Origin of the sequence: Pseudoxanthomonas helianthi (assembly GCF_017939625.1) — a bacterium.
Taxonomy (GTDB): domain Bacteria; phylum Pseudomonadota; class Gammaproteobacteria; order Xanthomonadales; family Xanthomonadaceae; genus Pseudoxanthomonas_A; species Pseudoxanthomonas_A helianthi.
Genome location: NZ_JAGKTC010000003.1, coordinates 569,637 through 627,188, shown reverse-complemented (window position 1 = coordinate 627,188; position 57,552 = coordinate 569,637). Strand labels below are relative to the sequence as shown.

Genomic DNA, 57,552 nt, shown 5'->3' with positions numbered 1-57,552 from the left:
CACTACGTGAACCACGCCGGCCACCTGTGGGAAGTCGACGAGTTCCTTGGCGAAAACGCCGGCCTGGTGGTCGCCGAGATCGAGCTGGATTCGGCCGACGAAGCCTTCGAACTGCCCGCATGGGCCGGTAAACAGGTGACCGACAGCCTGCGCTATTACAATCTGGCCCTGGCCGCGCGCCCGTACTCGCGATGGAGCGAGGAAGAGCGCAACGCCGCCGACATTCCCTGAAGGAACCCGCATGCTGTTGATTGGCGTCTCCGGCCACGAACTCACCGGACAGGAACGCGACTGGCTGCAGCACGATGCCGTCGCCGGCGTGGTGTTGTTCGGGCGCAATTTCGCCTCGAAGCAGCAGGTCGGCGAGTTGTCCGCGGCGATCCGCGAAGCCGCGCCGCGTCCGCAGCTGATCTGCGTGGACCAGGAAGGCGGGCGCGTGCAGCGCTTCCGCGAGGGCTACAGCAAGCTGCCGCCGTTGCAGGTGCTGGAAGCGGTCTATGCGCAGGATCCGCAACGTGCCCTGGCCCTGGCCGAGGAACATGCGTGGCTGATGGCCAGCGAAGTCCGCGCCAGCGGCGTCGACCTGAGCTTCGCCCCGGTGGTCGACCTGGCCCGCGGCAACCGCGCCATCGGCGACCGTGCCTTCGCCGCCGATCCGCAGGTCGTCGCCGAATTCACCCGTGCCTACGTGCGCGGCATGCACGGCGTCGGCATGGCGGCGACGCTGAAGCATTTCCCCGGCCACGGCACCGTGCTCGAGGATACCCATCACGACGTCGCGATCGACCCGCGTCCGCTGCAGGCGCTGCGCGACGCGGACCTGGTGCCGTTCGTTGCCGGCATCGATGCCGGCGCGGATGCGGTGATGATGGCCCACGTGGTCTATCCGCAGGTCGCGCCGGAGCCGGCGGGCTACTCGCCGCGCTGGATCAACGAGATCCTGCGAAGCGAGCTGGGCTTCCGTGGCGTGGTGTTCTCCGACGACATCAGCATGGCCGCGGCGCATTCGGCCGGCGGCATCGGCGCGCGCATCGATGCCCACCTCGATGCCGGCTGCGACGTGGTGCTGGTCTGCCACCCGGAAGCGGTCGAAGAATCGCTGGCCACCATCGAGGGCCGTCGCCTCAACACCGCCGCGCTGCTGGGCCTGATTGGCCGCGGTGCGCTGGGCTGGGACGGCCTGCTGGCCGATGCGCGTTACGACGCGGTGCAGGGCTCGCTGACCGCAGCGAGAGAACTATCCAAGGGAAATATCGCCTGATGAATCCTCTGAACGAATATCCGCTGCGGGATGCGCTGCGCGGCGCGGAACTGGTCGTCGACCGCGGCCGCATCGATGCCGCCATCGCCCGCATGGCCGAACGCATCGCCGCCGATTACGCCGGCGAGGTGCCGGTATACCTGACCATCATGCACGGCGCGTTGCCGTTCGCGGGGCAACTGGCGCTGGACCTGGGCGGGCACGGCATCGACCTGACCTTCGACTACCTGCATGCCACGCGCTATCGCGGAGAGACCAGCGGCGGCGAGCTGGTGTGGAAGCACCGCCCGGCCACCGCGCTGTACGGCCGCCGCGTACTGCTGGTCGACGACATCCTCGACGAAGGCCACACCCTGCTGGCGGTGAAGCAGTGGTGCCTGGAGCAGGGCGCCACCGACGTGCGCATCGCCGCGCTGGCCACCAAGGCGCACACACGGGTCGTCGAAGGCATCGCCGCCGACTACGTCGGGCTGGAAGTCCCGGACCGCTACGTGTTCGGTTTCGGCATGGACTACCACGAGCAGGGCCGCAACCTGCCCGGCATCTACGCATTGAAGGGCTGAGTCGTGAGCGAAATCCGCTTGGCGGTGATCGGCGGCACCGGCGTGTACAAGCTGGCGCAGCTCGACGGCGTGGAAACCCGCGAAGTCGCCACGCGCTTCGGCGCGCCTTCCGGCCCGGTGCGGATCGGCAGGCTGCTGGGGCAGAAGGTGGCCTTCCTCGCCCGCCATGGCGAAGGCCATTCGGTGCCGCCGCACCTGGTCAATTACCGCGCCAATCTCGCGGCGCTGAAGGAAGCCGGTGCGACCCGCGTCTTGGCGCTGAATACCGTCGGCGGCATCACCGAGCGCTTCGGTCCGCGCGTGCTGGCCTGCCCGGACCAGCTGATCGATTACACCTGGGGCCGCATCTCGACGATCTGCGAAGAACCCGGCAGCGAGGTGATCCATGTCGATTTCGGCGAGCCGTATACGCCGTTGCTGCGGCGCAAGCTGCTGGCCGCCGCGCGCGTCACCGGCGCTCGCGTCGTCGATGGCGGTTGCTATGGCGCCACCCAGGGTCCGCGGCTGGAAACCCGCGCCGAAATCGGCCGCCTGCGCCGGGATGGTTGCGACCTGGTCGGCATGACCGGCATGCCGGAAGCCGGGCTGGCGCGTGAACTGGGTCTCGATTACGCCTGCCTGGCGATCGTCGCCAACTGGGCCGCCGGCTGCGGCGATGAAGAGGAAATCACCCTGGCCGAAGTGCTGGCCAACGTCGACGCGGCTTCGGCCGGTTTGCCGGAACTGATCGCAGAACTGGCACGCGGGTGATTGTCAACGCGCGCGGGGCTTTGCATACTCCGGCGTGCGGCTCGCCGCGCCACCACCACCATTCGAAGGAAGCAACACAATCATGCCGTACGGTACCGTGAAATGGTTCAACGATGCCAAGGGATTCGGGTTCATCGCGCCGGAAGACGGCAGCGCCGATGTCTTTGCGCATTTCTCCGCAATCAACTCGAAGGGTTTCCGCAGCCTGCAGGAAGGCCAGCGGGTCAGCTACGAAGTCACCCAGGGCCCGAAGGGCGCCCAGGCTTCGAACATCACGCCGGTCGCCTGAACCGACCCGGACGATGTCAGAACCCCGCTTCGGCGGGGTTTTTTTTAGCCGGGCAGACATGAACAAACCGCTCGACATCGCCATCGTCGGTTACGGCACCGGCGGCCAGGCGGCTGCATTGCTGCTGCAGCGCGACGGCCATCGCGTGCACGTGTTCGAACGCGTACCGGACCCGGGCCCCGTCGGCGCCGGCTTCCTGTTGCAACCGACCGGCCTGCAGGCGCTGTGGCGGATGGGTTTGCTGCACAAGGCGCTGGTGCACGGCGCGCCCGTACGCCGCCTGTTCGGCGAAACGCCGTGCGGGCGCGCGGTGATGGACATGCGCTATGCCGGGCTGGATGCGCGTTTGTTCGGCCTGGGCCTGCAACGCGGCGCCTTGTTCGGCCTGCTCGATCGCGCGTGGCGCCGCGAAGGGAACCTGCATGCGGGCGTGCGCATCGTCCGGGTCGACGAAGGCGAAGGGCGGCTGTTCGACGAGCGGGGCGGATCGCACGGTCCTTTCGACCTGGTGGTCGCCGCCGACGGCTCGGCGTCGCAGCTGCGCCAGCAGATCGGCGGCGAAAAACTCGATCGCGCCTATCCGTGGGGCGCGCTGTGGTGCCTGCTGCCCGCCGGCGAATGGCCGCATCGCAGCGAACTGCGCCAGCGCTACGTGGGCGCGCGCAAGATGATCGGCCTGCTGCCGGTCGGTTCGCGGCCCCGCGACGCGACGCCACGGCTGAGTTTTTTCTGGAGCCTGCCAACCGCGGCTTTCGAACACTGGCATGCGCGCGGCATCGAGGCGTGGCGCGAGGAGGTCGCGGCGATCTGGCCGCAGGCCGGCGAGCTGCTGCACGGCGTCGTCGAACCCGCGCAACTGGCCCGCGCCAGCTACCGCGATGCGGTGCTGCCGCGCTGGCATAGCGGCCGCATGGCATTGCTCGGCGATGCCGCGCATGCGATGAGCCCGCAACTGGGGCAGGGCGTCAACATGGCCCTGCTCGACGCGGAGGCACTGCGCGACGCGTTGCGCGCGCAATCCGGAGTCGCCGCGGCCCTGGCCCAGTACCAGGCCATGCGCCGCCGGCACGTGGCGATCTATCAGTTCTGGAGCCGATGGCTGACGCCGCTGTTCCAGTCGGAGCGCGATTGGATCGCGAAGACCCGCGACGTCGCGTTCCTGCCGCTTGGGCGCCTGCCCGGCGGGCGCGGCCACATGCTCCGCGTGCTCAGCGGTACCCAGCAGGGGCTGTTCGGCCAATGGAAGCTGGCGCCGGAATTCATCGAGGCGATGGCGTCCGTCATGCGGGAGGGAGAACCTGGTAGCCACGCGGCGTCGATGGCCTCCGCTTGCGACTGAGTGGGTGACTGCCGCCGTACCCGGGGAAATCCGGGGCGGTCTTGCGGCGCACACCCGAAGCGAAACTCACGGTCGTTTTTTCGCAGCGGGCGGCAGGCGCGCCTTGGGCATCTTCGCCGCCAACCCGACGTTGCGCCCCGCCAGCGTGGCGACCCGGTATTCGACGCTGGTGCCCAGCAACTGCGCGGCCTCGGACAGGCTCAGCCCGTAATCCTGCTGCAGCCACTGGACCAGGCCGGTGGTCGCCACGCGCAAGGCATCGTCGAGGGAACCCGCTTGGCCGAGGGTCATCAATGCGGTCGGCGACTCCACCCGCGGCATGCCGATCTGCTTGCCCTTGACCAGGTCGACGGTGAATACGACGTCCATCGAGGTTTCCAGCGCGTACTGGGTGGTCTCGCCATCGCCTTGCGCGGCGTGCGCATCCCCCAGGTACAGCAGTGCGCCGGGCTGGGAGACCGGCAGGTAAACGGTGTTGCCTTCGACCACTTCGTTGAAGTCCATGTTGCCGCCGAAACGTCCGCTGTCGCCACTGGACATCGCTGGCCAGCCGAATCCGGGGGCGACGCCCAGCCCGCCCAGCATCGGCCGCAACGGCACTTCGAGCCCGCGCAACGCGTCGGCCTTTTCGGGGCGCGCTACGCCACGTGCAGGATCGAGCAGCCAGCGCCGCGGCTTGCCCAGGGCGGTCGTCTTCGCCGCCAGCGATTGCCCCTGCGCACGGCCGACGATCCCGTCCAGGCTGTCGGCATAATCGCGGTTGGTGCGCAGGCGCTCGATCTTCACCACCAGGGTGTCGCCGGGTTCGGCGCCGGCCACGAAGAACGGCCCGTTCTGTGGATTTCCGAACAGTGCGCGGGTGATGCCGTGCTCGTCGACGCCGCCCGAATCCAGGGTGCGCGTATGCACCGAATCGCCCGGCCAGATGGTCAGCACCGGTGCGCGATGCGGGCTGAATTCGTTCGCGTATCCGTCAGGAACGAATTCGCGGCGCTGCGGCCCGCCCGCGGGCCGTTGCGGAATCCGCCGGGCATGGAAAGCGTGGACGACGCGCCGCGACTCATCGTTGGGATCGGGGAAATCGGCATTGCCGGACAGATCGTCGCCCGACACCTTGCCGGAGAAACGGTACTGCTTGCCGTGCGCATCGGTGGAAACGAACTCGACCGCGTCGCCATGCCTGCGCCCTTGCAGCGGATCGCCATCGATCTTGCCGTGCAACAGCTCGCCGTCGTGCACCAGATCCATCGACTGATAGGCCGGATTGCCCCACAGATCGATGGTGACGAGCCAGTTCTGCGCCGACGTCGCGGCCAGGACGGAATGCGGGACCAGCAATAACAGCACCAGGAGCCATGCGCGCATTGTGTTCTTCCTGCCGTAGGAGATGCCTACGGTAGGGATGCGTCGCGGCCGGAAAGCGTCGCAGCGCCGCGGTTCGTTGCGGCTTATGGAGCCGGAATGATGTCCCCGGTCTCAATCGCCGCATCGCACGCCATCGCCTGCGCCGGTACACGCCCCTCGTTGCGCTGCAGGTGCGCCTCGCCCCAGATGCGGACGGCTTCCACCACCGGCAACACGCTGCGACCGTAGGAGGTCAGTGCGTAGGCGACGGGAGCGGGTACCGGGCCCAGCGGCATGCGTTCGATGAGCCCGTCCGATTCCAGTTCGCGCAATTGCTCGGTCAATACCTTGGGCGAGATCGGGGCGGCGCGTCGATGCAGCGAGGAAAAATGCGATTCCTCGCGGCCGATCCAATAGAGCAGGGTGAGCTTCCACTTGCCGCCGAAGGCGGCGAATGCCGCGGCCAGCGGGCAACCCGGAAGCGGATTGGCGCGCGCCGGGCGAAGGTACTTACCCGCAGGTGCGTTCTTGAACATGGTTTTCCAGCCGGTTATCCATGGGCCTGGTCGAATGGAGGGCAACTCGTGCGCGGCGATATCGGACTGTTTCGTGTATTCACCGGGGCGGCGCTCGCAGCCGCGCTTGCGCTGCCGCTCGCGGGCCATGGTAGCGAAGCCGCGAAGGCGGCGACTGAACGCGATGGCCGGCACGATTTCGATTGGGAAATCGGCACCTGGAAGACCGAGTTGCGTCGCCTGGTCCGGCCGCTTTCCGGTTCGAATGAATGGGCCGAGTACACGGGCACCACGGTCGTGCGCAAGGTGCTGGACGGAGCGGCCAACCTGGTCGAACTGCGAGTGCAGGGCCCGGCGGGGCGCATCGAAGGCGCCAGCCTGCGCCTGTACAACCCGCAAGCCCGGCAATGGGGCCTGCACTACGCCAGCATGCGCAGCGGCGCCTTCACCCGCCCGGTCTTCGGTGCGTTCGACCACGGGCGCGGGGAGTTCTACGGCACCGAAGTCATGGACGATGGGCGCGAAGTCATGGTCCGCTTCGTCATCACGGCGACGAGCGCGGATTCGGCGCAGTTCGAGCAGGCCTATTCGGCCGACGGCGGGAAACACTGGGAGGTGAACTGGCTCGCCACGGATACCCGGGTGCGGCCGTGAATGCCGTGGAGGAAGACGCCCAGCTTGCGTCGGATCCGACCCTGGATCTGTTCGCGACGCTCCACGCCAGGCCGGGTCGTGCGGATGAGGTAAGGCGCGCACTGGAGACGGTGCGTGCGCCCACCCGCCGGGAGCCGGGCTGCATCGCCTTCGACTGCTTCGCATCGATCCGCGATGCCGACGAGTTCTGCATCCATTCGCGCTGGCGCGACCTGGCCGCTTTCGAACGCCATGCCGCGCTGCCGCATACCGTCGCGTTCCTGGCGCAAATGCACGACCTGCTCGATCCGGCGCTGAGGATAGCGCTGGCGCAACGCATGTAGTCACGACGCGGCCGCGGGTTATGGCGTAAATTCCAATCCTGACCGATTGGATGCAGGTACAGCGCAAGCGCCATGGACCGTTTCGAAACCCATCGCGTCGACAACCAGCCGCCGCCGTTCGAACCGCGCGACCTGTGGGCCGACGACGTCGTGCTGCGCAATGCGGTGGAGCGCGAAGGCGCGTCGTCGTTCGCCGCGCGGATCGCGGTCTACGCTGCGCTGGCCGGCGACGAGTTGTACCGGATCGGCTTCGACGCCAACCGCGACAGGCCGCGGCTGAAGACCCACGACCGTTATGGTCATCGCATCGATGCGGTCGAGTTCCATCCGGCCTATCACCGCTTGATGGAAGCGGCGAAGACCCATGGCGTCGCCGGACTCTCCTGGCACGAAGCGCAAGCCGGCAGCCACGTGGCTCGGGCGGCGCTGTGTTATTTGCACAACCAGGCCGAAGCCGGTACCAGCTGCCCGCTGACGATGACCCATGCCGCCGTGCCGGTACTGCGCCGGGAACCGGCGCTGGGCGAATGGGCCGACAGGGCGGCCGCACCTTTGTACGACCCGCGCGACGTGGCCATCGGCGAGAAGGCCGGCATCACCGTCGGCATGGGCATGACCGAGAAGCAGGGCGGGTCCGACGTGCGCAGCAATGCGACCGTGGCGAGGCCGCTGGCGGCTGACGGCGAGTATTCGCTGGTCGGGCACAAATGGTTCTTTTCCGCACCGATGAGCGATGGCTGGCTGGTGCTGGCGCAGGCGCCGGGCGGGCTGAGCTGTTTCCTGCTGCCGCGACGGATGCCCGATGGCGCGAAGAACGCCTTCCGGTTGCTGCGGCTGAAGGACAAGCTCGGCGACTGGTCCAACGCATCGTCCGAAGTGGAATTCACCGGTGCCTGGGCACGGCGGATCGGCGACGAGGGGCGCGGCGTGGCGACGATCATCGAGATGGTGATGCTGACCCGGCTCGACTGCATGCTCGGATCGGCGGCGACGATACGCATGGCCGTGGCGCAGGCGATCCACCACGCGCGCCATCGTCGTGCGTTCGGAAAGCCGCTGGCCGGACATGCGCTGATGCGCAACGTGCTGGCTGATTTGGCGCTGGAGTCCGAAGCCACCACCGCGTTCGCGTTGCGCGTGGCCGGCGCGGTGGATCGCGCGCCGCACGATGCGGGCGAGGCGGCATTCGCCCGCGTCGCCACCGCCATCGGCAAATACTGGATCTGCCGGCGCGCGCCGGCCGTGGTCAACGAGGCGCAGGAGTGCCTCGGTGGGGCCGGTTACATCGAGGAATCGGTGCTGCCGCGGCTGTATCGGCAGGCGCCGCTGAATTCGATCTGGGAAGGCAGCGGCAACATCCAGTGCCTCGACGTGCTGCGCGCGCTGGCGCGGGAGCCGGAGGCGGGCGAGGCGCTGCGAGCGCGGCTCGAGGCGGCACGCGGCTGCGATCCGGCGTACGACCGGACTATCGGCACGATTGCGGAAGCCGTCGCTTCGGGACTGATCGACGAAGCGTCGGCGCGGTATTGGGTCGAACGGCTTGCGTTGGCCCTGCAGGCTTCGGTGCTGGTGCTCGCGGACAGTCCCGCGGCGTTGCCGTTCATCCGCAGCCGGCTTGGCGGCGAGCATGGTTTGGCGCTCGGCACTTTGCCCGGCAACGTGGATTTCACCGGATTGATCGAACGCGCGCTGCCATAGCGCCGCCGATCAATCGATGAACTGCAATCGCGCCAGTTCGGCGTACAGCCCGCCCTGGGCGAGCAGTTGTTCGTGCGTGCCCTGGGCGACGATGCGGCCCTTATCCATCACCACGATGCGGTCGGCCTTCAGCACGGTGGCGAGGCGGTGGGCGATGACCAGGGTGGTGCGGCCCTGCATCAGCCGCTCCAGCGCGTTCTGCACCGCGCGTTCGCTTTGCGCGTCGAGCGCGGACGTCGCTTCGTCCAACAGCAGGATCGGCGCGTCCTTGAGCAGTGCGCGGGCGATGGCGATGCGCTGCTGCTGGCCGCCGGACAGGCGTGCGCCGCGTTCGCCGAGCTGTTCGTCGTAGCCGTTGGGCAGGGCCATGATGAAATCGTGCGCTTCCGCCGCGCGCGCCGCGGCTTCGACTTCGGCATCGCTGGCGTCGAGCCGGCCATAGCGGATGTTGTCGCGCGCGCTGGCGGCGAAGATCGTCGGCGCCTGCGGCACCAGAGCGATGGCTTCGCGCAGGGCGACGGGATCGAGCGTGCGCACGTCGCTGCCATCGACCGCGACCCTGCCGGCCTCGGGGTCGTGGAAGCGCAGCAGCAGCGAGAACACCGTGCTCTTGCCGGCGCCGGACGGGCCGACCAGGGCGACGGTTTCGCCGGGCGCGACCTGCAGGTCGAAACGTTCCAGCGCGGCGGTGTCCGGGCGCGAAGGGTAGTGGAAGATGACGGCGTCCAGCTCCAGTTCGCCGCGCAACGACTGAGGCAATGCCCGCGGGTGCGCAGGCGCGGCGATGCCGACGCCTTCGTCCAGCAGTTCGGCGATCCGGCCCATGCCGCCGGCCGCCTTCTGCAATTCGTTCCAGACTTCGGCCAGCGCCGCTACCGAACCGCCACCGAACAAGGCGTACAGCACGAACTGGATCAGGGTGCCGGCGCTCATGCGGTGGGCGACGACATCGTGCGCGCCGGTCCACAGCACCAGGGTGATCGCGCCGAAGAACAGGGTGATCGTGCTGCCGGTCATCAACGCCTGCGCGCCGATGCGGCGGCGTGCGGCGCGCACCGTGTTGGACACGGCTTCGGCGAAGCGGCCGCGCTCGTAGCCTTCGCGCGCATGCGCCTGCACCGTGCGCACCGCGCCGAGGGTTTCGGTCGCCAATGCGTTGGCGTCGGCCACCCGGTCCTGGCTGGCGCGGGAAATGCCGCGGATGCGCCGCGAGCCCAGCACCACCGGCAGTACCGCCAGCGGGATGCCCAGCACCGCCCATGCGGCCAGGCGCGGACTGGTCACGAACAGCATCGCCAGCGCGCCGATCGCGGTGATGCTGCTGCGCAGGGCGATGGACATGACGCTGCCGACCACGTTGCGGATCAGTTCGACGTCGGCGGTCAGGCGCGAGACCAGGTCGCCGCTGCGGTTGCGCTCGTGGAAGTCCACGTCGAGGCCGATCAGGTGGCCGTACAGGCGGTTGCGCAGGTCGGCGACCACGCGTTCGCCCAGCAGCGAGACGAAGAAGAAGCGCGCCGCGGTGCCGACGGCGAGCACGACGGCAACGCCGAACAGCAGCAGGAAGGCGCGGTCGATGCCGATCGCGCTACCGCTGCGGAAGCCTTCGTCGATCATCGTCCGGAACGCGACCGGCAGGCTCAGCGACGCCGCCGAGGACACGCCCAGCGCCGCCAGCCAGCCGAGGAACAGGCCCAGGTGCCGGCGCACGAATGGCCACAGCGCACGCAGGCTGCCGAGCCGGGCCTTCGGCTTGGTCGGTTCTTCGGGAGAGGCGGACATCAGGCGTCGCTTTGTTCGAATCGCACCCGGTCACGGGTGGCGTCGCGCAGGTGGATTTTCAAGGCTTCGACCCGGTCGGCGGGCAGGCGCAGGCTGAGCCGGGCGCCGTTTTCGTTGAAATCCTCGGACAGTTTCTCCGCCGCGTGCGCGGCCAGCGCCGCATGCACATTGCCGAGTTCGTCGAAGGGGCTGCTCAGCGCGACCTCGCGCATCGCGATCAGCGCACGGCGTTCGGCGCGGCGCAGGCATTCGGCCGCGGCGCCGCCGTAGGCGCGGACCAGGCCGCCTGCACCAAGCTTGATTCCGCCGAACCAGCGCGTGACCACCACGATCACCTGGTCGTAGCCCTGGCCATCGATCGCGGCGAGGATCGGCCGGCCGGCGGTGCCGGAGGGCTCGCCGTCGTCACTGGAACGATATTCGGCGCCGATCCGATAGGCCCAGCAATTGTGCGTCGCGGCCGGGTCGCCCACGGCCTGCACGAACGCCAGCGCCGCCTCCGGCGTGGTCGCCGGCGCGGCGTGGGCGATGAAGCGGCTGTGCTTGACTTCGGTTTCGAGCGTCGCCGGCGCGGCCAGGGTGTCGCTCATTCCTTCAACAGGTCGCGCAGTTCGGGGGGGAGGGTCGCGCGCGGATACTTTTTCACGAACAGGCGCAGGCTCTCGCGCGCGCCATCCGTGTCGCCTTGCATGCGACGCAACTCGATGCGGTGCAGCCAGGCGCGTTTCGACAAGCGCGTGTCCGCTTCGACCTCGATGCCGAGGACATCAGTCTCGTCGACCCGGCTGCCGGAAACGACGACGCTGTCGAGCGTGGCGTTGTCGTTGGCGACGGCCTTGGTAGCCGCACCTGTCTCCGCGAGCGGCGCGGATGCTGCTTCGGCGGCATAAGCCTCGTTGCGCGCGGCGGCGGGGGCGGGCGCGGCGGGCGAGAAAGCACGCTGCGCCTGCGCGGCGGCGGGCGCCAGCAAAGGAGCGGATTCCGTAGGCTCGGGCGCGGGCGCAGGCGGAGCGGGAGGCGCGGGTGGCGTCGGAAGGGAAGTCACGATGCCGGTCGCACGGGGCTCGGCAACCTCCACGGGTGGCGCTTCGCGCATCAACACGACTGCCGGCTCGGCAGGCGACGGCAAAGGCCGAGCCTTCGCCGGGGCCACGGCTTTCGCCGGAGCCGGCTTGGCAAGCTCGGGGGCGGCGATGGGCTCGACCGCAGGCGTCGCAGCAGCTGGGACGGCGGCATCGGCCGCTTCGGCATTGCTTTCCATTATCACCGCACGCGCAGGCGCTTCGCCGACCTGCATGCGGGCCTCATGCCGGGGCAGCAGCTGCCAGCCGATCCCCGCGGCGATCAGTACCGATGCCGCGAGCCCGGCGAGCGCAGGCCAACGTCGCCGGCGTGCCGGCGCGCGGGCGGGGCCGCGTGCCACCGCGCCATGCGCGGCGGCGAGGATCTTCGCGTCCAGCGCCGGCGAGGGCTCGCCATGCGGACCGACGCGGCCGAGCAGGGCGGCAAGCTCGCGCTCTTCGGCGTCCAGCGGTTCGATGGGCCTGTTGTTCATTCGCTCAACCTCGCGCGCAGCTTGTCCATCGCGTAACGCAGCCGCGACTTGACCGTTTCCCGGCCCACGCCGGTGATTTCGCCGATTTCCTCCAGGGTCAGCTCCTGTTCCAGCCGCAGTTGCAGCACCACGCGCTGGTCGTCGGGCAGCTCGGCCAGCGCCAGTTGCAGGCGCCGCCGCTGCTCGAATTCGCTCAATTGCCGTTCCGGCGTGTCCGGGTCGGGCACGCGCGCCGCGCGCTCGTCGGCGTCGACGGGCGCGGGCGGGCGGTGCTGCTGCGCGCGCCAGTGGTCGCCCAGCCGGTTGTGGGCAATGCGGAACAGCCAGGCGCCGAATGCCGCCTCCGGCTTCCAGCCCTCGCGCGCGGCGATGACGCGCTGCCACACGTCCTGGAAGAACTCGTCGGCCAGCGCCGGTTCGCGCACCTGCCGCAACAGGAACCGGTACAGCGGCCCGCGATGGCGTGCGTACAACTGCTCGAACGCCGTCGCATCGCCGGCCGCGTAGGCCAGCATCAGCGCTTCGTCGACCGGTTCCGCGGCGTCGTTCATCCGCCACAGCCTACCGGCATGGCCGGCATAGGCAAAGCGCCCGGGCCCTGACCTGAATAGGGCACAGGACACGTTCTCAAGCAGAATGGCCAGGTTGGGCAATGGGGACATCACGGACGAACAACGTCCGAAGGCAGCTGACGGGGTTGGCAAGACCCGGCCGGGGGTCGATTCTCATGCCTTGGCCGCTGCCCTCACAGAGGAACTGGTGTTGGATTCCCTACCGACCGCTCCGTCAGAAGCCGAAGCGCCCGAATCGAGTATCCGCCGCATGTTGCAGGCGGTGTGCCTGGCCATGCCGGAAGGCGTGAACGCCGCGGTCGCCTGGCGCGACTGGGCGGCGGGCAGCGGCAGTTGCGCGATGCCGGACGGCCTTCCGGCGCTGCGGCGCCGGGCCGAGCAGGCCCTGGTCGTGGAAAGCGCGGAGCGGGGCGACGACGTGCGGGTGGAATCCTGGGATTGCGGCGGCGGGGCGCGGATGGCGCTGGCGATGCAGTTCCCGCCGCTGATCGCGCCGGAGCGGGCCGCCGCACTGCAATCGGCCGCGCGGGCCCTGCTGGACGCCGGCCTGGATGCTGTGCGCGCGCACGCGCGGATCGCCTCGCTGGAGAAATCCAAGCGCCTGCAGCAGGCGCTGTACGAGATCGCCGACCTGTCGGGCGCGGAACTCGAAATGGAGGAGATGTTGCGGCGCCTGCATGCCGTCGTCGCCTCGCTGATGTATGCGCCCAACTGCTTCATCGCATTGTTCGATCCGGTGCGCGAAACGGTGCGCTTCCTTTACTTCGCCGACGAAATGGACGGCTGGACCGCCGATCCGGCGGTCGAGTTCACCGATGCGCACATGCCCAACAGCCTGACCTTCGCGCTGCTGCGCCATGGCAAGCCGCTGCACGGGCCTTCGGCCGAGTTGCGCCGCCGGTTCGGCGTGCCGCGCGACACGTCCCACGGGCCGGATAGCCTCGACTGGCTCGGCGTGCCGATGCTGCGCGACGGCGGGGTGGCCGGCGTGGTGGTGGTGCAGAGCTACGACCGCACCAATGTCTACGACGAGGGCGACCGCGCTCTGCTGGTGTACGTGGCCCAGCACATCCTGACCGCGCTGGACCGCCGGCACGCGCAGGAAGAACTCGAACGGCGCGTGCGCGAACGCACGCGCGAGTTGCGCCACGCCAACCGCGACCTGCAGGAGGAGATCGCCGAACGCAAGCGCGCCGAGGACCTGCAGCGGGCGCTGTACCGCATCGCGGAACTGGCGAACAGCTCGGAGAGCGTCGGCCAGTTCTACGCCGAAGTGCATGCGGTCGTCGCCGGGCTGATCAACGCCCGCAATTTCTACATCGCATTGCTGGCCGACCACGGGCGCGAGCTCGACTTCGTCTATGCCGCCGACGAGAACTTCGTGTTCCCGCACAGCCGGCCGATCGGCAAGGGCCTGACCGAATACGTGCTGGCCCAGCAGCGGCCGATGCTGCTGGACCGTGCCGCCATCGACGCATTGACCGAGCAAGGCGAGATCGTCGAGATCGGCGTGCCAGCGGAATGCTGGCTGGGCGTTCCGCTCTACCACGAGCAGGAGGTGGTCGGAGTCATCGCCGTGCAGAGCTATCGGCCGGAGGTGAGCTTCACCGCGCACGACCAGAAGCTGTTGGCCTTCGTCGCCCACAACATCGGCGTGGGGCTGGTCCGGCAGCGCAGCCAGGAACAGCGCAAGCACGCCCATGCCGAACTGGAGCGCCGGGTCGACGAACGCACCCGCGAACTGGCCGAGGCGAACCGCCGGCTGGTCGCGCAGATCGGCGAACGCCTGCGCGCGGAGCAGCGCCTGACCCACCAGGCCACCCACGATGCGCTGACCGGCCTGCCCAACCGCACCCACCTGCTGGAGCGCCTGTCGGCGGCGGTGGAGCTGGCGCGCGCGGGCAACGGGCCGGCATTCGCCGTACTGTTCCTGGACCTGGACCGTTTCAAGCTGGTCAACGACAGCATCGGCCATGCCGCCGGCGACGAACTGCTGGTCGAAGTGGCGCGGCGCATCACCGGCACCGTGCGCGCGGAGGATGTCGTGGCCCGGCTGGGCGGCGACGAATTCGCGATCCTCGCCGCGTACCGCAACGACGGCGGCATCGACGAGCTGACCGAACGCCTGCTGGTTGCGCTGGGCCAGCCGTTGTGGCTCGCCGGCCGCGAGCTGTTCCCGTCGGCCAGCGTCGGCGTGGCGATCTGGCACCCGCGCTACCGCAGCGGCGAGGAACTGCTGCGCGACGCCGACGCCGCGATGTACCGGGCCAAGGCCCAGGGACGCAATCGCAGCACGCTGTTCGACGAGGCGATGCGCGAGGCGGCGATGCAGAGCCTGGACCTGGAGGCCGACCTGCGCCGCGCCATCCTCAGCGGCGACTTCACCCCTTACTACCAGCCGATCATCCGCCTCGAAGACGGCGAGGTCATCGGCCACGAAGCGCTGTTGCGCTGGCAGCACGACAAGCGCGGCCTGCTGATGCCCGCCGACTTCATCGGCCTGGGCGAGGAAACCGGGCTGATCGAACAGGTCGACTGGCTGATCTATGCGCAGGTGGTGGAGCAGATCGCGCGCGGCGGCAGCGGCTACATCTCGGTCAACGTGTCGCCGCGGCATTTCCATTCCTCGGATTTCGCCGATCGCCTGCTCGGCATGTTCGACGCGGTTGGCGCCGACCCATCGCGCCTGCGCGTGGAGATCACCGAGATCGCCCTGCTCGAGGACGCGCCACGTACCTTGCGCACGCTGCACCTGTTGCGCCAGCACGGCATCCTGGCCCAGCTCGACGACTTCGGCACCGGCTTCTCGGCGTTGTCGTACCTGCACCGTTTCCCGATCTCGACCCTGAAGATCGACCGCAGCTTCATTTCCGGCCTGGGCGACCAGGGCAGTGCGGAAAGCGAGGCGGTGGTGCGCGCGATCCTGGCCCTGGCCGGCACGTTGGGCATCGACACCATCTGCGAGGGCGTGGAGCGCGCGGACCAGCTGCGCGCCCTGCGCGAGATGGGCGCGCGCTACGGGCAGGGTTACCTGTTCGGCGAACCGCAGGTGCACATCGGCGGCGGCGTCTGACGCAGTTCGCGGGAGCGAGCTTGCTCGCTCCCGCAGTCGATTGCTGGGCCGGGTCCTTCCGGCCCACCCTTGCTCACTCGCCTGAAGCGATCGCCGCTGCGGGCAAGGGTTGCGCGACCACCTGCCGCGCCTGGTCGACCAGGTCCGCGAATTCGTGGCGCAAGCCGTTGCGGTCGTCGCCGCTCGCACCGCGCGCCGCGCGGGCCACGTCGTTCCACGTCCATTCGCCGACATGGGTACCGCCACGCAGCAGGTCGGCATAGGCGGCCACCGCGCTGGCGAAGCGCAGGGCTTCGCTCGGTCGTGCGACCAGCGACGATCGCAGGACCTGCGTTTCAATCAGTTTGCTGGCCTGCGCGCCGGGCAGTTTGTAGCGCAGGCTCAGTTGCGCGACTTCGTTCGAATCGGCGGAAGCCGTCGCTTGCTTCGCGCCGTAACGCAGCGGCGGCAGGCGGTCCGCGCCGGAGCCGGCCGGGGTGATCTCGTACAACGCGGTCACTTCGTGGCCGGCGCCGATGTCGCCGGCGTCGACCTTGTCGTTGGCGAAGTCCTCGCGGTTGAGCAGGCGGTTTTCGTAGCCGATCAAACGGTATTCCGAGACCGCGGCCGGATTGAACTCGACCTGGATCTTCACGTCGCGGGCGATGGTCAGCAGGGTCGCCTGCATCTCCTCGGCCAGCACCTTGCGCGCTTCCTGCGGCGTGTCGATGCAGGCGTGGTTGCCGTCGCCGACGTCGGCCAGGCGTTCGGCCATGGCGTCGTTGTAGTTGCCTTCGCCGAAGCCCAGGGTGGTCAGGGCGATGCCCGACTTGCGCCGGTCGCCGACCAGGGTTTCCAGCGCCTTGCGGTCGACGATGCCGACGTTGAAGTCGCCGTCGGTGGCCAGGATCACCCGGTTGACGCCGTTCTTCACGAAGGCTTGTTTCGCCATCGCATAGGCCAGCTCGATGCCTTCGCCGCCGTTGGTGCTGCCGCCGGCTTGCAGGCGGTCGAGCGCGTCGATGATTTCGTCGTGGCGGTCGCCCGGCGTGGGCGGCAGCACCAGTCCGGCCGAACCGGCGTAGACCACGATCGAGACGCGGTCCTGCGCGCGCATCTGCGGCACCAGCTGGCGCAACGCGGTCTTCACCAGCGGCAGCTTGTCAGGTTCGTCCATCGAACCGGAGGTATCGATCAGGAACACCAGGTTGGCCGGCGGCAGGCTGGCCTTGGGCACGTCGTAGCCCTTGATGCCGACCATCAACAACTGCCGCTGCGGGTTCCATGGGGCCGGCGCCAGCTCGGTGGTCACCCGGAATGGCGTAGTGCGGTCGCTGGGCGCAGCGTGGCCGTAGCGGAAGTAGTTGATGAATTCCTCGGCGCGCACCGCATCGGCCGGCGGACGCTGGCCTTCGCGCAGCATGCGCCGCACGTTGCTGTAGCTGCCGGTATCGACGTCGATGGAAAAGGTCGAAACCGGTTGTTCGCTGGTGCGATGCACCGGATTGTCGCTGCGTTCGGCGTAGGTTTCTGTGTTGGTGGGTTGCACTGGCGCGTAGGCGGGCGGCGGCGGGGCGAGCCGGGCCGTGCGGTAGGCAACGACCGCGCCGGATACCGGTGCGGGAGCGGGTGGCGGGGGTGGGGCCGGCGCGTAGGTGAGACGAGGCTCGGCCACCTGGGCGGGCAGTGCCTGCCGCTGCGTGCCGGTGACGACGACGCTGTCGAGCGTCTGGCTCTCGCGGCTTTCCTTCGCGGCACCGGCCGCGGCGTCGGCTGCCATGGCCGCCGCCAACGCGGCGTCTTCGGCGCGCGCGTTCTGTGCGCTGGGACTGGACTGGCAACCGGCCAGCACGGCGATGGCGAGCAGGGTCAGGCAGAAGGCATGGCGGCGTTGCATGGCGGATCTCCCGTGGTGGACGGGAGGTTCAACGCGCGGGTCGCGGATGTGGGGTTAATCGCTGGAGCGGGCATTGCCTGCGACTTCGTCGAGGCATCCGGTGTGGGAGCGACGTAAGTCGCGAACGGGTCGCGACGATCCCGACCAAAGGCATCGCGACTTACGTCGCTCCCACACCCGGCACCATCGCGCTTCGTCGCGGGCAGGCGCTCCTACCGCACTTCGAGGTCCAGGCCGCCATCGGCCAGGCGCGCGCGCAGCCGGTCGCCGGCTTCGACCTGCGCGACGGAGCGGACCACGGCGCCATCCGGCTTGCTCAACACCGCATAGCCGCGGGCCACCGTCGCCAGCGGGCTGACCGCTTCCAGCGAACGCGCCAGGCCGCGCAGCTTCAGCGCCTCGCGCTGCATCTGGCGAACGACCGCGGCCTGCGGACGCGGACCGAGCGCGAACAGGCGTTCGCGCAGTACGGCGAGCCGGCGTTGCGGCTGGGTCGCGCGCAGTACCGCCGCGGCATGGCGCAGCCGGGCGTGGCGACGTTCCAACTGCTCGCGCCAGGCGGCCTGCAGTCGCCGCTGCGCCTGCTGCTGGCGCTGGCACAACGCCTGCAATCGCGCCTGTGGGCGCAGGGCCTGCAAACGCAGCGAAGCCCGATCGACGCGTTGCATCGCGTTGCGCAGCCGATGCGCCTGCAGCATCGACAGACGGCGCTGCAGGTTTTGCAGCCGTGCCAGCAGGTCGCGCCGGTCGGGCACCAGCAATTCCGCCGCTGCCGACGGCGTCGGCGCACGCAGGTCGGCGGCGAAATCGGCGAGGCTGAAGTCGGTCTCGTGGCCGACCGCCGACACCACCGGCACCGGCGAGGCCGCGATGGCGCGGGCCAGCGCTTCGTCGTTGAATGCCCACAGGTCTTCCAGCGAACCGCCGCCGCGGGCCAGCAACACCGCGTCGTAGCGCCCGCTGGCGCCGGCACGGCGCAGCAACGAGGCGATCTGCGCCGCCGCGCCTTCGCCCTGCACCAGGCTGGGCAGCACGTCGACCTCGAGCAAGGGGAAGCGCCGGCCCAGCACGCTGAGCACGTCGCGCACCGCGGCGCCGGTCGGCGAGGTGATCACCGCCAGGCGTTGCAGGTGCGCGGGCAGGGGGCGCTTGCGTTCGGCGGCGAACAGGCCTTCGGCGGCCAGCTTGTTCTTCAGTTCCTCGAACGCGCGGCGCAACGCGCCTTCGCCGGCTTCCTCCAGCGTGTCCAGGATCAACTGATAGTCGCCGCGCGCTTCGTACAGGGTCAGCCTTCCGCGCGCGAGCACCCGCAGGCCTTCGCGCGGCTGGAACTTCAGCCAGGTGCTCTTCGGCTTGAACATCGCGCAGCGCACCTGCGCCCGCGCGTCCTTCAGGGTGAAGTACAGGTGCCCGGATGCCGGACGGGTGACATTGCCCAGTTCGCCTTCGACCCAGACCAGCGGGAACGTGTCCTCGAGCAGGTTACGGGCGAGCGCATTCAGCTGCGAAGGCGTCAGGACATCGCGGGCGGTCGCATTCATCGGCGCAGGTTAGCGTCGATGGCGGCGCAAGTCATGCGCGGGACGCGTACCAGGCGATGGCCAGCGGTTCGCCCCGGTTCATCCGCTGCAGGTGTTCGGCCACCACGTCCTGCATGCGCGCCAGGCGCTCGCCGTCTTCGGCCTCGACGTGCACGTGCAGGCCGTCCTCGTCGGCCTCCAGCAGGGCCAGGGTGGTGGCGTCGAACGGCACCAGGCCGTAACTGTCGTCGAAGCGGACCTCGAACTTGTGCGCCCAATGGGTGCACAGGCGCTTGATCAGGCGGCTGGCGTCGGCGGTGCGGATGTCGGAAACGGACGTGGGCATGCGGTTCTCGGGGGGGTCTTCGGGGGATGGACGGATATCGCGCGAACGGGCCGATGGTTGACCGGCGGGGGCGATGTCCGTCCATCGGATCCCGCCGGGCAGGGCAGGCCTGCGGCGGGACAGTTAAAATGGACGAATGAACGACACCGTTGCCCCATGCCGAATGCCCACCGAAGCCGGTCCCGCGCCGCGCCGCATTACCCATGGCGTGGATATCGGCGGGGTCGTGGTCGGCGGCGGCCATCCGGTGGTGGTGCAATCGATGACCAACACCGACACCGCCGACGTGGCCGCCAGCGTCAAGCAGGTGGCGGATCTGTGGCGCGCCGGCTCGGAACTGGTGCGGCTGACCGTCAACAACCCCGAATCGGCGGCGGCCATCCCACGGATCCGCGAGAAGCTGGACATGATGGGCGTGGCGGTCCCGCTGATCGGCGACTTCCACTACAACGGCCACCAGTTGCTGGCGAACGAGCCGGCCTGCGCCGAGGCGCTGGCCAAATACCGGATCAACCCCGGCAACGTCGGTTTCGGCAAGAAGAAGGACACCCAGTTCGCCCAGTTGATCGAATTCGCGATCCGCTACGGCAAGCCGGTGCGCATCGGCGCCAACTGGGGTTCGCTGGACCAGGCGCTGGCCGCGCAGCTGATGGACGAGAACCACGCGCGCGAAACCCCGTGGGATGCCGCCGCGGTGCTGCGCGAAGCGTTGATCCGTTCGGCGCTGGATTCGGCGCACCGCGCGGTGGAGCTGGGCCTGCCGCGCGAACGCATCGTGCTGTCGGCCAAGGTCAGCGGCGTGCAGGAACTGATCGCCGTGTACCGCGAACTGGCGCAACGCAGCGAATTCGCCCTGCATCTGGGCCTGACCGAGGCCGGCATCGGCAGCAAGGGCATCGTCGCCTCCAGTGCCGCGCTGGCGGTGCTGCTGCAGGAAGGCATCGGCGACACCATCCGCATCTCGCTGACCCCGGAACCGGGCGCGTCGCGCACCCAGGAAGTGATCGTCGCCCAGGAACTGCTGCAGACCACCGGCCTGCGTGCGTTCACGCCGATGGTCACCGCCTGTCCCGGCTGCGGGCGCACCACGTCGGAGTTCTTCCAGGAGCTGGCGAAGGTGGTGCAGGAACACGTGCGCGGCAAGATGCCGGAATGGAAATACACCCATCCCGGCGCGGAGAACATGACCCTCGCGGTGATGGGTTGCGTGGTCAACGGACCGGGCGAGTCGCGCCATGCCAACATCGGCATCTCGCTGCCGGGCACCGGCGAAGCGCCGGCGGCGCCGGTGTTCGTCGATGGCGAAAAGACGGTGACCCTGCGCGGCGAGAACATCGCCCACGAGTTCGTCGCCCTGATCGATGCCTATGTCGAACGAAAGTACGGAAGCGCGGCTTCCGTCTGACCCCGCATCCGCCGCGCAGGCGGTCCGCGAGGAGGCGCGTTTCGGCATCGCTTTCCTGCGCCGTCGCTGGCGTCGGCTGCTGCTGGTGTTCGTCGGCCTGCTGTTGCCGTTGTGGGCGTTCGGCGAGCTGGCCGACGAAGTCCACGAAGCCGAGGCGTTCCCGTTCGACGAGCCGATCCTGCGCTTCGCCCACGAACTGGCGCATGATGGTTTCGACCGCGTGTTCCTGCTGTTCTCGCAACTGGGCTACCACTATGGCGTGGTGCCGTTCGACGTCGTGCTGGTCCTGGCGCTGGCGCTACGGCGCAGGCTGCGCGAAGGACTGTTCGCCGGCCTCGCCATCGTCGGGTCGGCGCTGTTGAATCTCACGACCAAGCAGATCTTCGCCCGCGCGCGGCCGTCGTTGTGGGAATCGATCGCGCCCGAATCCACCTACAGCTTTCCCAGCGGCCACGCGATGGGTTCGATGACCGTGGCCGCGGTGCTGGTGCTGCTGGCCTGGCATACGCGCTGGCGCGTGTGGGTCGCGGTGCCGGCGTTGGCGTTCGTGGCGATGGTCGGCCTGTCGCGGGTGTACCTCGGCGTGCATTACCCGTCGGACATCCTCGCCGGCTGGGCCGCGGCGCTGGCCTGGACGGTGGCCGCGTACGCGCTGGTGTTCAGCCGCCTGCGGCCTTGGCGGGCAGGTATTCCGCGGGCAGGCTGAGCTTCGGGTTCTCGGCTTCCCACATCAGCGACACGATCCACCAGCGCTTGTTGTCGTGCATCAGCTGCAGGCTGTTGATGCCGCGCATGACGTGGCCGTCCGCATCCAGCTTGCCTTCGTAGGTGCTGAACACGTGGGCGATGTGGCCGAAGCGTTCGGTGCGCCGCGCCAGCTCGCGTTCGTGGAAGCCTTTTTCGAGCAGCAGCGGGCCCGAGCTGGCGACATAGTCGTTGACCTGCAGCAGGCGCATGCCGACGCTGTCGTCCGGCCGCACGCCCACCGGCATCATCCGTCCGGTCGGCACGAACAGCGAGCGCAGCCGGTTCCAGTCGCGCGCCTGTCCGGCAGGGCCCGAGATCACGTCGTACAGCGCGGCGATGATCGCGTCGATGCTGGCCACGTCCTTTTCCGCGGCGGCGGGGACGTTGAAGTTGACCGGTTGCGTGGCCGGGGCCGCCGCCGGGGTCTGGGCGAAGGCGGGGACGGTGAACGTGGCGAGCAGCAGGGGCAGGGCGAGGCGCATGGGCAGGATCCGCGTGGACAGGCCGCATCAATAGCATCGGGGGACATCCCGCACCCGTGCCGGAATGCACGGGCCGATCATTCGAGTATCCGGACTTCAGTGTGGCATCGGATAACGGACTCCCTCTCCCCGCATGCGGGGAGAGGGTGCCGAAGGCGGGTGAGGGGCGACCCGGAGTCAGCGTGGGTTCCGAAGCAGGGTCGCATCGAGTGCGGGGAAAGCCGGGGCTTTCGCGCTCGAATTCTTGTCGAAACGCAAAGTGCATCGGCTCCGGACTGCCCCTCATCCGGCCTGTCGGCCACCTTCTCCCCGCACGCGGGGAGAAGGAAACCGCACCGGATTTCTCATGCCCACCTATTCGGCCGGCTTGGCGGCCTCGCTGGGTGCCTTCGACGCAGCTGCGCGCGCCAGCCTGGCTTCGCGGCGGGCGATGTAGAACGTCGCGGACAGGATGATCGCGGCGCCGGCCACGGTCCATGCGTCGATCTTCTCGGCGAACAGCAGCCAGCCGGCCAGGGTAACCACCGGCAACTGCACGAAGCTGATCGGGGTCAGCGCCGACACTTCGCCCAGCTTCAATGCGCGGGTCCACAACAACTGTCCGACCGTGCCGAGCAGGCCGGACAGGACCAGCCACAGCCAGGCGATGCCCTGCGGCGGGTGCCAGACGAACAACGCCGGGATCAGCGACATCGGCACCCACAGCACGTAGGTCCAGAACACGATGGTGTCGGCCTTGTCCACGCGCGACAGCTGCTTGATCTGGATCGCGACCAGGGCATTCATCATCGCGGCAAGGATCGCGACCAGGGTGCCGGTGGAAAAGGCGTGCGACCACGGCCGCACGATCACCAGCACGCCGATGAAACCGGCGGCCACCGCCAGCCAGCGGCGCACGCGCACGCGTTCGCCCAGCCACAGCGCAGCGGCGATGGTGATGAAGATCGGCGAGGAATAGGCCAGCGAGATCGCCTGGGCCATCGGCAGGTGGCCGATGGCCCAGAAGCCGCAGAACATGCTGACGATGCCGATGCCGCAGCGGACGAAATAGCGCGGCAATTGCGTGGTGCGCACGCGTTCGGCGAAGCGGGCCAGCGGCCGCGGCTCGCGCAGCACCGGCCAGGCCAGCATCGGCAGCAGGGCGACGAAGCCGAAGGCGTTGCGGAAGAACGCGACTTCCCAGGTCGGCTCGGTCTGCGAGGCCAGGCGGATGCACACCGCCATCAGGCCGAAGCCGAAGGTGCTGGCCAGCATCAGCAGCGCGGCGCGCACGGCCACCGGCGTGGCGGCGCGTGGCGGAGGCGGCGGTTGCAGGTGGCTGGCGCTCATCTCGGGGTGGGTTACCAGCTCGCTCCGATCAGTTTCGGTTCCGGTTCGATCGCCACGCCGAAACGTTCCTGCACCGACGCGGCGATGCGCCGCGCCAGTGCCAGCAGCTGCGCGCCGGTCGCGCGGCCATGGTTGACCAGCACCAGCGCATGCGCCGCGGACACGCCGGCATCGCCATCGCGGAAGCCTTTCCAGCCGCACTGATCGATCAGCCACCCCGCCGACAGCTTGCGCGTGGCCACGCTGTCGCCGCGGAACACCGGCATCCCGGCGTGCGTGGCCAGCAGGGCTTCGGCTTGCGCCGCGGGAATGATCGGGTTCTTGAAGAAGCTGCCGGCGTTGCCCAGCAGCGCGGGGTCGGGCAGCTTGCGCGTGCGCACGCGGATCACCGCCTCGGCCACGTCGCGCGGGGTCGGCGCGACCACGCCCATGGCCGCCAGTTCTTCCGGCAGGCCGGCGTATTCGATCTTCGGCGCGCGTTGGCGGGGCAGGGCGAATTCCACCGCGACGACGAAACGGCGATCCGGTTCCTGCTTGAACACGCTGTCGCGATAACCGAAGGCGCACGCGGCGGCATCGAGCGCGACGAACGCGCCTTCGGCACGGTCCCAGGCATGCACGCGGCGGACGAATTCGCCGACTTCGGTGCCGTAGGCGCCGATGTTCTGGATCGGCGCGGCGCCGACCGTGCCCGGGATCAGGGCCAGGTTCTCCAGCCCGCACAGGCCTTGCCCGAGCGACCACAGGACGAAGTCGTGCCAGGTCTTGCCGGCCTCGGCATGGACGATCGCGGTAGTGCCATCGTCTTCGATGATGCGCACTCCGTCGGCCTGCAACGACAGCACTGCGCCCGGCGCGTCGCCGGCGAACAGCAGGTTGCTGCCGCCGCCGAGCAGCAACGGCGGCGCGGCCTGCAGTTGCGGCAGGGCGAAGACCTGCGGCAATGCGCGCGCCTCGGCGATTTCGACCAGCCACGGCGCGTTCGCCTCGACCCCGAAGGTGTTGCGCGAGCGCAGCGGTGCGTTTTCGGCGATGCGGAAGGCGTCGCCCGGCATGCGGGTCATTCCGGCGCCACCGGCCCGCCACTGCGGTGTTCGCGGCGTCGGCGGATGGCTTCGACGCATTCGCGGATCAGTTCGGGCCCGCGGTAGACCAGCCCGGTGTACATCTGCACCAGGGAAGCGCCTGCGGACATCTTCGCCACCGCATCGGCGCCGGACAGGATGCCGCCGACGCCGACCAGCGGGATGGAATGCGGCAGGCGCGCGCGCAGCAGGCGCAGCACGCGCGTGGACTGGGCCATCAGCGGCGCGCCCGACAGGCCGCCGGCTTCGGCCGCATGCGGATGGCCGGCGATGGTGTCGCGGCCGATGGTGGTGTTGGTCGCGACCACGCCGTCTACGCCGAGGTCGCCGAGCACGCGGGCGGCGGCATCGATGTCGTTGTCGGACAGGTCCGGTGCCAGCTTGACCAGCATCGGCACGCGCTTGCCGTGGCGCGCGCCCAGGGTTTCCTGCGCTTCGCGCAGGCGGTCGATGAGTTGGCGCAAGGCCTGTTCTTCCTGCAGTTCGCGCAGGCCGGCGGTGTTGGGCGAGGAGATGTTGACGGTGACGTAGTCGGCCAGCGGGTACACGCGTTCCAGGCAGAACAGGTAGTCGTCGGCCGCGCGTTCGTTCGGCGTGTCCTTGTTCTTGCCGATGTTGATGCCGAGCAGGCCGTTGCGGCGGCGCGCGCGTTCGACGTTGCGCACCAGCGCGTCGACGCCTTCGTTGTTGAAGCCGAGGCGGTTGATCACCGCATCGTGTTCCGGCAGGCGGAACATGCGCGGCTTCGGGTTGCCCGGCTGCGGGCGCGGGGTGATCGTGCCGATCTCGACGAAGCCGAAGCCCAGCGCGAGCAGCGCATCGACGTGCGCGCCGTTCTTGTCCATGCCGGCGGCCAGGCCGACCGGGTTGGGGAATTCCAGTCCGAATACGCGCGTCGGCATCGGTTCGGGCCGGCGCGACAGCAGCGGCGAGGTGCCGCTGCGGTAGGCCAGTTCGATCGAACGCAGGGTCAGCGCATGCGCTTTTTCCGGATCGAGGCCGAACAGGAAAGGGCGGGCAAGTCCGTACACGTCAGCGGTTCATGAAGCCCAGCCAGGCCAGGCCGCCGAAGAACAGCACGAACACCACGATGCCGATCACCCACAATGCGGCCGATACCCAGCCCAGGACCAGGCCACCGACGGCGAGGCCGTCGCCGTCGAGGCGGCCGCCGCTGTTGCGGATTTCCTTGCGCGCCATGTGCCCGGTGATGATCGCCACCAGGGTGCCGATGAACGGAAGCAGGGTCCAGCCGAGGATGCCGGAAACGAGGCTGACGATGGCGAGGGAACTGGTCTGGCGGACTGCATTCATCGGAGGTTCCTGCGGCAGGGGGGGAGGCGATGGCGCGAAGCGCGTACGAATTATCCCAGATACACGTGCCGAAGGTGAGGTGCGCTCAGGCCATGCGCCCGGTGCGTAGCGCATGCGCCCATTCGGCACGCCCGTTCCGCTCGGCCTGCCGTGCCGCGAGTTCCCAGTCGTAGGCGAGCGAAACCAGGTCGACCGACCAGTCGCCGGCCGATCTTTCCAGCACCGCGTAGCGCGCGTGCGGCGTATGCATCTGCATCGTGTGCGGGAACGGCCGATCCCATTCGAACGCCTGCAGGCCGACGCTGCCGGGGTTGACGACCAGCCGGCCATCGTCGAGCCGCAGCATCCGCTGGGTGTGGGTGTGACCGCACAGGACCACCCGCGCGCGGATGTCGCCAAGGCGTCGGCGGACGCGCTCGACCGGGGCGATGCGGGTGCCGGATTCGTCCACGTCCTCGAGGAAATATTCGAGGTCGTCGCCGGGCGTGCCGTGGCAAAGGAACACCTCGTCGTCCAGCCACAGCGTCGCCGGCAATGCTTCGAGCCAGGCGCGCTGGCCGGCGTCGAGGCAGGCGTGCGCATGGCGATCGGACGCGCCCATCCGCTCGGGCGGCTGTTCCAGCAATTGCCGTTCGTGGTTGCCGCGGATCGTCGGCAGGCCGAGCGGCATCAGCCGGTCGGCGGTCTCCGCCGGCCACAGCGGGCCGGACAGGATGTCGCCGAGATTGACGATGCGCTCGCAGCCGCGTCGGCGGGCATCCGCCAGCACCGCCTCCAGCGCGGGGAGGTTGCCGTGGATGTCCGACAGCGCGGCGATGCGCATCAGAGGTCGAACTTGATGCCCTGGGCCAGCGGCAGCGAGTCGGAGTAGTTGATGGTGTTGGTCTGCCGGCGCATGTAGGCCTTCCACGCGTCAGAACCGGACTCGCGGCCGCCGCCGGTTTCCTTCTCGCCGCCGAACGCGCCGCCGATCTCGGCGCCGCTGGTGCCGATGTTGACGTTGGCGATGCCGCAGTCGCTGCCGGCCGCGGACAGGAATTTCTCCGCCGCCTTCAGGTTGTTGGTGAAGATCGACGAGGACAGGCCCTGCGGCACGGCGTTCTGCATGTCGATGGCCTCGTCCAGGGTCTTGTACTTCATCACGTACAGGATCGGGGCGAAGGTCTCGTGCTGGACGATCTCGTCGGAGTTCTTCAGGCCGGTGATGATGGTCGGCAGGACGAAGTTGCCCGGTCGGTCGATCGCCGCGCCGCCGGTTTCGACCTTGCCGCCCGCCGCCTTGGCCTTTTCCACCGAATCGAGGAACTGCGCGACCGCCGCCTTGCTGTTCAACGGGCCCATCAGGTTGGCCGGGTCGGTCGGGTCGCCGATCTTGCCCTCGACCTGTTTGTACGCCTTGACCAGCGTTTGCAGCACGTTGTCGTAGATCGATTCGTGCACCAGCAGGCGGCGCGTGGTGGTGCAGCGCTGGCCGGCGGTGCCGACCGCGCCGAACACGATGCCGGGCACGGCCAGCTTCAGGTCGGCGGTTTCGTCGAGGATGATCGCGTTGTTGCCGCCCAGCTCCAACAGGCTGCGGCCCATGCGGCGAGCGACGCGCTCGCCGACGGTGCGGCCGACCTGGGTGCTGCCGGTGAAGCTGATCAGCGGGATGCGCTTGTCGTCGACGAACTGCTGGGCGAGTTCGACGCCGGCGTCGTTGATCAGGAAGAAGATGTCGGGGAAGCCGCCGGCCTTCAGCGCGTCGTTGCAGATCGTGGTCGCGGCGATGGCGGTCAGCGGGGTCTTGTTCGACGGCTTCCAGATGCACACGTCGCCGCAGATCGCGGCGAGGAACGAGTTCCATGCCCATACCGCGACCGGGAAGTTGAACGCGCTGATGATGCCGACCAAGCCGATCGGGTGCCACTGCTCGTACATGCGGTGGCCGGGGCGCTCGCTGTGCATGGTGTAGCCGTACAGCATGCGGCTCTGGCCGACCGCGAAATCGGCGATGTCGATCATCTCCTGCACTTCGCCGTCGCCTTCGGGCTTGCTCTTGCCCATTTCCAGCGCCACCAGCGAACCCAGCGCATCCTTGTGCTTGCGCAGCGCTTCGCCGCACAGGCGCACGGCTTCGCCGCGCTTCGGCGCGGGCACGCTGCGCCACACCTTGAACGCCGCCTGCGCGCGCTCAACCACGGTTTCGTAGTCGGCCTGGCTGCTGGCGTGGACTTCGGCGATCACCTCGTTGGTGGTCGGGTTGATCGATTGCAACAGGCCGGCGTCGTTGGTCTTGGACCATTCGCCGTTGCCGAGGTAGGTGCCGGAATTCGAGGCGGCGAGGCCGAGGGCCTCGAGATGGGAAGTCGACATGGAATCTCCGCGAGGTCGAGGGCCGGACGCAGCATGCAGGTCCGGCGAGGTGGTCGAAATTTTAGCAGAGGGTTCGCGGCTTCCCCTTGCTTTTCCGGCACTTGCGGGCGAATAGTCGCGCTATGGCAGAGGATCGCCGGATTTCCACCCGGTTTTCGTCATTTCGTCGAGCAGGGCGCCGATCCGTGCGCGCGCATCCATCTCGTGGATCGGCAACACCAGCAGGTCGCCATCGCGGGCCCAAGCCAGCGCGGTGCGCGCGGCTTCGGTTTCGTCGAGGCAGGTGGCGATGGCGTCCGCGGCCACCCCGTCGGCCAGCAATTGCGCACGCATGATCGCGGCGATCTCGCCGGCGGCACGGCCGCGTTCGTAACCGGCGATGTCCTTCAGCACGATGAAGTCGGGACGGACGCTCGCCGCCACCGCCGCCACGGCGCGCAGGTCGGCGTCTTCGCGGTTGCCGGCATGGCCCAGCAGCAGGGCAAGGCGACCGTCACGCACGTTTGCGCCGACGGCCTCGAACAGGCCATGCAAGCCTTCCGGGTTGTGCGCGTAATCGACGAACACCTGTGTGTCGCCGAAGCGCCAGTGCTGCAGGCGGCCAGGGTTGTCGTCTTGTGCCGTGCCGAACGCTGCCAGCGTTGCCGCGATCGTTGCGGGTGCGATGCCCATCGCGGTCGCGGCCAATGCGGCGGCGGCGATGTTGGCGATGTTGTAGCCGGCGCGTCCGCCCAGGGTCAGCGGCATCGCGGCGACCATGCCGAGGTCGTATTCCGTGTTGTCGCGATGCAGGCGCAGGCGGCCATCGCGCACGCCGCAGGTCGCGCGGCCCACCTGACGGTGCGCGGCCAGCAGTGGATGATCGAAGTCGAGTGCGAACCAGCCGAGCGGGCAGGTCTGGTGTTTGGCATGCTCGCGCAGCAATTCGTCGTCGGCGTTCAATACCAGCAGCCCATCGGCGTCGATGGCCCGGGCGACGGTCAGCTTGACCCGCGCGAGGTCGTCGAGGTCGTGCACCCCGTATTCGCCGAAATGATCGACGGAAATGTTGGTCACCACCGCGGCTTCGGCATGGCACAACGCCAGCCCGCGGCGCAGCAGGCCGCCGCGCGCGGTTTCCAGCACGGCCGCCTGCGCGCCGGATTGGCGCAATGCAGTGCGCGCACCGGCCGGGCCGGAGAAGTCGCCGGCTTCCAGCTCGGCGCCATCGAAGAACACGCCGTCGGTGCAGCTATGCGCGGTGTGCCAGCCGTGCGCGCGGCACATCGCCGCGATCAGCCGCACCGTGGTGGTCTTGCCGTTCGAGCCGGTGACCAGCGCGGCGGGAATGCCGTGCAATCTCTGCCACGGTACTGCTTCGGGTGCCGGCAATTCGTCGACGAACCAGCTGCGTCCGCCGGTGCCCGCGCCGATCGTCGCTTCATCGTCATCGGCGAGGAAGGGCAGGTGATGCGCCGCAGCGGCATCGCGCAGCGTGATCAACGCCGGGTTGGCTTCGGTCCGGGCGAGCAGGCGCAAGGTCTGCAATGCGGATGCTTCATCCCAGGTGGCCGCATGGCCGGGTGCGTGATAGCGGTCGGCTGGAGAAGCAACAGCGATCCACCACGCCCATTCGTTGACCTCGGTCGCGGTGTAGAGCTGGTCCAGCGGCGCGGCGAAGGCGAGGGAGGCACCGCTGGCGTGGCGATGGGCATGGATCTCGTCTTCCGGCCAGCTCAGGTGGGTGCGTGCGGCGGCGATGTTCGCGCGCCAGCGATCCAGCGCGTCGTCGCCGAAGACCAGGCCGCGCGCGGTCTCCAGCGCGGCGCCGCTGCCGGCGAAATACACGTTGCAACCGGTCAGCCGGCGCGAGTCCTCGAACGGTTCAGGCGTCACGAGCGATCAATCGCTTTCTTCGCGTTCGAACACCAGGCCGCGTCCGTCGCGGACCACGCCCTCCAGCGCGGCGATGTCGACTTCACCGGGCATCGCGTCGAGCGTGGGCAACTCGATCTTCGCCGCGGGTTTCGGCGCATCGCCGGCCGGCTGGAACTTGGTGATCTGCTTCCAGGTGCGGGTCAGCGCGTCGGCGAAGACCAGCAGCAGGTCGCCGGGCTGGCCCATGCGCAGCGCGGCGTCCACCGCTTCCTGTTCGTCGGGGATGATCGACAGCGCGCTTTCCGGCACGCCCGCTTCCTGCAGCGCCTTGGCGATGATCCGCGGTACCTCGTCGCCGTCGCGGCCACGCAACGAGTCGTCGCGCCGGCAGATGTAATGGTCGAACTTGCCCGCGACGGCCGCGGCGATTTCCCGCAGGTCTTCGTCGCGGCGGTCGCCGGGACCAGCGAGCACGACGATGCGCCTACCGGCCACGTCCAGACGCTGCGCGAGATCGGCCATCATGCCGACCGCGTGCGCGTTGTGGCCGTAGTCCATCAGCACCTTGAACGGATGCTCGTTGTACACGTTCATCCGGCCCGGGGCCTGGAAGAAGGTGCTGTCGAAGGTGCGCAGGCCGTGGCGGATCGCGTCCAGCTTGATCCCCAGCGAAAACGCCATCGCCGCGGCGAACATCGCGTTCTGCACGTTGTGCAGAGCGCGGCCTTCCAGCGTGGCCGGGATCAGGTGGGTCCACATCAGCGGGATGTGGCTGCCCTTGTCGTACAGGGTGATCATGTGGCCGTTGACGCCGGCCTCGAGCGCGCAGGCGCGGCCGCCGGCGCGGATGTGCTCGCGGACCAGCGCGTGCGACGGGTTCATGGTCACGTAGCAGACGGTCTTCGCATCGGTGTAGGCCGACATCTTCAGTACGTTCGGGTCGTCGGCATTGAGCACCGCGCAATCCTTGGCCACCTCCACCACGACGCGCTTCACTTCGGCCAGTTGTTCCAGCGTGTCGATGCCCTTCAGGCCCAGATGGTCGGAAGCGATGTTGAGCACTGCGCCCACGTCGACCTCGGGCACGCCCATGCCGGCGCGCAGCAGGCCGCCGCGCGCGGTCTCCAGCACGGCGATGTCGATCTGCGGGTCGGACAGCACCATGCGCGCGGAGACCGGTCCGGTCATGTCGCCTTCGACGGTGCGCTGGCCGTCGATGTAGACACCGTCGGTGGTGGTGTAGCCGGGCGTATAGCCGGACATCTTGGCGATGTGCGCCAGCATGCGCGTGGTGGTGGTCTTGCCGTTGGTGCCGGTGATCGCGGCGATCGGCACGCGCGAGGGCGTGCCCGGCGGGAACAGCATGTCGATCACCGGCCCGGCGGCGTCGCGCGGCGTGCCTTCGCTGGGCGCGACGTGCATGCGGAAGCCGGGCGCGGCGTTGACTTCGCAGATGCCGCCGCCGATGCGCTTGTAGCTTTCGGCGATGTTCGGGCTGAGGAAATCCACGCCGCCCACGTCCAGGCCGATGGCCCGCACCGCGCGTTCGGCCATTGCCCGGTTGTCCGGATGGATGATGTCGGTGACGTCGGTGGCGGTGCCGCCGGTGGACAGGTTGGCGGTGGAGCGCAGGAACACTACTTCGCCGGCCTTGGGCACGCTGAAGTGATTGTGGCCGGCGCGTTCCAGCATCAGGTCGGCTTCGCGGTCGAGTTCCAGCCGGGTCAGCACTTTTTCATGGCCGATGCCGCGGCGCGGGTCTTTGTTGACCTCGTCGACCAGCCAGGCGATGTCGTGTTCGCCATCGCCGACCACATGGCCGGGCGTGCGCCGGGTCGCGGCGATCAGCTCGCCGTTGACCACCAGCAGGCGGTGGTCGTCGCCGGCGAGGTAGGTTTCAACGATCACCGAACGCGAGTGCTCGCGCGCCGCAGCGAAGCCTTCGCGGATTTCGTCCTCGGTCGAGATGTTGATGGTGATGCCGCGGCCGTGGTTGCCGTTGTACGGCTTGGTCACCACCGGGCCGCCCAGCCGCTTCGCCGCGCGGATCGCATCGGTGGCGCTGGAAACCAGTTCCTGGCGCGGAACCGGCAGGCCCAGCGAGCCGAGGATCTTGTTGGTCTCTTCCTTGTCGCTGGCCAGTTCCACCGCGATGTGCGGGGTCTTGCCGGTGACCGTGGCCTGGATGCGCTGTTGGTACTTGCCGTGGCCGAATTGCACCAGCGACTGGTTGTTGAGGCGGAACCACGGGATCTTGCGTTCCTCGGCAGCGCGCACCAGCGAGGCGGTCGAAGGCCCCAGTGCACGGCGTTGCGCGTAGCGGATGAAATCGTCGCGCGCCGAATCCCAGTCCCAGTCTTCGGGCACGCTGCCCTTGGGCCGCAATTCTTCCGGCAACAGGGAACACAACAGCTTCAGCGCCAGTTCGCCGGCGGCGATGCCTTCCTCGCGTTGCGCGTATTCGTAGACCACGTTGTACACGCCGGGCCGGTTGTCGCCGACGCTGCGGGTCTTGCCGAAGGTCACGTCCTCGCCGGCGACGTTCTGCAGTTCGATGGCGACGTGCTCCAGTACGTGGCCGAGCCAGGTGCCTTCGCCCTCGCGCATGCGGCGGATGAAGCCGCCGGGTTCGCGGTAGCTGCAACCGTGTTCGGCCAGGCCGGGCAGGGCGGCGACCAGCGCGTCGATGTATCCGTTGCCGAGTCTTGCGGTCGGCCACTGTTCCAGTTCGCCCAGGTCCAGCTCGAGGCGGATGACCGGGAAGTGCGCATACAGCGAAGGACCTACGTAGACGGAGCGTTCGAGGATGCGCATGGGTTCCCTCAGGTCTTGGGTTTGGCCAGTTTCCCCGCCGACGCCTTGCGCGTATGCAGGTTGAACGTCGCGCCGGCGACGAGGATGTGCACCTTCAGCCCGAGCAGGCACACCGGTTCGTCCTCGCGCACGTCGGCCATCGAGGAGAAGCTCAGTTCGTCGGCGTCGACCACCGTCACCGCGCCGCTGCCTTCCACTTCCAGCGTGTTGTCCGGGCCGATGAACGCGGCGGTGTCCTCGTCCAGGCCGATGCCGATGGCGAACGGGTTGTACGCCAGCGCCGCGACCAGCCGGCCGAGGCGGTCGCGTTGGCGGAAATGCTGGTCGATGACGAAACGGTTGGTCAGGCCCAGGCCCGGCGCCAGGCGCACGCTGTCGGCCTGCGGCGAGCTGCCTTCCTTGCCGAAGCCGATCATGTGCTCGGACAGGATGCTGGCGCCGGCGCTGGTGCCGCCGACGGTGATGCCGGCCGCGTTGCGTTCGCGGATCAGCTTGGCCGCGGGCGTGCCGCCGAGGATCGTCGACAGCCGCAGCTGGTTGCCGCCGGTGAAGAAGATGCCGCTGGCGCGTTCGATGCGGTCGAGGCGGTTGCTTTCCTGGCAATCGCGGCGGGTATCGAAGTCGAGCACGTCGACCCGGCGGGCGCCCAGTTCGCCGAACAGGCGCTGGTAGCGCGGCCCGGTCTCGGCCAGCTGGCTGGCGGTGGGAATGACCAGGATTTCGGCCGAGTCGCCGCCGGAAATCTCGACGAAGCGCTGCAATATGCTCGGGCTTTCGCCCTTGTTCTCCGCACCGCCGATGGGGACGATCCAGCCCCGTTCCCCACCTTCGGCCACCTTGCTAGGACACATTCCAACCCATCTCCTCGAAAACCACGGCCCTGATCCACGGGGCCGGTACTGGACGGCAAGGTAACACGGGCCGGCAAGCCGGGCAGGGGGCGGGGCACGCATCACAACCGTTACAATGCGGCCATGGCCCCGTAGCTCAGCTGGATAGAGCGTCCCCCTCCTAAGGGGAAGGTCGCACGTTCGAATCGTGTCGGGGCCGCCATTTCCCTCCAGGCTCCGGTCTTGCGACATCCCGTTCCGGAGCGGAACGATGGGGATGGCGCGAGGTCCTGCAAGGGCGGCGTGTCGAAGCCGCCGCGACGATCCGCTCCATTGTCGCCACGTCTGCGGCAATGCGCGTGTGCATCGCATGACGCGCCGACCGCTTTCACCCCAATGACCATGAGCCGTCACCTGGGTGAAATACGCCAAATCGAACATGTCGGCAGTCCGCATGGCATCAGTCGCGGACATCCTTCCCCCGCTCCGGACCCGTCGATATGCATGCCAACCCCCACCGTCTCGGTGTGTCGATCCGTATTGCCCTGATCGCCGGCGCTTGCGCCGCGATGGCCCTGCCGTCGCACGCGCAGGAAGCCGCCGCCGCTTCGACGGCGAAGCAACTGGACACGGTCATCGTTACCGGCCGTGCGGGCACGGGCGTTCGCACCAAGGCCGAGACGAGCTACTCGGTCACCAATATCGAAGAAGAAGCGTTGCGCCTGCAGGCGCCGACCAGCGTGACCGAGGCGATGAAGTCGGTGCCCGGTTTCTGGGTCGAAGCCTCCGGTGGCGAAGCCAGCGGCAACATCCGTGCGCGCGGCGTTCCGGTGGACGGGTTCGGTTCGGTGCAATTGCTGGAGGACGGCGTGCCGATCCAGCACGATCCGGCGCTGGGCTATCTCAACGGCGACCAGGTGTTCCGCCTCGACGAGACCATCGAACGCATCGAAGTCGTGCGCGGCGGGCCGTCGTCGGCCTTCTATTCCAATGCCCCGGCGGGGGCGATCAACTTCGTCCCGCGCAGGGTCGGCGATACACCGGAGGCGTTGGCCAAGTTGACCGTCGGCGACGACGGGCTGGTGCGCACCGACTTCTGGTACGGGCAGCCGTTCGGCGACGGCTGGAAACTGGGCATGGGCGGGTTCTTCAGGGTCGAAGACGGCGTGCGCGACCCGGGCTTCAGGGGCAATAAGGGCGGGCAGTTCCGGGTTTCGCTGGGCCGCGAGTTCGACCGCGGCAGTTTCGATTTCGACATCAAGCGGCTGGACGACTCGGTGGTGTTCTACACCGGCATTCCCATGCGCACGTATGCCGATGGGGAGATCCGTTCGGTTCCAGGCTTCGACGGCAACCACGGTACCGTGGCCGGCCCGGAAACCGCGTTCGTGAGGATGACCACGGCGGACGGCGAGGATTACCTGTTCGACAACACCCGCGGCACCGAGGTCAAGCGGACCCAGTTCACCGCGAAGTTCGAATTCTCGCCGGTCGAGGGCTGGACCCTGCGCGACCGACTGCGTTACAACGACACCGAAACCCAGCGCAACGGCGTGTTCCCGAATTCGCTGATGAGCGCGGCCAGCTTCCTGGGCCAGGCCAGCGGTGCGTTGGCCGGCGTTCCGGGCGCGACCGCGCTGCAACTGCGCTACGTGACCACGCCCGGGCAGGTCTACGACACCGCCTGGCAGAACGGCAATGGCCTGATCATCCTCGGCGGCCTGCGCGGCGTGACCATGCCGGTCACCGAACTGATGAACGACTTGCAGTCCTCGCACCGGTTCGAGTTCAGCGAGCAGAGCCACGACGTGACCCTGGGTTACTACTACGCGCACATCGAAGAGGATTTCGGCCGCTACTCGTCGAATGCGCTGCTCGATGTGCAGGACAACGCGCGCTTGCTGGACCTGGTCGCGGTCGATGCCAGCGGCAACGTGCTGGGCAAGATCACCGACCATGGCATCTGGCGCTATGGCTACGAATGGGAGAACGCGTCCGGCGAACAGACCACCCATGCCTTCTACCTGGACGACGAGTGGCAGATCACCGACGCGTTCCGCCTCGATGCGGGCGTGCGCTGGGAGAAGATGCAGACCGAGGGCCGGGTGGAGAAACGCAAGCAGGTCAACCTGGGCACGCCCGCCACTTCGCAGGTCTGGACGGGTACGGGGGAATTCGCCACCTACGACGACAGTTTCGACAAGCTGGGCTGGACCGTCGGCGCCAACTGGCAATTCGGCGGGCAATCGGGGCTGTTCGCCCGCTACACCTCGACCAATCGCCTGCCCAGCCTGGGCAACTACGTGACCAATGCCGCGGCCACGCCGATCATCCAGACCATGGCCCTGGGCGAGTTCGGTTACAAGTTCTCCAGCCCGCTGTTCGATCTGTTCGCCACCGCGTTCTGGACCCGTTACGAAAACGTCGGCTTCACCAACACCCGCGTCGGCCTGGATGGCATCGTGGTCAACGAGGCGCGCTACGCCGACACCCGGACCCTGGGTCTGGAGCTGGAAGGCGCGTGGCGTCCGGTCGACTGGTTCGACCTGGGCCTGACCGCGACCGTACAGGATCCGCAATACGACGGACTCACCTACACCGACAGCGCAGGCAAGCTGCACGATTACGACGGCAACCAGCTGATCCGGGTGCCGAAGACCAGCGTACGCCTGGTCCCGGGCCTGAACCTGCTGGGCAACCGCCTGCGCCTGCAACTGGCTTACGAACGCCAGGGCGAACGTTTCGTCGACACTGCGAATTCGGTGCGCCTGCCGGCCTACGACGTATTCAACTTCAGCTCCCGCTTCGAATTCAACGAACACCTTTCGGTGTACGGCTACATCGACAACCTGGACAACTCGCTGGGCCTGACCGAAGGCAATCCCCGCCAGGGCGAACTGCAGAGCGGCGACGCCGGCGCCAATACGTTCATCGCGCGCCCGCTGCTGGGCCGTAGCTACCGCCTGGCGCTGATGTACCGCTTCTGAGGGACGCAGGCATGAAGGCGAATGCGATGGGAGGGCGGCTGCTCGCGGGTCTGCTGGCTTGCTGCGCTGTGGCATCGGCCCAGGGCGCGACGGGTGGTGCGCCGGACCGGATGCTGGAAGGGCGCATCGAAGGTCGCGATCACCAGACCTATCGCTCGCTGCCGTTCGAGGTGCCCGCAGGCACTTCGCGCATCACGGTGGAATTCGAGTACAGCGGCCGCGAACGCAAGACCACGGTCGACCTGGGTTTGGCCGGGCCCGACGGTTTCCGCGGCTGGAGCGGCGGCAACAAGCGCCGTTTCACCGTGTCGGCGACGGACGCGACCCCGTCCTACTTGCCCGGCCCCATCGCGGCAGGCCGCTGGTCGCTGTTGCTGGGCTTTCCCAACGTGCGCGCATCGTCGAGGGACAGTTACGTCGCGCGCATCTGGTTCGACGATCACGACGGACCGGAGCCGCCGCTGCGTTCCGGAGCGGCCTGGTACCGCGGCGATCTGCACATGCACGACGCGCACAGCGACGGCAGCTGCGCCAGCCAGTCGGGACAGCGCGTGCCGTGCCCGTTGTTCCTGACCGTGCAGAAGGCCGCCGCACGCGGGCTGGATTTCATCTCGGTCACCGACCACAACACCGTCTCGCAGGCCAACGGGCTGCGCGAGATGCAACCGTATTTCGACCGGCTGTTGCTGATCCCGGGCCGGGAGATCACCACCTTCAGCGGCCATGGCAACCTGATCGGGCCGGTGGCGCCGGTCGATTTCCGGGTCGGCAACCCTGGGGTCCCCGACTGGAATCATTTGTTGCGCAGCGTGCGCAACCTGGAGGGCGTGTTCTCGATCAACCATCCGGTACGCCCTTCCGGGGAAGTCTGCATGGGTTGCGGCTGGGCGCCCGATCCGCAGGTCGATTACGCCCTGGTGCAAGCGGTGGAAGTGGTGAACGGAGGCGATGCCGACACCCCGTATTCCGGCATCCCGTTCTGGGAGGGCCTGCTCAGCGCCGGGCATCGGATCACCGCGATTGGCGGCAGCGACAACCACGATCCCACGCTGCAGGCGGCGACGCCGGGCAGCGGGGAGATCGGCGCGCCGACCACGGTGGTGAAGGCCGATGCGCTGTCCATGCCGGCGATCCTCGCCGGCATCCGCGCCGGGCGGGTGTTCGTGGATGTGCAGGGCAATGGAAAGCGCATGCTGGAATTCAGCGCCGCCAGCGCTGGCCGGCAAGTGGGCATGGGCGAGGCGTTGCGGCCTGCCGCGGGAAGCGAAGTCGCTTGCGAGGTCGGGCTGCAAGGCGTGGCCGGCGGCCGGGTGGAAGTCATCGAAGACGGCAAGATCGTGCAAACCCTGCCGCTGGATGCCGCCCGGGACACGCAAACCATTCGATTCTCGAGGTCGGCCGACGGGCGTCGCCATTGGCTGCGGGTCAATGTCCGGGGTGGGGACGGCCGGCTGTGGCTGGTGGGCAATCCGGTCTATCTGGAATAGAACGGACGCGCCTCGCACGAAGACGCGCGGTGGTTGCAACTGCAACGCTTGCAGCCGTTTTGCGGGCATGGCATCTTCGCTCCCGATGCGTACTTTCGCCGCCATCATTACGACCATTACCGGTACCGGTACCAGCCCGGTGCGGTCGGTCGTGTACGCGTAACTCTCCCCTACACGGCCCCGCACCCGAATCAGGATGCGGGGCAACCCACAGCCTGATGCGCGCGGGGCCTTCACAAGGTCCGTCTGCCATGTCCGCACAACCCGTTCCCAGCGTTCCCCACGCTCCGCCGCGAGCCCTGCGCACCGTCGTGCACAAGTTCGGCGGCACTTCCGTCGCGGATGCCGCGCGTTTTCGCCATGTCGCCTCGCTGTTGCTGGCGCGCGACGAGACCGTGCAGGCCACCGTGGTCTCGGCGATGAAGGGCGTCACCGACGCGCTGATCGACCTGTGCAACCTGTCCGCAGCGGGCAGCGAGGAATGGCGCGAGCGCTGGCACGAATTGCGCGCGCGCCACCGCGGCGCAGCGGTTTCGTTGCTGGGCGAAGATTCCGGCCCGGTGATCGAATGGCTGGACGAGCGCTTCGACAAGTTGAAGGCGATCCTCGAAGCCCTGGTCGTCATCGGCGGCCTGCCGCACGAGGTGCTGGAACGCGTGCAGGGCCTCGGCGAAATCTGCTCGGCGCGCCTGCTCGGCGAATACCTGAAGGCGCAGGGCGAGGATTGCGCGGTGCTCGACGCGCGCGACGTGCTGGTGGTCGAACGCAGCGACCTGGGCGTGGTGGTCGACTGGGAAACCAGCGCGGCGAAACTGTCCGCGTGGCGCGAACGCAACCCGCAGCCGCGCGTGGTGATCACCGGATTCGTCGCCCGCGACCGCAATGGCGGCTTCGCCACCCTCGGACGCAACGGCAGCGACTATTCGGGCGCGATCTTCGCCGCGCTGTTCAACGCGGACGAACTGCACATCTGGACCGATGTCGACGGCGTGTTGTCGGCCGACCCGCGGGTGGTGCCCGAAGCGGTGCAGCTGAGTGCGCTGAGCTACGACGAAGCCTGCGAACTGGCCTATTTCGGCGCCAAGGTGGTGCATCCGCAGACCATGGCGCCGGCGATCGAGCGCGGCCTGCCGATCATCATCCGCAACACCTTCCATCCCGAACATCCCGGCACGCGCATCACCGCCGAGCGCGACCAGAGCGGTCCGGTCAAGGGCCTGACCCTGAGCCCGGACCTGGCCATCGTCAACCTGGAAGGCACCGGCCTGATCGGCGTGCCCGGCACCGCCGAGCGCGTGTTCGCGGCGTTGCGCAACGCACGCGTGTCGGTAGTGATGATCTCGCAGGGCTCGTCGGAGCATTCGATCTGCTGCGTGGTGAAAAGCGGCGAAGCCGCGCGCGCCCGCACCGCGCTGCTGGATGCGTTCGCCCACGAGCTGCACATCGGTCAGATCCAGCGCGTGCAGGCGACCGACGGGGTCAGCGTGCTGGCCGCGGTCGGCGACGGCATGGCCGGCAGCCCCGGCGTGGCCGCGCGGCTGTTCGAATCGCTGGGTCGCGCGCGGGTCAACATCCTCGCCATCGCCCAGGGCTCGTCCGAGCGCAACATCTCCGTCGCCATCGACAGCCGCGACGCGACCAAGGCGCTGCGCGCCGCGCACGCCGGTTTCTGGCTGTCGCCGCAGACCTTCGCGGTCGGCGTGATCGGTCCGGGCAACGTGGGCGCGACCTTGCTCGACCAGTTGCGCGCGGCCCAGCCGCAGTTGCTGGGCAAGGCCAACCTCGACCTGCGCCTGTGCGCGGTCGCGTCCAGCCGGAAGATGCTGCTCGACGCGCGCGGCATCGCCGGCGACTGGCGGGAACGTTTCGATGCGACCGCAGACCAGACCGACCTGGATCGCTTCACCGCGCACCTGCTCGAATCGCACCTGCCGCACGTGGTCATCGTCGATTGCAGCGCCAGCGGCGAAGTCGCCGAGCGTTACGCCGGCTGGCTCGCCGCGGGCATCCACGTGGTCACGCCGAACAAGCAGGCCGGTTCCGGTTCGCGTGCGCGCTTCGACGCCATCGCCGACGCGGCGGCGACCAGTGGCGCGCGTTTTCGCTACGAAGCCACGGTCGGCGCCGGACTGCCGGTGATCTCGACCCTGCGCGACCTGCTGGATACCGGCGACGAAATCGTCGCCATCGAAGGCATCTTCTCGGGCACCCTGGCCTGGCTGTTCAACAAGTTCGATGGCAGCGTGCCGTTCTCGCAACTGGTGGCCGAAGCACGGTCGCTGGGCTATACCGAACCCGATCCGCGCGACGACCTGTCAGGCGTGGACGTGGCGCGCAAGCTGACCATCCTGGCCCGCGAGGCGGGGCACGCGCTGTCGCTGGAAGACGTGCAGGTGGAGAGCCTGGTGCCCGAAGCCTTGCGCGGCGGCAGCGTCGACGAGTTCCTCGCGCGGCTGACCGAGGTCGATGCGGGATTTTCCGAGCGCCTGCAGCGGGCGAAGGCCGAAGGCAAGGTGCTGCGCTACGTGGCCAAACTGGACGCGGCCGGCCGCGCCAGCGTCGGCCTGGTCGAATTGCCCGATAATCACGCCTTCGCCAAGTTGCGCCTGACCGACAACATCGTGCAGTTCAGCACCCGCCGCTACCGCGACAACCCGTTGATCGTGCAAGGTCCCGGTGCGGGCGCCGAAGTGACCGCGGCGGGCGTATTCGCCGATCTGTTGCGCGTCGCCGCGGGCCAGGGGGCGAAGCTGTGAGGTCGTCGGCAAGGGCTTTCTCGCCGGCTTCGGTCGGCAACGTCGGCGTCGGCTTCGACATCCTCGGTCACGTCATCGAAGGCGTCGGCGATACGGTATCGGTGCGCCGCATCGACGAGCCGACCGTACGCATCGCCGCGATCCGTGGCACCACGGTCGACCTGCCGCTCGACGCCCCGCACAACACCGCCGGAGCGGCCCTGATCGCGATGCGCGATGCCCTGGCATTGCCTTTCGGCTTCGAACTCGAAATCGACAAGGGCATTCCGTTGGGGTCGGGCATGGGCGGCTCGGCGGCTTCCTGCGTCGCTGCGCTGGTCGCGGCCAACGAATTGCTGGATGCACCGCTGGCGCGCGCAGCGCTGTATCCGTTCGCCCTGGTCGGCGAAGCCGTCGCCAGCGGCGGACGCCATGGCGACAACCTCGGCCCGATGCTGCTCGGCGGCCTGGTGCTGGCCACGGCCGACCGGCTGGCGAAGATCCCGGTACCTGCCGCCTGGCATAGCGTGCTGGTGCATCCGGACGCCGTGCTGGAGACGCGCCGCGCCCGCGCCGCGTTGCAGGGCAGCTACGAGTTGAAGGAATTCGTCGCGCAGAGCGCGAACCTCGCCCTGGTGCTGGCGGGTTGCCACGCCGGCGATCCTTCGCTGGTGCGCGCTGGGCTGGAAGATGTGCTGGTGGAGCCGCGCCGCGCGCCGCTGATCGCCGGTTTCGATGCGGCGAAGCGCGCCGCGCTCGACGCCGGGGCGATGGGTGCGAGCATTTCAGGTGCCGGCCCCAGCGTATTCGGCTGGTTCGAAACGCGCGCGGCGGCGGAAGCCGCGGCGCCGAAGATCCAGGCGGCATTCGCGGAAGCCGGCTTCGACAGCCAGGCCTGGGTGTCGCCGATCGACAGTCCGGCGGCGAGGGTGCTCGGGAATACGGGAACCTGAGGTCGTCATTCCCGCGCAGGCGGGAATCCAGCGACTTTCATCCAGATCGCCGCGAATCTTCCGAAGAACCAAAGACACTGGATTCCCGCCTGCGCGGGAATGACGAGCAAAGCAATGAATTTCATCTCCACACGCAACGCATCCCCCGCAGCGAGACTCAGTGCCGCCATCGCCGCCGGCCTCGCTCCCGATGGCGGCCTCTACGTGCCGGAAAGATTGCCGGAGCCGCGCGAACTCGCTCCCGGCGCGAATCTCGCCGAAACCGCCACGGACCTGTTGCGGCCGTTCTTCGCCAGCGACGGCCTGGAAGGCGAACTGGCCTCGATCTGCAAGGCTGCATTCGATTTCCCCGCTCCGTTGAAGCCGTTGGCGACGCCACGCGACCACGTGCTCGAGCTGTTCCATGGCCCCACCGCGGCGTTCAAGGATTTTGGTGCGCGCTTCCTCGCCCAATGCCTGACCCGTTTGCGCCGTGATGAAGGCAAACCCTTGACCATCCTCGTCGCCACCTCCGGCGACACTGGCGCGGCGGTCGCGGCGGCATTCCACAAGCAGCCGGGACTGCGCGTCGTGGTGCTGTACCCGGATGGCCGCGTGTCGCCGCGCCAGGCGCACCAACTGGGTTGTTTCGGCGACAACGTGACGGCGCTGCGAGTCGCCGGTTCCTTCGACGACTGCCAGGCCCTGGTCAAGCAGGCCCTGAACGATGCCGCGCTGCAGGCGCAGGCGCCGCTGAGTTCGGCCAACAGCATCAGCCTGGGCCGCCTGCTGCCGCAGATGAGCTATTACGCACATGCGGCGTTGGCGCACCGCGCCGCGACCGGCAACGCGCTGAACTTCGTCATCCCTACCGGAAACCTCGGCAATGCACTGGCGGCGATCCTGGCCCGCGCACTGGGCGTGCCGCTGGGCCGCATCGTGCTGGCGACCAATGCAAATCGCGTGCTGCCGGATTATTTCGCCGGTGGCGAATATGCACCCCAGGCCAGCGTCGCGACGATCGCCAATGCGATGGACGTCGGTGCGCCGAGCAATTTCGAACGCCTGCGCCGGCTGTATCGCGGCGACGACGCCGCGCTGCGCGCCGCTTTCGCATCCGCGAGCGTCGACGACGCGACGATCCGCGAAGTCATCGCCCGGCGTTTCCGCGAGCACGGCGAGATTTTCTGCCCGCATACGGCGACCGCGATCAGGGTATTGGAAGACCTGCGCACCGCGGGCGAAGGCGGCGACTGGGCGGTGGCCGCAACCGCGCATCCGGCCAAGTTCGAAAGCGTGGTCGAGCCGCTGGTCGGCAAGGCCGTCGATGTGCCGCCAGCGCTGGAAGAATTGTTGCAGCGACCAGCGCACGCGGAACCGATGGCGCCTAGCTACGAGGCGTTGAAGGAATACGTCGTGCGCGCCAATTGAGTGCGTCGTAGGAGCGCCCTTGGGGCGCCACCGGAAACTTTCCGCTGCGAAGAATCTAAATCGGGACCCTTGGCATGCGGTCGCGTCCCAGGGGACGCTCCTACAAGAGTGGCGCCAGCAACGGTTGCAACTGTTCGCGCCGCCAGCCGTCCAGCGCTTCGGGCCAGGCGCCGTTGGCGTGACCTTCGATCAGCGCTTCCAGCCAGCGCCGCGAGGCGAGGACGCCGTCGGGCAGGCCAAGTTCGCTGCTGCGCTGGCTGACCGCGTCCTGCAGGCGCTTGAGTTTCTTCTTCTCCGTATCGTCGGCGGTACGCGCCAACGGAGCATCGGTCTCGTCGGGCAGCGGCGTGGATAACGCCTGCCACAATCTCGCGGCCAGTTTGCGCGGCGATTTCGGCCGCGCATCCAGCCACGCCTGCAGCGCGATTTCGTCTGCGGGCGGCTTGCGCGCCAGTTCCACCGCCAATTCGTTGTCGAGGATCCAGCTGCGTGGCTTGTCGCTCGCACGGGCCTGCACGTCGCGCCAGCGCAGCAGCCGCAGCAGGATGCGTTGTTCGGCTGCATCGAGGAACTGGGCGCTGCGCATCGACAGGTGCGGCCAACGTTCCGGTTCGTCGCTGGCCACACCGGCGACCAGCCGAGCGCAATCGGCGCGCAGCCAGTCGAGGCGGCCCTGGGCCGACAGCTTCGCTTCCAAGGCGAGGTAAATCGCATCGAGGTGGAGCACGTCGTCGGCGGCGTATTCGAGTTGCGAAGCACTGAGCGGACGCCGCATCCAGTCGGAACGGGTTTCGCCTTTCGCCAGCGCGACGCCGGTGATGGCCTGTACCAGTTTCTGGTAGCCCAGGCCGCCGCCCACGCCTGCGAGCGCCGCGGCGATCTGCGTGTCGAACAGCGGCATCGGCAACACGCCGCAGGCCTGCTTGAACGCGACCAGGTCCTCGCTGGCGCTGTGCATCACCTTCAGCAGGCCGGGATCGGCCAGCATGGGACGCAGCGCTTCGGCCATGCCGGGCACCAGCGGGTCGACCAGCAGGATGTCGTCGCCCGCGGCGATCTGCACCAGCGCGAGCTGCGGCCAGTAGGTGCGTTCGCGGACGAATTCGGTATCCAGGCCGATCCGGTCGATGCCCGCCGCGGCCCAGGCGGCGATGTGTTGTTGCAGGGCGTCGGGTGAATCCAGCCAGACCGGCACGAAAACTCCAGGAATGCATCGGGGTTGCGATGCGGCGACAATAGCCCATCGTCGCCGTTCCGCCTACCTCATGCTGCCGCGCGGATTCATCCTGCTGTTCGCCCTCGCGCTATGCGCTTGCCAGCGTTCGCCGCACGCTTCGGCGTCGCATGCTAGCGCCGCGGCCGGGGAAGCCGGCCAGGTGACCGTGGGCGCCGACGAGGGCGACAGCGCCGCGCTGAATTGGCGGCCGCCGGCGCTGTTGCTTGCCGAGGCCGATATCCCGGCCGCGCGCCGCCGCGCCGCGCGTGCGTTGTCGCAACAGCGCCTGTTCGCCACCGTCGACGATGCGATTCCGCTGTATCTGGCGATCCTGGCGGTGAAGCCGGACGATGCCGCGGCTCGCGCGGGCTTGGACAAGGCCCGGGTCGCGCTGCTGAAACAGGGCGATACAGCCTTGGGCAGTGCCGACAGCGAGGCCGACGTGCTGGGCGAGTCGTTGCGCGAAGCCAGGCAGGTGGCGGCGGTGGCGCGCAGCCTCTGGCCTGACGACGCCGCGGTGCTGGCCTATCTGGAGCGGGTCGACGTGGCCGAACAGGCGTTGGCCTTGAACGAGCAGGGCGAACGCCAACTGGACGACGAGGCGCTGGGCCTGGGCGAACAGCAGGGCGCGCTGCGCAGCTTCCGCGCGGCGCTGCAGTTGAGTCCCGCCAACGCGCGGGCGCGCCAAGGCGTTGCCGCGGTCGAGAGTGCGGTGATCCGTCGTGCGGAAGACGCCGCGCAGGCAGGGGATTTCGACGGCGCCGGGCAATGGCTGCAGCATGCGGCGCAGGTACGCAACGACGCGCAGACCATCGCCGACGCGCGCCAGCGCATCGAAGCGGTGCGTACGGCGCGTATCGCCGCCTTGCGCGACGCCGGCGTGAACGCATTGAGCACGGCACGCGGACTGGCCCCGCCGGCGATGCGCAAGGTTCGCGAACAATTGGCCGAAGTGCTGCGCATTGCCGCGCCGGGCGATGCGGTGGCGGCCGATTTCCGCCGGCGCGTCGATCTGGCCACGCATTACGGCCTGTACCGGCCCGGCCAGGCTTTCACCGACGCCCTGTCGGGCGGCGGACGCGGGCCGGAGATGATCGTGGTGCCGCACGGCGCCTTCCGCATGGGCGCGGAGGAGGGCGAACAGGACGCCACCGATGCGGAGAAGCCGGCGCATTACATCCGCTTCGATCGTGGCTTCGCCATGTCGCGGCGTGCGGTGACGGTGGCCGAGTTCCGTCGCTTCGTCGAATCCAGCGGCCGGCGTCCGCGCGCGACCCGGCGCGGCCATTCGCTGGTCTACGACGAACGCAGCGGCAACTTCATCCGCCGCAGCGGGGTGGACTGGCAATCCGGCTACGACGGCCGTCTGGCGGCCGACGACCAGCCAGTGCTGCACGTCAGCGTGCACGATGCCGAGGCCTACGCGGATTGGCTGTCGCAGCAGACCGGCGCCGGCTATCGGCTGCCCAGCGAAGCGGAGTTCGAATATGCCTTGCGCGCGGGCGGCAGCGGGCGCTTTCCCTGGGGCGACGCGGCCACGCCGCCGAAGGGGTTCGGCAACCTGGCCGGCAGCCGCGACGTGTCGCCCAGCGGACGCAACTGGAACAACGTTTTCGCCGGCTACGGCGACGGCTGGTGGGGGCCGGCGCCGGGCGGCACGTTCAAGCCGAATGCCTGGGGCCTGTACGACATGGGCAGCAACGTCAGCGAATGGGTCGCCGACTGCTGGCACGCCAGTTATCGCCGCGCCCCGACCGACGGCGTGGCGTGGTTCAATCCGGGTTGCCGGGCACGGGTCGTGCGCGGCGGCTCCTGGGCCAGTTCGCCGGCGCAGAGCCGGGCGGCGTGGCGTTCGTCGACGGATTCGGATATGACTAATGCGCGGGTGGGTTTCCGCGTGGTGCGTGGCATCTAGGACTTCGGGAGCGGAGCATGAGGATCGATCCGTTGGGGCAGGGCGGTTATCCGCAGGACGCACGGCAGCCGCGCCGTCGCGGGCTGTTCGGCAACATCCGCTGGTGGGTCCTGTTGCTGTTCGCCGGCTACGCGGCGTGGAGCTGGTTCGGCAGCAAGGCCACCGATCCGTACACCGGCGAGGACGCGCATTACGGCGCGACGCCGGAAGAGGAAGCCCAGCTCGGTGCGCAGGCTTACCGGGAAGTGCTCACCGATGCGCAATCGCAGCGCGCGCTGTTGGCGCCGAACGACCAGACCAGCCAGCAGATCCGCGCCATCGCCCAACGCCTGGTCGCGCGCGTGCCGCAGGTCGCGGCCGACTTGGCCGCGCAGCACGGCCAGCCGACGCCGGACCTGAGCAGTTACCAGTGGGACGTCAACGTCATCCAGTCGGACGAAGCCAACGCCTTCTGCCTGCCGGGCGGCAAGATCGCCGTGTACACCGGCTTGATCCCGGTTGCGCAGAACGCCGATGCGATGGCGGTGGTGATGGGCCACGAGATTTCCCACGCGCTGTTGCGCCACGGCGCGCAACGCATGGCCCAGCAAAAGCTGGTGCAGATGGGGCAGATGGCGGCCGGTGTTTCCGGCATGGACCAGCAGACCATGGCCGCGTTGGGCGCCGGCATCCAGTACGGCGTGGTGCTGCCCTATGGCCGCAACCACGAAACGCAGGCCGATGAAGTCGGCCTGATGCTGGCCGCGGCGGCCTGCTACAACCCGGAGGCGGCGATTCCGCTGTGGGAACGCATGTCGCAACTCGGTGGCGGCCAGCGCCCGCCGGAATTCGCTTCGACCCACCCGGATCCGGCCAACCGCATCCAGCACCTGCAATCGCTGCTGCCGCAGGCGAAGCAGTTCTACGCGAAGTATTGCGGCGGGCAGGCGGCGCAGTGAACGCCGGATTGAAACACTATCCTCACGTACGGTTCCGAGGGTCATTCACCCGGGTGTTCCGCGGCGTCTTTTTTATCTCCGCCACATGTCTCTTGTTCGCTTGCGCCGATCACCAGATCGCAAGGCCGACCACGGAAGGAGGCCGATTGTGCGCTGCCGCGTGCGACGAATCCAGAGCGATGTGCGATCGCGTGGCGGAGACGGAAGCCAGTTTAGAGGCCAGTGGGTGTGGTTCAAGCAAGCAGAGCGCAGAGAAAGCTTGCTCTCCTCCAGCCGACAATGTCGTTGATCGCTGTATTGCAGCGCAATTCCCGCAAATTTGTACCGGACCCGCGCCGAAATACGGTCCTTGCAAATCAGACTGGGAGCGGTGCGTATTGTCTTGCGGTGGCCGCATGATCTACAGCCGTACAAGGTGAGCCTGCAACTGACTCATGCGTTGATATAAAACGTCGTGGGAGCGACGTGAGTCGCGATTGCTTTCGGATGTTTCCGTTCGCGACTTACGTCGCTCCCACAGGGATGCCATCTGCGATCGAGCGTAGGTCGGGATAACTCCCGACCCGCTTCGTCATGCAATCGGTCGCGGACGTTATCCCGGCCTATATTTCAATACGCCATGTAAAGGCCGCCGTTCACCGGGATGTTCGCTCCGGTGATGTAACCGGCGTCGTCGGCGGTGAGGAAGGCGACGGCGCGGGCGATGTCGCGCGGCTGGCCGAGGCGGCCGACCGGGATCGAGGCGCGGGTCTTCTCGCGTACCGCTTCCGGCATGGCCAGGGTCATCGGCGTCTCGATGTAACCCGGCGAGATGCTGTTGACGGTGACGCCCTTGGTCGCGGTTTCGCGCGCCAGCGACATGCTGAACCCGTGCAGGCCGGCCTTGGCCGCGGCGTAGTTGGTCTGGCCGAAGTTGCCGGTCTGGCCGCTGACCGAACTGATGTTGACGATGCGGCCGAAGCCGCGCGCCTGCATCCCGTCCAGCGCGTGGCGACACAGGTTGAAGGCGCTGCTCAGGTTCACGTCGATCACCGCCTGCCATTGCGCCGGTTCCATCTTGCGCAGGGTCGAATCGCGGGTGATGCCGGCGTTGTTGACCAGGATGTCCAGCGCGCCGTGTTCGTCCTCGACCTTGCGCACCAATGCGGCGCAGGCGTCGAAATCGGCGACGTCGGCCGTTTCTATATGCGCCTCGAAACCATTGAGCGCGGTGCGGAAGCCGGCAACGCGTTCTTCGGGCGCGGCCACGTCCACCGCGACGACCTTGCGACCGGCTTCGGCCAGGGCGCGGCAGATCGCCGTGCCCAGTCCACCGAGTCCGCCCGTGACCAGGGCGATGCGTGCTTGCGTCATGTTTCGGTTCCCCAAAAACGAAAGACCCGTGTCGCGCGACACGGGTCTTCGGTGAAAAGATCAGGTCAGCGCGAGCGGGTCTTCGGCGTTTCGCGCGTGGGTTCCGGCTTGGCCGAAGAAGCGGTGCGGCCCATGCCGCCGCTGAGGTTGCGCTGGAATTCCTGCCACATCTCCATGTTGCGCTCGGTCAGCTGGTTCATCATGGTCCACGGGGTCTGCCCGAGCAGGTTGCCCATCTGGCTGCGGAACTGCGCCTGCTGCTCCATGAACAACTGCATGCTGCGCTCCAGGTAGTTGCCCATGAAGCCCTGCAGCGAGTCGCCGTAGAAACGGATGATCTGGCTGAGCAACTGGGTCGACAGCACCGGTTCGCCGTCCTGCTCCTGCTCGGCGATGATCTGCAGCAAAACCGTGCGGGTCAGGTCGTCGCCGGTCTTGGCGTCGCGTACTTCGAAGTCCTCGCCGTCGACGATCAGCTGGCGGACGTCTTCGATGGTGATGTAACTGGAAATCTCGGTGTCGTAGAGACGGCGGTTGGGGTACTTCTTGATGATCCGGGTCGCAGCCATGGAGCAATCGCTCTAATTCATAGTGGGTGCAGCATGACGCAGCGCAACAGCACTTGCAATGGGTCCGGGATTGGTCCGCCTGTTCAGGCGCCGCCGGGCTGCTGGAAAAGCAAAGGGCGCCCTGGGGCGCCCTTCGGTCCGCCGGCCTGGCCGGTCACCAGCCCATGTGGTGGCCGCCGTTGATGTCCAGGTTCGAACCGGTGATCCAGGCGGCGCGCTCGTCGACCAGGAAGCCAACCGCATAGGCGATTTCCTCCGGCATGCCGAGGCGGCCCGTCGGGATGTCGGCGGCGATCTTGGCCCGCACTTCTTCCGGCACCGCCATGACCATGTCGGTGGCGACGTAGCCCGGCGACACGGTGTTGACGGTGACGCCGAGCTTGGCGTTCTCGCGGGCCAGCGAAATGGTGAAGCCGTGCATGCCGGCCTTGGCCGCGGCGTAGTTGGCCTGGCCGTACTGGCCCTTGAGGCCGTTGATCGAACTGATCTGGATGATCCGCCCCCATTTGCGTTCGCGCATGCCGTCGATCACCGGGCGGGTGACGTTGAACACCGAGTTGAGGTTGGTGTTGATCACGTCCCCCCACTGTTGCGCGCTCATCTTGTGGAAGGTGCCGTCGCGGGTGATGCCGGCGTTGTTGATCAGGATGTCGATCGGGCCGAGCTTCTGTTCGACTTCGCGGACCATCGCCTGCGCTTCGTCCGGCGAAGTCACGTCTCCCTTGACCAACGCGAAGTCGTAGCCGTCCGCCTTCATCTGCGCCTGCCACGCCTTCGCCTTCTCCTCGTTGCGGTAGTTGGTGGCGACCTTGTGGCCCATGTCGGCCAGCTGCTTGCAGATGGCGGTACCGATGCCGCCGGTGCCGCCGGTGACGAATGCAACGCGCGAAGTCATGTGAAGCTCCTGAGGGTGGTTTGGCGGCTTCGATTCTAGACACGCCCGATTGCGTTCATGTTGTGCGCTGCAGCGGCACGCTTGGTTGCGCAGGCAACCGTTCCGGCAGGAAATTCTCCGCGGCCGCCCGCAGCAGCGAATCGACATCGGCGACCGCAGGCAATGCGGCCGGATCCTGGCCCAGCGCCTGCCATGCGCGACGCAGCGCGGGCACCGGATCGCTGGCGTCCACCGGCATCGCCGCGGACGATTTCGACAGCTTGTCGCCATGTTCGTCCAGCACCAATGGCAGGTGCAGGTAGCCCGGCGTCGGCAGGCCCAGCGCCTGTTGCAGCAGTATCTGTCGCGGGGTCGAGTCGAGCAGGTCGGCGCCGCGCACCACGTCGGTGATGCCTTGCTCCGCGTCGTCCACGACCACGGCCAGCTGGTAGGCCCAGAACCCGTCGGCGCGTTTCAGCACGAAATCGCCTACCTCGCGGGCCACGTCCTGCTCGATCCGGCCCGCGAGCCCATCGTCGAAGGCGATGACGCTGCCGTCCGGCACGCGCAGGCGGACCGCCGGATCGGGGCGAGGTGCCCGCGCGACGCAATGGCGATGGATGCCGCCGCTCGTGGCCAGGTCGCTGCGGCTGCAATGGCAGACGAAGGCCAAGCCGTCGGCGAGCAGGCGATCGAGCGCGGCCTGGTAGTGCGCGCCGCGCTCGCTCTGCCGCAGCACCGGCTCGTCGGAATGCAGTCCGAACGCGGCCAGTGCGGCCAGTTGCGCTTCGGCGGCGCCGGGCACTTCGCGCGGCGGGTCGAGGTCTTCCACCCGCACCAGCCACGTACCGCCGGCCTGGCGCGCCAGCAGCCAGCTGCCGAACGCGGCGAGCAGCGAACCGGCGTGCAGCGGTCCGGTCGGCGAGGGCGCGAACCGGCCGCGGTAGGGGGACGTCTCGGGCATGGGAGTACGGAGGAAAAGCTGAATCCTCGGTCAGGAATGCGCTTGAATTCAACCGCCGCCAGCCGCAGATTCGCGGAACATCCATCCGACATCCGGAGTCCGTGCCGTGTTCACCCGCATCACCCTGTTCCTGCTGACCAACCTGGCCGTGCTGGTGCTGGCGGGCATCGTCATGTCGTTGCTCGGGGTCAACCCGGCCAACATGACCGGCCTGCTGGTGATGGCGGCGATCTTCGGCTTCGGCGGTTCGTTCGTGTCGCTGCTGATGTCGAAATGGCTGGCCAAGCGCAGCACCGGCGCGATGGTGATCGAACAGCCGCGCAACGAAGGCGAGCAGTGGTTGCTCGAAACCGTGCGCCGCCAGGCCCAGGCCGCCGGCATCGGCATGCCGGAAGTCGCCATCTACGACGGTCCCGAGATCAATGCCTTCGCCACCGGCGCGAACCGCAACAACGCGCTGGTCGCGGTGTCCACCGGCCTGCTGCGCAACATGAGCCGCGACGAGGCCGAGGCGGTGCTGGGCCACGAAGTCAGTCACGTCGCCAACGGCGACATGGTGACGATGGCCTTGCTGCAGGGCGTGCTGAACACCTTCGTGATCGTGCTGGCGCGCGTGGTCGGCGGGGTGATCGACGGTTACCTGTCCGGCAACCGCGACGACGGCCGCCGCGGTTTCGCCTACTACATCGTGGTGATGGTGCTGGAGATGGTGTTCGGCCTGTTCGCCTCGATGATCGCGATGTGGTTCTCGCGGCGCCGCGAATTCCGCGCCGATGCCGGTGGCGCGAACCTCGCCGGCCGCAACAAGATGATCGCCGCGCTGGAGCGCCTGGCCGCCAACCACGGCCAGAGCACGCTGCCGAACCAGATCGCCGCGTTCGGCATCGCCGGCGGCATCGGCCATGGCCTGCGTGCGCTGTTCCTGAGCCATCCGCCGCTGGAGCAGCGCATCGCGGCGCTGCGCAACGCCGCGGCGACGGTGGCCTGATCCGCTCCTGCGTTGTAGCGCCGAGCATGCTCGGCTGCTCTTGCTTTGTAGAGCCTGCCCCCCGCCTATGCGGGGGTGCCGGGCTTGTCCCGGCACGCTTTTGATCTTCACGACGAACGACAAAAGCAAGCCGGGATAAGCCCAGCTTCTACAACAGCGACGTCAACGGCAACGGCAGCCGAGCATGCTCGGCTCTACAAGGCGGAAGCGGTTGTGGGGTTAGCCGAAATCGAAATCCATCGCTGCGCCCGGCGCAGCGATGAAATGGCCCTGCACGTAGTCCACGTTGGCGTTGAACAGCGCGTTCAAGGCCGACGCGTCCTCGACGAAGCCGACCACGGTGGCGATGTTCTCGCTGTTCGCGCGGGCGGTGATTTCGCCCAGCTTCTGCTGCAGCTCCGGCTGGGTCGGCAGGTCCTGGGTCAGGCTGCGGTCGATGCGGACGAAGGCGGGGCGGAAGTGCGCCAGCAGGCGGAACGAATCCACGCCGGTGCCGAACTGCTCCAGGCCCACGCGGCAACCGAGCCGCGCCGCGCGCGCGGCGAACTCGCCGGCCACGCGCAACTGGGTGGAGATGCGCGCCTCCGGCACCTGCAGCCAGAGCAGCTCGCCGGGCACGTCGTGCGCGCCCAGTTGCTGTGCGATCACCTGCAGCAGGCGCTCGTCCTGGAAGGACTCGGAGCCGACTTTCACCATCAGCCGGGGCTGCCGGCCCGCGCGCCGGGCTTCGGCGAGCTTCTCGATCGCATGGGCGACGACCCAGCGGTCGATCTCCGGCATCAGTCCGTTTTCCTCGGCGATGCCGAGGAAGCTGGCCGGGGTGGCCTGTTCGCCGTTGTTGTCCAGGCGCAGCAGCGCTTCGTACAGCGCGCCTTCGTCGCCGCGCAGGCTGATCGCCGGCTGGAACAGCAGGCTGAAGCCATCGCCGGCCAACGCGTCGCGGACCCGGCCCAGCCAGTGCTGCACGCGCTCTTCCTCGGCGCGGTCGCTCGCCGCCGGGTCGAAGATCTGTACCTGGTTGCCGCCCAGTTCCACCGCGGTGCGCAGGCTGGCGTCGGCGCGCGCCAGCACCTGGCCGACGCTGGCGATGCGCTCTCCGACCTGCACGCCGCCGATGCTGACCCCGACCGCCGTGGCCCATTCGCCGATGTTCAGCAGGTCGGTGGCGAAGGCCTGGCGCAGGCGTTCGGCCAGCGCCATCGTGTCCGCATAGGGACCGCGTTGCAGCACGGCGAAGCTGTGCTCGCCGAAACGCGCGACGGTGGCGTCCTCGTGCAGCGCTTCGCGCAGGCGTTCGGCGACCGCGCTGGCCAGGCGGTCGGCGGCGTCGAGGCCGATTTCCTGCAGCAGGCGCTGGTGGTGGTCGGCTTCCAGCAGCAGCAAGCCGTATTGCGCCTCGCCGCGCGCGGCTTCGGCCACCGCGTCCTCCAGCGAGCGCTGGAAGGTCGGGCGGTTGAGCAGGCCGGTGACCAGGTCGCGCTGGCGCAGGTCCTCGACTTCGCGGGTCAGGCCAGGGTCGGCCTCGGCGATGATGCGGCGGAACACGACCTGCACGCAGGGCTCGCCCTCGTACGCGGCGGCGGCGAATTCCAGCGTCGCCGGAATGACGGTGCCGTCGATGCCGCGGGCCTCCAGGGCCTGCCGCGGCGGGGGTGCGGCGCCGCGGGCCAGGGTCTTCAGCACTTCCTTGAGATTGCCGACGTGGTCGGGTGTGACCAGGTCGAGCAGGGACAGGCCTTCGACGTCCTCGAAGCTGTCGAAGCCGAACATTTCCAGGTAGGCCTCGTTGGCCCGCACGTGCATGCCTTCGTGCAGGTAGGCGATCGGGTCGCGCGAGGAGGCGATCAGGGTTTCGCAGCGGCGTTCGGTTTCGCGCAGCTGCGCTTCGAGCATGCGCAGCGAGCGCCGCGCCTCGAGGTTGGCCCATTCGCCATGCAGATTGGCCAGCAGGTGTTCGGGGTTGCCGCGCAGCGCGACCACGCGCGCATCGGCGGCCAGCGCCGCGGCGACGCTGGTCTCGTCGATGTCGTCGAGCAGCACGATCACCGGCAGGTCCTTGCCGCTGGCGCGGACCCGCTGCACCACGTCGGCCAGGGCGATGCCCTGCGCCGAGTACGCGACCAGCGCCAGGTCGATGGCCTGCGCGCCGAGCATCGCATCCAGTTCGTCGGCATCGCGCGGACGCAGCGGGCGCACCGCCAGGCCGCCGTTGCGCAGCGTGCTGACCACGGTTTCGGCATCTTCGACGCTGTCGTCGACGATCAGCAGGCGCAAGGTGGATTCTTTGCCGATCCGCATGGGATGTCCGTTGCCGTGGGTCCGGGTTTAATACACGAAAGGCGCTGGCGACGTCCAATGCAGGCGTCGCAGAGTCGATCGGGAAAGGGACGGGCGAAGGGGCGAAAGCGGGAGCCGCGCCGGGCCCGGCTTCTCACAAGGGCCGTTTGCCCGGGTCGCCCGGTACTTCCCGCACCAGCTTCGGCACCAGGTAGCCGGACAACCGCGCCGCCAACGCGGCATGCAGGGCGCGGGCTTCGTCGTCCGCCACTTCGTAGTGGGCGACGCCCTGCACGCGGTCGAGCTGGTGCAGGTAGTAGGGCAGCACGCCGGCGGCATAGCCGCGTTCGCTCAGCGCCGCCAGCGCGTCGACCGAATCGTTGACCCCGCGCAGCAGCACGGCCTGGTTCAACAGGGCGGCGCCGGCGTCGCGCAGGCGCGCGAGGGCGGCATCCACGTGGGCATCGAATTCGTTGGCGTGGTTGGCATGCACGACGATCGCGACCGGCCACGGCAACGCGGACAGCCAGCCGAGCAGGGCGTCGTCGATGCGCTCGGGCAGCACCACCGGCAGGCGGCTGTGGATGCGCAGGCGGCGAATGTGCGGGATGCCGGCCAGCGCGGCGGTCAGCTCGGCCAGTTTCGGCGTGGCCAGCGACAGCGGATCGCCGCCGGACAGGATCACTTCGTCGATGCCGGCGTCGGCGCGGATCAGTTCCACCGCTTCGTGCCAGCCGTCGCGGGCCGCGGTCTCTTCCGCATAGGGGAAATGCCGGCGGAAGCAGTAGCGGCAGTTCACCGCGCAGCTGCCGGTGGCGACCAGCAGGGCACGGCCCCGATATTTCTGGATGACCCCCGGGCCGGTCCTGGCCAGCGAGTCGCCGACCGCATCCAGGCCGAAGCCGGGCGCAGCGCGCAATTCGTCGTCCAGCGGCAGCACCTGGCGCAGCAATGGATCACGCGGGTCGCCGTGTTGCATCCGCGCGACGAAGCCGCGCGGCACCCGCAGGGGGAATTGCAGGGCGGCCTGGTCGGAAACCCGGTCGGCCAGCGCTTCCAGGCCCAGCATCGCCAGCAGTTCGCGCGGGTCGCGCACGGCCTCGCGCCAGGCCTGCTGCCAGCGGGGCCGGGACGGGGAAAGTGGCTGCGGGAGGGGGGCTGCGGGTATCATTGCGCGTCTGCAACAAGCGCCCGCCATTGCGGCGGGCTTCCCCGGATTTTAACCAATTCGCCATCCGGCCCGCCGCCCCGTGCGGCCGGCTTGCCACACTCAGGAGTTAGCGCATGGCCACCCTTGGCATGAACGACGTCAAGAACGGGATGAAGATCCTGGTCAACAACGAGCCTTCCATCATCACCGAAACCGACTACGTCAAGCCGGGCAAGGGCCAGGCCTTCACCCGCGTGCGCTACCGCCAGATCCGCACCGGCCGCGTGCAGGAAATCACCATGAAGTCGACCGATTCGGTGGAAGCCGCCGACGTGGTCGATACCGACATGCAGTACCTGTACTCGGATGGCGAGTACTGGCACTTCATGCAGCAGGAAACCTTCGAGCAGGTGCAGGCCGACAAGGCCGGCATGGCCGGCGCGGAGAAGTGGCTGAAGGGCGAGGAAGCGTGCGTGGTCACGCTGTTCAACGGCACCCCGATCCAGGTCACCCCGCCGAACTTCGTCGAATTGAAGATCATCGAAACCGACCCGGGCGTGAAGGGCGACACGGCCGGCACCGGCGGCAAGCCGGCCACGCTGGAAACCGGCGCCGTGGTCCGCGTGCCGCTGTTCGTCGGCCAGGACGAAATCATCAAGGTCGACACCCGCAGCGGCGAATACGTCAGCCGGGTGAAGTAATGAGCGGCGGCGAGCGCGTCGACGGAGCGAACGCGAGGCCGGACGTGTTCCCGCACGACCGCGTCGTGTTCTTCAGCGACGCGGTCTTCGCCATCGCCATCACCCTGCTGGCGATCGAGCTGAAGCCGCCGTCCGAGGAAGTGATCGCGCGGGTCGGCGCAGGGCAGGGCTGGGGCGAGCTCGTCCCGCTGTTCATCGCGTTCTTCATCAGTTTCATGGTCGTCGGCCAGTTCTGGCTGGGCCACATGCAGACCTGGAAGTACGTGACCCGGGTCACCGGCAAGCTGGTCTGGTGCTCGATCTTCCAGTTGATGTTCGTGGCGCTGATGCCGTTCGCCACGGTGCTGTATTCGGAAGCGTTCCGCGCCCACGGGCCGGGGCGCTTCGCGTTCTACAGCGTGGTGTTGACCGGCATCTCGTTCTTCGCCTGGCTGATGCGCAAGATCGTGGTGCGGCAGGAAGGGCTGGTCGAGAAGCTGGGGCCCACCGAGGCGCGCTGGATGCAGGTGCGCGGCCTGATCTCGTTGCTGGTGTTCGCCGTCAGCATCCCGTTGGCCTTCGTCCTGCCCACCTGGATGGGCGGCATCATCTTCGCGCTGATCTTCCCGCTCATCGCCCTGGCCAAGCGCATCTTCCATCGTGTTCCCGTACCGGCTGGTTCGTCCGCATGAATGAAACGCCGCAAACCTGCGACCTGCTGATCGAAGCCGGCTTCGTCGTCCCGGTGCAACCGCACGGCGTGGTCCTGGAAGACCACGCCGTCGCCGTTTCCAATGGCGAAATCCTCGCCGTGCTGCCGACCGCGCAGGCGCGCGCACGCTACGCGGCGAAGCAGGTCGTGTCGCGTCCCGACGCGGCGCTGGTGCCGGGCCTGGTCAACGCGCACGCGCACAACCCGATGACCCTGCTGCGCGGCATCGCCGACGACCTGCCGTTGAAGGTATGGCTGCAGCAGCACATCTGGCCGATCGAGGGCGCGGTGATCGGTCCGGAATTCGTTGCCGACGGCATCACCCTGGCCATCGCCGAGATGCTGCGCGGCGGCACCACCTGCGCCAACGAGAACTACTTCTTCCCCGACGTGCAGGCCGCGACCTACAAGCGCCACGGTTTCCGCGCGCGGGTCGGCCTGCCGGTGATCGATTTCCCGACCGCGTGGGCCAGCAGCGACGACGAGTACTTCGACAAGGCCGGCGAAGTCCACGACCAGTGGCGCGACGACGCGCTGGTGGCCACGGCCTTCGCCCCGCACGCGCCGTACACGGTCAACGACGCCAACTTCGAACGCATCCGCATGCTCGCCGACCAGCTCGACGTGCCGGTGCACCTGCACCTGCACGAAACCGCGCAGGAAGTG

Annotated in this window: 49 protein-coding genes and 1 tRNA gene (2 of these 50 running past the window's edge); 24 read left to right on the top strand and 26 right to left on the bottom strand. The window is 68.4% G+C overall.

The features are described from left to right. From J5837_RS14715 to J5837_RS14690, 6 genes are all read left to right on the top strand, one after another. A protein-coding gene (locus J5837_RS14715; protein WP_210537509.1) for a CYTH domain-containing protein crosses the window boundary here: on the top strand, positions 1–231 show its end. Its footprint begins 288 nt before the window's first position; only the last 231 of its 519 coding nucleotides appear in the window; its start codon lies off the left edge, out of view; it ends in the stop codon at positions 229–231. Positions 232–241: 10 nt separating this feature from the next. Next, positions 242–1,261 carry a beta-N-acetylhexosaminidase gene (gene nagZ / locus J5837_RS14710; protein ID WP_210537508.1) on the top strand — a complete coding sequence of 340 codons (1,020 nt, stop codon included), beginning with the start codon at positions 242–244 and terminating at the stop codon, positions 1,259–1,261. Then, complete coding sequence (locus J5837_RS14705) at positions 1,261–1,824, top strand: hypoxanthine-guanine phosphoribosyltransferase (protein WP_210537507.1); 564 nt, start codon at positions 1,261–1,263, stop codon at positions 1,822–1,824. Before nagZ ends, J5837_RS14705 begins: the two co-directional genes overlap by 1 nt. A 3-nt stretch (positions 1,825–1,827) precedes the next feature. After that, positions 1,828–2,574 (top strand): S-methyl-5'-thioinosine phosphorylase, encoded by a 747-nt coding sequence (locus J5837_RS14700; protein ID WP_210537506.1) that lies wholly within the window; start codon positions 1,828–1,830, stop codon positions 2,572–2,574. Positions 2,575–2,656: 82 nt separating this feature from the next. Continuing rightward, positions 2,657–2,863, top strand: a complete 207-nt coding sequence (locus J5837_RS14695; RefSeq protein ID WP_210537505.1) for a cold-shock protein — start codon at positions 2,657–2,659, stop codon at positions 2,861–2,863. Positions 2,864–2,921: 58 nt separating this feature from the next. Continuing rightward, the gene (locus J5837_RS14690; RefSeq protein WP_210537504.1) at positions 2,922–4,202 is read left to right on the top strand and encodes an FAD-dependent oxidoreductase; all 1,281 of its coding nucleotides are present in this window, start codon (positions 2,922–2,924) and stop codon (positions 4,200–4,202) included. Positions 4,203–4,268: 66 nt separating this feature from the next. On the opposite strand, the gene J5837_RS14685 is transcribed toward J5837_RS14690, so the two are convergent. Both J5837_RS14685 and J5837_RS14680 read right to left on the bottom strand, forming a co-directional pair. Beyond that, positions 4,269–5,567 carry an acetamidase/formamidase family protein gene (locus J5837_RS14685; protein WP_210537503.1) on the bottom strand — a complete coding sequence of 433 codons (1,299 nt, stop codon included), beginning with the start codon at positions 5,565–5,567 and terminating at the stop codon, positions 4,269–4,271. Between the two features lie 83 nt (positions 5,568–5,650). Next, the gene (locus J5837_RS14680; RefSeq protein WP_210537502.1) at positions 5,651–6,082 is read right to left on the bottom strand and encodes a winged helix-turn-helix transcriptional regulator; all 432 of its coding nucleotides are present in this window, start codon (positions 6,080–6,082) and stop codon (positions 5,651–5,653) included. A gap of 48 nt (positions 6,083–6,130) precedes the next feature. Here J5837_RS14680 and J5837_RS14675 point away from each other — a divergent pair, with 48 nt between their 5' ends. The 3 genes from J5837_RS14675 to J5837_RS14665 all read left to right on the top strand — a co-directional run bounded on the left by J5837_RS14675 (position 6,131) and on the right by J5837_RS14665 (position 8,736). After that, positions 6,131–6,715, top strand: coding sequence for a hypothetical protein (locus J5837_RS14675; RefSeq protein WP_210537501.1), 585 nt, complete (start codon positions 6,131–6,133; stop codon positions 6,713–6,715). Beyond that, entirely contained in the window at positions 6,712–7,038 is a 327-nt protein-coding gene (locus J5837_RS14670; protein WP_210537500.1) for a putative quinol monooxygenase, read from the top strand. The genes J5837_RS14675 and J5837_RS14670 overlap by 4 nt, the downstream gene beginning before the upstream one ends. A 72-nt stretch (positions 7,039–7,110) precedes the next feature. Then, positions 7,111–8,736, top strand: coding sequence for an acyl-CoA dehydrogenase family protein (locus J5837_RS14665; RefSeq protein ID WP_210537499.1), 1,626 nt, complete (start codon positions 7,111–7,113; stop codon positions 8,734–8,736). A 9-nt stretch (positions 8,737–8,745) separates the two neighbouring features. Here J5837_RS14665 and J5837_RS14660 read toward each other — a convergent pair whose 3' ends face one another. The 4 genes from J5837_RS14660 to J5837_RS14645 are packed head-to-tail and all read right to left on the bottom strand — an operon-like array spanning position 8,746 to position 12,624. Continuing rightward, the gene (locus J5837_RS14660) at positions 8,746–10,518 is read right to left on the bottom strand and encodes an ABC transporter transmembrane domain-containing protein (protein WP_210537498.1); all 1,773 of its coding nucleotides are present in this window, start codon (positions 10,516–10,518) and stop codon (positions 8,746–8,748) included. Beyond that, entirely contained in the window at positions 10,518–11,108 is a 591-nt protein-coding gene (locus J5837_RS14655; protein WP_210537497.1) for an IMPACT family protein, read from the bottom strand. Before J5837_RS14655 ends, J5837_RS14660 begins: the two co-directional genes overlap by 1 nt. Beyond that, positions 11,105–12,073, bottom strand: coding sequence for a hypothetical protein (locus tag J5837_RS14650; protein WP_210537496.1), 969 nt, complete (start codon positions 12,071–12,073; stop codon positions 11,105–11,107). Before J5837_RS14650 ends, J5837_RS14655 begins: the two co-directional genes overlap by 4 nt. Then, positions 12,070–12,624 (bottom strand): RNA polymerase sigma factor, encoded by a 555-nt coding sequence (locus tag J5837_RS14645; RefSeq protein WP_210537495.1) that lies wholly within the window; start codon positions 12,622–12,624, stop codon positions 12,070–12,072. The genes J5837_RS14650 and J5837_RS14645 overlap by 4 nt, the downstream gene beginning before the upstream one ends. Positions 12,625–12,829: 205 nt before the next feature. On the opposite strand from J5837_RS14645, the gene J5837_RS14640 reads away from it, so the two are divergent. Beyond that, positions 12,830–15,718 carry a putative bifunctional diguanylate cyclase/phosphodiesterase gene (locus J5837_RS14640; RefSeq protein ID WP_425504850.1) on the top strand — a complete coding sequence of 963 codons (2,889 nt, stop codon included), beginning with the start codon at positions 12,830–12,832 and terminating at the stop codon, positions 15,716–15,718. A gap of 73 nt (positions 15,719–15,791) precedes the next feature. Here the strand turns inward: J5837_RS14640 and J5837_RS14635 are convergent, their stop codons facing one another. From J5837_RS14635 to J5837_RS14625, 3 genes are all read right to left on the bottom strand, one after another. Next, complete coding sequence (locus J5837_RS14635; protein ID WP_210537494.1) at positions 15,792–17,594, bottom strand: vWA domain-containing protein; 1,803 nt, start codon at positions 17,592–17,594, stop codon at positions 15,792–15,794. Between the two features lie 212 nt (positions 17,595–17,806). Continuing rightward, positions 17,807–19,135: an exodeoxyribonuclease VII large subunit gene (gene xseA, locus J5837_RS14630; RefSeq protein WP_210537493.1), complete on the bottom strand. Its 1,329-nt coding sequence runs from the start codon at positions 19,133–19,135 to the stop codon at positions 17,807–17,809. A 31-nt stretch (positions 19,136–19,166) separates the two neighbouring features. Beyond that, positions 19,167–19,460, bottom strand: a complete 294-nt coding sequence (locus J5837_RS14625; protein WP_210537492.1) for a DUF2218 domain-containing protein — start codon at positions 19,458–19,460, stop codon at positions 19,167–19,169. A 136-nt stretch (positions 19,461–19,596) separates the two neighbouring features. Here J5837_RS14625 and ispG point away from each other — a divergent pair, with 136 nt between their 5' ends. Both ispG and J5837_RS14615 read left to right on the top strand, forming a co-directional pair. Beyond that, the gene (gene ispG / locus J5837_RS14620) at positions 19,597–20,865 is read left to right on the top strand and encodes a flavodoxin-dependent (E)-4-hydroxy-3-methylbut-2-enyl-diphosphate synthase (RefSeq protein ID WP_210537491.1); all 1,269 of its coding nucleotides are present in this window, start codon (positions 19,597–19,599) and stop codon (positions 20,863–20,865) included. Further along, positions 20,828–21,571 (top strand): phosphatase PAP2 family protein, encoded by a 744-nt coding sequence (locus tag J5837_RS14615; RefSeq protein WP_210537490.1) that lies wholly within the window; start codon positions 20,828–20,830, stop codon positions 21,569–21,571. The genes ispG and J5837_RS14615 overlap by 38 nt, the downstream gene beginning before the upstream one ends. Here the strand turns inward: J5837_RS14615 and J5837_RS14610 are convergent. From J5837_RS14610 to J5837_RS14565, 10 genes are all read right to left on the bottom strand, one after another. Then, positions 21,525–22,094, bottom strand: coding sequence for a hypothetical protein (locus tag J5837_RS14610; protein ID WP_210537489.1), 570 nt, complete (start codon positions 22,092–22,094; stop codon positions 21,525–21,527). The two genes, J5837_RS14615 and J5837_RS14610, sit on opposite strands and share 47 nt — an antisense overlap. Positions 22,095–22,448: 354 nt before the next feature. Continuing rightward, on the bottom strand, positions 22,449–23,348 hold the full coding sequence (locus J5837_RS14605) for a DMT family transporter (RefSeq protein ID WP_210537589.1): 900 nt from the start codon (positions 23,346–23,348) through the stop codon (positions 22,449–22,451). 86 nt (positions 23,349–23,434) lie between these two features. Then, complete coding sequence (gene murB / locus J5837_RS14600) at positions 23,435–24,478, bottom strand: UDP-N-acetylmuramate dehydrogenase (protein ID WP_425504849.1); 1,044 nt, start codon at positions 24,476–24,478, stop codon at positions 23,435–23,437. A gap of 5 nt (positions 24,479–24,483) precedes the next feature. Beyond that, complete coding sequence (locus J5837_RS14595; RefSeq protein ID WP_210537487.1) at positions 24,484–25,539, bottom strand: quinone-dependent dihydroorotate dehydrogenase; 1,056 nt, start codon at positions 25,537–25,539, stop codon at positions 24,484–24,486. A gap of 1 nt (position 25,540) precedes the next feature. Further along, entirely contained in the window at positions 25,541–25,822 is a 282-nt protein-coding gene (locus tag J5837_RS14590; protein WP_210537486.1) for a DUF4190 domain-containing protein, read from the bottom strand. 85 nt (positions 25,823–25,907) lie between these two features. Further along, positions 25,908–26,645, bottom strand: a complete 738-nt coding sequence (locus J5837_RS14585; RefSeq protein WP_210537485.1) for a metallophosphoesterase family protein — start codon at positions 26,643–26,645, stop codon at positions 25,908–25,910. After that, positions 26,645–28,177, bottom strand: coding sequence for an L-piperidine-6-carboxylate dehydrogenase (amaB, locus tag J5837_RS14580; RefSeq protein WP_210537484.1), 1,533 nt, complete (start codon positions 28,175–28,177; stop codon positions 26,645–26,647). Before amaB ends, J5837_RS14585 begins: the two co-directional genes overlap by 1 nt. A 120-nt stretch (positions 28,178–28,297) precedes the next feature. After that, a complete protein-coding gene (locus tag J5837_RS14575; RefSeq protein WP_210537483.1) occupies positions 28,298–30,052 on the bottom strand; it encodes a Mur ligase family protein in 1,755 nt (584 codons plus the stop codon). Between the two features lie 6 nt (positions 30,053–30,058). Then, on the bottom strand, positions 30,059–32,848 hold the full coding sequence (gene cphA, locus J5837_RS14570) for a cyanophycin synthetase (RefSeq protein ID WP_210537482.1): 2,790 nt from the start codon (positions 32,846–32,848) through the stop codon (positions 30,059–30,061). Positions 32,849–32,856: 8 nt separating this feature from the next. Beyond that, positions 32,857–33,699, bottom strand: a complete 843-nt coding sequence (locus J5837_RS14565) for a cyanophycinase (RefSeq protein ID WP_210537481.1) — start codon at positions 33,697–33,699, stop codon at positions 32,857–32,859. Positions 33,700–33,824: 125 nt separating this feature from the next. Here J5837_RS14565 and J5837_RS14560 point away from each other — a divergent pair. From J5837_RS14560 to thrC, 6 genes are all read left to right on the top strand, one after another. Beyond that, positions 33,825–33,901: transfer RNA gene (locus tag J5837_RS14560), tRNA-Arg, on the top strand. Positions 33,902–34,205: 304 nt separating this feature from the next. Continuing rightward, on the top strand, positions 34,206–36,665 hold the full coding sequence (locus J5837_RS14555; RefSeq protein ID WP_342345554.1) for a TonB-dependent receptor: 2,460 nt from the start codon (positions 34,206–34,208) through the stop codon (positions 36,663–36,665). Between the two features lie 11 nt (positions 36,666–36,676). Further along, a complete protein-coding gene (locus tag J5837_RS14550; RefSeq protein ID WP_210537480.1) occupies positions 36,677–38,152 on the top strand; it encodes a CehA/McbA family metallohydrolase in 1,476 nt (491 codons plus the stop codon). A gap of 251 nt (positions 38,153–38,403) precedes the next feature. Continuing rightward, positions 38,404–40,908 (top strand): bifunctional aspartate kinase/homoserine dehydrogenase I, encoded by a 2,505-nt coding sequence (gene thrA / locus J5837_RS14545; protein ID WP_210537479.1) that lies wholly within the window; start codon positions 38,404–38,406, stop codon positions 40,906–40,908. Continuing rightward, positions 40,905–41,840 carry a homoserine kinase gene (locus tag J5837_RS14540; protein WP_210537478.1) on the top strand — a complete coding sequence of 312 codons (936 nt, stop codon included), beginning with the start codon at positions 40,905–40,907 and terminating at the stop codon, positions 41,838–41,840. Before thrA ends, J5837_RS14540 begins: the two co-directional genes overlap by 4 nt. A 114-nt stretch (positions 41,841–41,954) precedes the next feature. After that, positions 41,955–43,250: a threonine synthase gene (gene thrC, locus J5837_RS14535; RefSeq protein WP_210537477.1), complete on the top strand. Its 1,296-nt coding sequence runs from the start codon at positions 41,955–41,957 to the stop codon at positions 43,248–43,250. Between the two features lie 100 nt (positions 43,251–43,350). Here the strand turns inward: thrC and rnd are convergent, their stop codons facing one another. After that, positions 43,351–44,445: a ribonuclease D gene (gene rnd, locus J5837_RS14530; protein ID WP_425504847.1), complete on the bottom strand. Its 1,095-nt coding sequence runs from the start codon at positions 44,443–44,445 to the stop codon at positions 43,351–43,353. Between the two features lie 70 nt (positions 44,446–44,515). Here rnd and J5837_RS14525 point away from each other — a divergent pair, with 70 nt between their 5' ends. Both J5837_RS14525 and J5837_RS14520 read left to right on the top strand, forming a co-directional pair. Next, complete coding sequence (locus tag J5837_RS14525; protein ID WP_210537476.1) at positions 44,516–46,381, top strand: formylglycine-generating enzyme family protein; 1,866 nt, start codon at positions 44,516–44,518, stop codon at positions 46,379–46,381. A gap of 17 nt (positions 46,382–46,398) precedes the next feature. Beyond that, the gene (locus J5837_RS14520) at positions 46,399–47,319 is read left to right on the top strand and encodes a M48 family metallopeptidase (protein ID WP_210537475.1); all 921 of its coding nucleotides are present in this window, start codon (positions 46,399–46,401) and stop codon (positions 47,317–47,319) included. Positions 47,320–47,928: 609 nt separating this feature from the next. Here the strand turns inward: J5837_RS14520 and phbB (J5837_RS14515) are convergent. The 4 genes from phbB (J5837_RS14515) to gluQRS form a co-directional block, all read right to left on the bottom strand. Further along, on the bottom strand, positions 47,929–48,672 hold the full coding sequence (gene phbB / locus J5837_RS14515; protein ID WP_210537474.1) for an acetoacetyl-CoA reductase: 744 nt from the start codon (positions 48,670–48,672) through the stop codon (positions 47,929–47,931). A gap of 65 nt (positions 48,673–48,737) precedes the next feature. Beyond that, complete coding sequence (gene phaR, locus J5837_RS14510; protein WP_210537473.1) at positions 48,738–49,241, bottom strand: polyhydroxyalkanoate synthesis repressor PhaR; 504 nt, start codon at positions 49,239–49,241, stop codon at positions 48,738–48,740. Positions 49,242–49,395: 154 nt separating this feature from the next. Beyond that, a complete protein-coding gene (gene phbB, locus J5837_RS14505; RefSeq protein WP_210537472.1) occupies positions 49,396–50,136 on the bottom strand; it encodes a beta-ketoacyl-ACP reductase in 741 nt (246 codons plus the stop codon). A 55-nt stretch (positions 50,137–50,191) separates the two neighbouring features. After that, positions 50,192–51,079: a tRNA glutamyl-Q(34) synthetase GluQRS gene (gluQRS, locus tag J5837_RS14500; RefSeq protein WP_210537471.1), complete on the bottom strand. Its 888-nt coding sequence runs from the start codon at positions 51,077–51,079 to the stop codon at positions 50,192–50,194. Positions 51,080–51,185: 106 nt separating this feature from the next. Between gluQRS and htpX the strand changes: the two genes are divergently transcribed. Next, the gene (gene htpX / locus J5837_RS14495; RefSeq protein WP_210537470.1) at positions 51,186–52,067 is read left to right on the top strand and encodes a protease HtpX; all 882 of its coding nucleotides are present in this window, start codon (positions 51,186–51,188) and stop codon (positions 52,065–52,067) included. Between the two features lie 219 nt (positions 52,068–52,286). Here htpX and J5837_RS14490 read toward each other — a convergent pair whose 3' ends face one another. Both J5837_RS14490 and epmB read right to left on the bottom strand, forming a co-directional pair. Then, a complete protein-coding gene (locus J5837_RS14490) occupies positions 52,287–54,365 on the bottom strand; it encodes an EAL domain-containing protein (RefSeq protein WP_210537469.1) in 2,079 nt (692 codons plus the stop codon). 133 nt (positions 54,366–54,498) lie between these two features. Continuing rightward, positions 54,499–55,515: an EF-P beta-lysylation protein EpmB gene (gene epmB / locus J5837_RS14485; protein ID WP_210537468.1), complete on the bottom strand. Its 1,017-nt coding sequence runs from the start codon at positions 55,513–55,515 to the stop codon at positions 54,499–54,501. A gap of 113 nt (positions 55,516–55,628) precedes the next feature. On the opposite strand from epmB, the gene efp reads away from it, so the two are divergent. The 3 genes in view from efp to J5837_RS14470 are tightly spaced (each overlapping or abutting the next) and all read left to right on the top strand, a layout consistent with a single transcriptional unit that may run on beyond the window. Continuing rightward, on the top strand, positions 55,629–56,195 hold the full coding sequence (gene efp / locus J5837_RS14480) for an elongation factor P (protein ID WP_210537467.1): 567 nt from the start codon (positions 55,629–55,631) through the stop codon (positions 56,193–56,195). Next, complete coding sequence (locus J5837_RS14475; protein ID WP_210537466.1) at positions 56,195–56,866, top strand: TMEM175 family protein; 672 nt, start codon at positions 56,195–56,197, stop codon at positions 56,864–56,866. The genes efp and J5837_RS14475 overlap by 1 nt, the downstream gene beginning before the upstream one ends. Then, positions 56,863–57,552, top strand: the 5' portion of a protein-coding gene (locus J5837_RS14470; RefSeq protein WP_210537465.1) for a TRZ/ATZ family hydrolase. It continues 648 nt past the right edge of the window; only the first 690 of its 1,338 coding nucleotides appear in the window; its start codon is at positions 56,863–56,865; its stop codon lies beyond the right edge, outside the window. Before J5837_RS14475 ends, J5837_RS14470 begins: the two co-directional genes overlap by 4 nt.

Coding starts and splice junctions, on each gene's coding strand:
- nagZ (WP_210537508.1), top strand. CDS start 242: ATGCTGTTGATTGGCGTCTCCGGCCACGAACTCACCGGACAGGAACGC.
- J5837_RS14705 (WP_210537507.1), top strand. CDS start 1,261: ATGAATCCTCTGAACGAATATCCGCTGCGGGATGCGCTGCGCGGCGCG.
- J5837_RS14695 (WP_210537505.1), top strand. CDS start 2,657: ATGCCGTACGGTACCGTGAAATGGTTCAACGATGCCAAGGGATTCGGG.
- J5837_RS14690 (WP_210537504.1), top strand. CDS start 2,922: ATGAACAAACCGCTCGACATCGCCATCGTCGGTTACGGCACCGGCGGC.
- J5837_RS14685 (WP_210537503.1), bottom strand. CDS start 5,567: ATGCGCGCATGGCTCCTGGTGCTGTTATTGCTGGTCCCGCATTCCGTC.
- J5837_RS14680 (WP_210537502.1), bottom strand. CDS start 6,082: ATGTTCAAGAACGCACCTGCGGGTAAGTACCTTCGCCCGGCGCGCGCC.
- J5837_RS14665 (WP_210537499.1), top strand. CDS start 7,111: ATGGACCGTTTCGAAACCCATCGCGTCGACAACCAGCCGCCGCCGTTC.
- J5837_RS14660 (WP_210537498.1), bottom strand. CDS start 10,518: ATGTCCGCCTCTCCCGAAGAACCGACCAAGCCGAAGGCCCGGCTCGGC.
- J5837_RS14655 (WP_210537497.1), bottom strand. CDS start 11,108: ATGAGCGACACCCTGGCCGCGCCGGCGACGCTCGAAACCGAAGTCAAG.
- J5837_RS14650 (WP_210537496.1), bottom strand. CDS start 12,073: ATGAACAACAGGCCCATCGAACCGCTGGACGCCGAAGAGCGCGAGCTT.
- J5837_RS14645 (WP_210537495.1), bottom strand. CDS start 12,624: ATGAACGACGCCGCGGAACCGGTCGACGAAGCGCTGATGCTGGCCTAC.
- J5837_RS14635 (WP_210537494.1), bottom strand. CDS start 17,594: ATGCAACGCCGCCATGCCTTCTGCCTGACCCTGCTCGCCATCGCCGTG.
- xseA (WP_210537493.1), bottom strand. CDS start 19,135: ATGAATGCGACCGCCCGCGATGTCCTGACGCCTTCGCAGCTGAATGCG.
- J5837_RS14625 (WP_210537492.1), bottom strand. CDS start 19,460: ATGCCCACGTCCGTTTCCGACATCCGCACCGCCGACGCCAGCCGCCTG.
- ispG (WP_210537491.1), top strand. CDS start 19,597: ATGAACGACACCGTTGCCCCATGCCGAATGCCCACCGAAGCCGGTCCC.
- J5837_RS14615 (WP_210537490.1), top strand. CDS start 20,828: ATGTCGAACGAAAGTACGGAAGCGCGGCTTCCGTCTGACCCCGCATCC.
- J5837_RS14610 (WP_210537489.1), bottom strand. CDS start 22,094: ATGCGCCTCGCCCTGCCCCTGCTGCTCGCCACGTTCACCGTCCCCGCC.
- J5837_RS14605 (WP_210537589.1), bottom strand. CDS start 23,348: ATGCTGGCCAGCACCTTCGGCTTCGGCCTGATGGCGGTGTGCATCCGC.
- murB (WP_425504849.1), bottom strand. CDS start 24,478: ATGCCGGGCGACGCCTTCCGCATCGCCGAAAACGCACCGCTGCGCTCG.
- J5837_RS14590 (WP_210537486.1), bottom strand. CDS start 25,822: ATGAATGCAGTCCGCCAGACCAGTTCCCTCGCCATCGTCAGCCTCGTT.
- J5837_RS14585 (WP_210537485.1), bottom strand. CDS start 26,645: ATGCGCATCGCCGCGCTGTCGGACATCCACGGCAACCTCCCCGCGCTG.
- amaB (WP_210537484.1), bottom strand. CDS start 28,177: ATGTCGACTTCCCATCTCGAGGCCCTCGGCCTCGCCGCCTCGAATTCC.
- cphA (WP_210537482.1), bottom strand. CDS start 32,848: ATGCGCATCCTCGAACGCTCCGTCTACGTAGGTCCTTCGCTGTATGCG.
- J5837_RS14565 (WP_210537481.1), bottom strand. CDS start 33,699: ATGTGTCCTAGCAAGGTGGCCGAAGGTGGGGAACGGGGCTGGATCGTC.
- J5837_RS14550 (WP_210537480.1), top strand. CDS start 36,677: ATGAAGGCGAATGCGATGGGAGGGCGGCTGCTCGCGGGTCTGCTGGCT.
- thrA (WP_210537479.1), top strand. CDS start 38,404: ATGTCCGCACAACCCGTTCCCAGCGTTCCCCACGCTCCGCCGCGAGCC.
- thrC (WP_210537477.1), top strand. CDS start 41,955: ATGAATTTCATCTCCACACGCAACGCATCCCCCGCAGCGAGACTCAGT.
- J5837_RS14525 (WP_210537476.1), top strand. CDS start 44,516: ATGCTGCCGCGCGGATTCATCCTGCTGTTCGCCCTCGCGCTATGCGCT.
- J5837_RS14520 (WP_210537475.1), top strand. CDS start 46,399: ATGAGGATCGATCCGTTGGGGCAGGGCGGTTATCCGCAGGACGCACGG.
- phbB (WP_210537474.1), bottom strand. CDS start 48,672: ATGACGCAAGCACGCATCGCCCTGGTCACGGGCGGACTCGGTGGACTG.
- phaR (WP_210537473.1), bottom strand. CDS start 49,241: ATGGCTGCGACCCGGATCATCAAGAAGTACCCCAACCGCCGTCTCTAC.
- phbB (WP_210537472.1), bottom strand. CDS start 50,136: ATGACTTCGCGCGTTGCATTCGTCACCGGCGGCACCGGCGGCATCGGT.
- gluQRS (WP_210537471.1), bottom strand. CDS start 51,079: ATGCCCGAGACGTCCCCCTACCGCGGCCGGTTCGCGCCCTCGCCGACC.
- J5837_RS14490 (WP_210537469.1), bottom strand. CDS start 54,365: ATGCGGATCGGCAAAGAATCCACCTTGCGCCTGCTGATCGTCGACGAC.
- epmB (WP_210537468.1), bottom strand. CDS start 55,515: ATGATACCCGCAGCCCCCCTCCCGCAGCCACTTTCCCCGTCCCGGCCC.
- efp (WP_210537467.1), top strand. CDS start 55,629: ATGGCCACCCTTGGCATGAACGACGTCAAGAACGGGATGAAGATCCTG.
- J5837_RS14475 (WP_210537466.1), top strand. CDS start 56,195: ATGAGCGGCGGCGAGCGCGTCGACGGAGCGAACGCGAGGCCGGACGTG.